The sequence below is a fragment of the Nocardia sp. NPDC056564 genome (assembly GCF_042793755.1).
Lineage (GTDB): Bacteria > Actinomycetota > Actinomycetes > Mycobacteriales > Mycobacteriaceae > Nocardia.
This window is the reverse complement of the sequence record NZ_JBHTUR010000002.1, coordinates 56762-112646: the sequence shown is the minus strand read 5'-3', so window position 1 is coordinate 112646 and position 55885 is coordinate 56762. Positions and strand designations below refer to the sequence as shown.

56 protein-coding genes and 1 pseudogene (1 of these 57 only partly in view) are annotated in these 55885 nt (G+C 68.8%); 34 read left to right on the top strand and 23 right to left on the bottom strand.

Annotation, left to right across the window (positions count from 1 at the left end; genetic code table 11):
• Positions 1–130: 130 nt before the first annotated feature.
• On the bottom strand, positions 131–652 hold the full coding sequence (locus ACFQ9K_RS04570) for a hypothetical protein (protein ID WP_378725139.1): 522 nt from the start codon (positions 650–652) through the stop codon (positions 131–133).
• Positions 653–945: 293 nt separating this feature from the next.
• On the opposite strand from ACFQ9K_RS04570, the gene ACFQ9K_RS04565 reads away from it, so the two are divergent.
• The 11 genes from ACFQ9K_RS04565 (at position 946) to ACFQ9K_RS04515 (ending at position 12507) form a co-directional block, all read left to right on the top strand.
• Positions 946–2346, top strand: a complete 1401-nt coding sequence (locus ACFQ9K_RS04565) for a glycosyltransferase (RefSeq protein ID WP_378725137.1) — start codon at positions 946–948, stop codon at positions 2344–2346.
• A gap of 43 nt (positions 2347–2389) precedes the next feature.
• On the top strand, positions 2390–3124 hold the full coding sequence (locus ACFQ9K_RS04560) for a class I SAM-dependent DNA methyltransferase (RefSeq protein WP_378725135.1): 735 nt from the start codon (positions 2390–2392) through the stop codon (positions 3122–3124).
• 83 nt (positions 3125–3207) lie between these two features.
• Positions 3208–3942: an IclR family transcriptional regulator gene (locus ACFQ9K_RS04555; RefSeq protein ID WP_378725133.1), complete on the top strand. Its 735-nt coding sequence runs from the start codon at positions 3208–3210 to the stop codon at positions 3940–3942.
• A 310-nt stretch (positions 3943–4252) separates the two neighbouring features.
• The gene (locus ACFQ9K_RS04550; RefSeq protein WP_378725132.1) at positions 4253–5335 is read left to right on the top strand and encodes an ABC transporter substrate-binding protein; all 1083 of its coding nucleotides are present in this window, start codon (positions 4253–4255) and stop codon (positions 5333–5335) included.
• Entirely contained in the window at positions 5332–6177 is an 846-nt protein-coding gene (locus tag ACFQ9K_RS04545) for an ABC transporter ATP-binding protein (RefSeq protein WP_378725130.1), read from the top strand. Before ACFQ9K_RS04550 ends, ACFQ9K_RS04545 begins: the two co-directional genes overlap by 4 nt.
• Entirely contained in the window at positions 6170–7078 is a 909-nt protein-coding gene (locus ACFQ9K_RS04540) for an ABC transporter permease (RefSeq protein ID WP_378725128.1), read from the top strand. The genes ACFQ9K_RS04545 and ACFQ9K_RS04540 overlap by 8 nt, the downstream gene beginning before the upstream one ends.
• 30 nt (positions 7079–7108) lie before the next feature.
• A complete protein-coding gene (locus ACFQ9K_RS04535) occupies positions 7109–8449 on the top strand; it encodes an LLM class flavin-dependent oxidoreductase (RefSeq protein ID WP_378725126.1) in 1341 nt (446 codons plus the stop codon).
• Positions 8446–10026 (top strand): FAD-dependent oxidoreductase, encoded by a 1581-nt coding sequence (locus ACFQ9K_RS04530; RefSeq protein ID WP_378725124.1) that lies wholly within the window; start codon positions 8446–8448, stop codon positions 10024–10026. The genes ACFQ9K_RS04535 and ACFQ9K_RS04530 overlap by 4 nt, the downstream gene beginning before the upstream one ends.
• Entirely contained in the window at positions 10023–10349 is a 327-nt protein-coding gene (locus ACFQ9K_RS04525; RefSeq protein ID WP_378725122.1) for a 4Fe-4S binding protein, read from the top strand. Before ACFQ9K_RS04530 ends, ACFQ9K_RS04525 begins: the two co-directional genes overlap by 4 nt.
• Before the next feature lie 111 nt (positions 10350–10460).
• Positions 10461–11393 carry a TauD/TfdA dioxygenase family protein gene (locus ACFQ9K_RS04520; protein ID WP_378725120.1) on the top strand — a complete coding sequence of 311 codons (933 nt, stop codon included), beginning with the start codon at positions 10461–10463 and terminating at the stop codon, positions 11391–11393.
• A gap of 121 nt (positions 11394–11514) precedes the next feature.
• Positions 11515–12507, top strand: coding sequence for an LLM class F420-dependent oxidoreductase (locus ACFQ9K_RS04515; protein WP_378723595.1), 993 nt, complete (start codon positions 11515–11517; stop codon positions 12505–12507).
• Positions 12508–12611: 104 nt separating this feature from the next.
• Here ACFQ9K_RS04515 and nrdE read toward each other — a convergent pair whose 3' ends face one another.
• The 4 genes from nrdE to ACFQ9K_RS04495 form a co-directional block, all read right to left on the bottom strand.
• A complete protein-coding gene (nrdE, locus tag ACFQ9K_RS04510; RefSeq protein WP_378723594.1) occupies positions 12612–14717 on the bottom strand; it encodes a class 1b ribonucleoside-diphosphate reductase subunit alpha in 2106 nt (701 codons plus the stop codon).
• A gap of 38 nt (positions 14718–14755) precedes the next feature.
• Positions 14756–15217 (bottom strand): class Ib ribonucleoside-diphosphate reductase assembly flavoprotein NrdI, encoded by a 462-nt coding sequence (nrdI, locus tag ACFQ9K_RS04505; protein ID WP_150407925.1) that lies wholly within the window; start codon positions 15215–15217, stop codon positions 14756–14758.
• 39 nt (positions 15218–15256) lie between these two features.
• Entirely contained in the window at positions 15257–15490 is a 234-nt protein-coding gene (gene nrdH / locus ACFQ9K_RS04500) for a glutaredoxin-like protein NrdH (protein WP_378723591.1), read from the bottom strand.
• A gap of 413 nt (positions 15491–15903) precedes the next feature.
• Positions 15904–16473 (bottom strand): NAD(P)H-dependent oxidoreductase, encoded by a 570-nt coding sequence (locus ACFQ9K_RS04495; RefSeq protein ID WP_378723588.1) that lies wholly within the window; start codon positions 16471–16473, stop codon positions 15904–15906.
• A gap of 125 nt (positions 16474–16598) precedes the next feature.
• Here ACFQ9K_RS04495 and ACFQ9K_RS04490 point away from each other — a divergent pair, with 125 nt between their 5' ends.
• Entirely contained in the window at positions 16599–17222 is a 624-nt protein-coding gene (locus ACFQ9K_RS04490; protein ID WP_378723603.1) for a TetR/AcrR family transcriptional regulator, read from the top strand.
• Positions 17223–17244: 22 nt separating this feature from the next.
• Positions 17245–18072, top strand: a complete 828-nt coding sequence (nadE, locus tag ACFQ9K_RS04485; RefSeq protein WP_378723585.1) for an ammonia-dependent NAD(+) synthetase — start codon at positions 17245–17247, stop codon at positions 18070–18072.
• On the opposite strand, the gene ACFQ9K_RS04480 is transcribed toward nadE, so the two are convergent.
• The 5 genes from ACFQ9K_RS04480 to moaA form a co-directional block, all read right to left on the bottom strand.
• The gene (locus ACFQ9K_RS04480; protein ID WP_378723583.1) at positions 18069–19550 is read right to left on the bottom strand and encodes a M28 family metallopeptidase; all 1482 of its coding nucleotides are present in this window, start codon (positions 19548–19550) and stop codon (positions 18069–18071) included. The genes nadE and ACFQ9K_RS04480 overlap by 4 nt on opposite strands.
• Positions 19551–19675: 125 nt before the next feature.
• The gene (locus ACFQ9K_RS04475; protein WP_378723581.1) at positions 19676–20899 is read right to left on the bottom strand and encodes an RNA polymerase sigma factor; all 1224 of its coding nucleotides are present in this window, start codon (positions 20897–20899) and stop codon (positions 19676–19678) included.
• A gap of 2 nt (positions 20900–20901) precedes the next feature.
• A complete protein-coding gene (locus ACFQ9K_RS04470; protein ID WP_378723578.1) occupies positions 20902–21609 on the bottom strand; it encodes a YciI family protein in 708 nt (235 codons plus the stop codon).
• A 237-nt stretch (positions 21610–21846) separates the two neighbouring features.
• Positions 21847–22089, bottom strand: a complete 243-nt coding sequence (locus tag ACFQ9K_RS04465; protein WP_378723575.1) for a MoaD/ThiS family protein — start codon at positions 22087–22089, stop codon at positions 21847–21849.
• Entirely contained in the window at positions 22082–23140 is a 1059-nt protein-coding gene (gene moaA / locus ACFQ9K_RS04460; protein ID WP_378723573.1) for a GTP 3',8-cyclase MoaA, read from the bottom strand. Before moaA ends, ACFQ9K_RS04465 begins: the two co-directional genes overlap by 8 nt.
• 139 nt (positions 23141–23279) lie before the next feature.
• Here moaA and glp point away from each other — a divergent pair, with 139 nt between their 5' ends.
• The 4 genes from glp to ACFQ9K_RS04440 all read left to right on the top strand — a co-directional run bounded on the left by glp (position 23280) and on the right by ACFQ9K_RS04440 (position 27184).
• On the top strand, positions 23280–24527 hold the full coding sequence (glp, locus tag ACFQ9K_RS04455) for a gephyrin-like molybdotransferase Glp (RefSeq protein WP_378723571.1): 1248 nt from the start codon (positions 23280–23282) through the stop codon (positions 24525–24527).
• Positions 24528–24551: 24 nt separating this feature from the next.
• Positions 24552–25631 carry a bifunctional molybdenum cofactor biosynthesis protein MoaC/MoaB gene (gene moaCB / locus ACFQ9K_RS04450; protein ID WP_378723568.1) on the top strand — a complete coding sequence of 360 codons (1080 nt, stop codon included), beginning with the start codon at positions 24552–24554 and terminating at the stop codon, positions 25629–25631.
• Positions 25618–26052 (top strand): molybdenum cofactor biosynthesis protein MoaE, encoded by a 435-nt coding sequence (locus tag ACFQ9K_RS04445; RefSeq protein WP_378723565.1) that lies wholly within the window; start codon positions 25618–25620, stop codon positions 26050–26052. The genes moaCB and ACFQ9K_RS04445 overlap by 14 nt, the downstream gene beginning before the upstream one ends.
• Positions 26053–26176: 124 nt before the next feature.
• On the top strand, positions 26177–27184 hold the full coding sequence (locus ACFQ9K_RS04440) for an AraC family transcriptional regulator ligand-binding domain-containing protein (RefSeq protein WP_378723563.1): 1008 nt from the start codon (positions 26177–26179) through the stop codon (positions 27182–27184).
• 4 nt (positions 27185–27188) lie between these two features.
• On the opposite strand, the gene ACFQ9K_RS04435 is transcribed toward ACFQ9K_RS04440, so the two are convergent.
• The 4 genes from ACFQ9K_RS04435 to ACFQ9K_RS04420 form a co-directional block, all read right to left on the bottom strand.
• Positions 27189–27380 carry a hypothetical protein gene (locus ACFQ9K_RS04435; protein WP_378723561.1) on the bottom strand — a complete coding sequence of 64 codons (192 nt, stop codon included), beginning with the start codon at positions 27378–27380 and terminating at the stop codon, positions 27189–27191.
• A gap of 208 nt (positions 27381–27588) precedes the next feature.
• A complete protein-coding gene (locus tag ACFQ9K_RS04430) occupies positions 27589–28620 on the bottom strand; it encodes a CobW family GTP-binding protein (RefSeq protein ID WP_378723600.1) in 1032 nt (343 codons plus the stop codon).
• An 87-nt stretch (positions 28621–28707) separates the two neighbouring features.
• Positions 28708–30138 (bottom strand): N-acetylmuramoyl-L-alanine amidase, encoded by a 1431-nt coding sequence (locus tag ACFQ9K_RS04425; protein ID WP_378723215.1) that lies wholly within the window; start codon positions 30136–30138, stop codon positions 28708–28710.
• 143 nt (positions 30139–30281) lie between these two features.
• On the bottom strand, positions 30282–30860 hold the full coding sequence (locus tag ACFQ9K_RS04420) for a sigma-70 family RNA polymerase sigma factor (RefSeq protein WP_378723217.1): 579 nt from the start codon (positions 30858–30860) through the stop codon (positions 30282–30284).
• 189 nt (positions 30861–31049) lie between these two features.
• On the opposite strand from ACFQ9K_RS04420, the gene ACFQ9K_RS04415 reads away from it, so the two are divergent.
• The 6 genes and pseudogenes from ACFQ9K_RS04415 to ACFQ9K_RS04390 all read left to right on the top strand — a co-directional run bounded on the left by ACFQ9K_RS04415 (position 31050) and on the right by ACFQ9K_RS04390 (position 36380).
• Positions 31050–31418: a hypothetical protein gene (locus tag ACFQ9K_RS04415; protein WP_378723219.1), complete on the top strand. Its 369-nt coding sequence runs from the start codon at positions 31050–31052 to the stop codon at positions 31416–31418.
• Between the two features lie 27 nt (positions 31419–31445).
• Positions 31446–32195 (top strand): SDR family oxidoreductase, encoded by a 750-nt coding sequence (locus ACFQ9K_RS04410; RefSeq protein ID WP_378723220.1) that lies wholly within the window; start codon positions 31446–31448, stop codon positions 32193–32195.
• A gap of 262 nt (positions 32196–32457) precedes the next feature.
• Positions 32458–33150, top strand: a complete 693-nt coding sequence (locus ACFQ9K_RS04405; protein WP_378723235.1) for a hypothetical protein — start codon at positions 32458–32460, stop codon at positions 33148–33150.
• 364 nt (positions 33151–33514) lie between these two features.
• Positions 33515–34648, top strand: a pseudogene (locus ACFQ9K_RS04400) (transcription termination factor Rho, short form); the annotation flags it as partial.
• A 76-nt stretch (positions 34649–34724) separates the two neighbouring features.
• Positions 34725–35942 carry an MFS transporter gene (locus tag ACFQ9K_RS04395; protein ID WP_378723221.1) on the top strand — a complete coding sequence of 406 codons (1218 nt, stop codon included), beginning with the start codon at positions 34725–34727 and terminating at the stop codon, positions 35940–35942.
• A gap of 36 nt (positions 35943–35978) precedes the next feature.
• Positions 35979–36380, top strand: coding sequence for a PaaI family thioesterase (locus ACFQ9K_RS04390; RefSeq protein ID WP_378723222.1), 402 nt, complete (start codon positions 35979–35981; stop codon positions 36378–36380).
• Here ACFQ9K_RS04390 and ACFQ9K_RS04385 read toward each other — a convergent pair.
• Positions 36301–37512: an MAB_1171c family putative transporter gene (locus ACFQ9K_RS04385; RefSeq protein WP_378723223.1), complete on the bottom strand. Its 1212-nt coding sequence runs from the start codon at positions 37510–37512 to the stop codon at positions 36301–36303. The two genes, ACFQ9K_RS04390 and ACFQ9K_RS04385, sit on opposite strands and share 80 nt — an antisense overlap.
• A gap of 133 nt (positions 37513–37645) precedes the next feature.
• A complete protein-coding gene (locus ACFQ9K_RS04380) occupies positions 37646–38083 on the bottom strand; it encodes a DoxX family protein (RefSeq protein ID WP_378723224.1) in 438 nt (145 codons plus the stop codon).
• Between the two features lie 98 nt (positions 38084–38181).
• On the opposite strand from ACFQ9K_RS04380, the gene ACFQ9K_RS04375 reads away from it, so the two are divergent.
• On the top strand, positions 38182–38748 hold the full coding sequence (locus tag ACFQ9K_RS04375) for a TetR/AcrR family transcriptional regulator (protein ID WP_378723225.1): 567 nt from the start codon (positions 38182–38184) through the stop codon (positions 38746–38748).
• A 95-nt stretch (positions 38749–38843) separates the two neighbouring features.
• Positions 38844–39233, top strand: coding sequence for a hypothetical protein (locus tag ACFQ9K_RS04370; protein ID WP_378723226.1), 390 nt, complete (start codon positions 38844–38846; stop codon positions 39231–39233).
• Here ACFQ9K_RS04370 and ACFQ9K_RS04365 read toward each other — a convergent pair whose 3' ends face one another.
• Complete coding sequence (locus tag ACFQ9K_RS04365) at positions 39234–40061, bottom strand: helix-turn-helix transcriptional regulator (protein ID WP_378723227.1); 828 nt, start codon at positions 40059–40061, stop codon at positions 39234–39236.
• Between the two features lie 112 nt (positions 40062–40173).
• On the opposite strand from ACFQ9K_RS04365, the gene ACFQ9K_RS04360 reads away from it, so the two are divergent.
• The 9 genes from ACFQ9K_RS04360 (at position 40174) to ACFQ9K_RS04320 (ending at position 49693) form a co-directional block, all read left to right on the top strand.
• A complete protein-coding gene (locus tag ACFQ9K_RS04360) occupies positions 40174–41061 on the top strand; it encodes an NmrA/HSCARG family protein (protein ID WP_378723228.1) in 888 nt (295 codons plus the stop codon).
• 101 nt (positions 41062–41162) lie between these two features.
• The gene (locus tag ACFQ9K_RS04355) at positions 41163–41924 is read left to right on the top strand and encodes an SDR family oxidoreductase (protein WP_378723229.1); all 762 of its coding nucleotides are present in this window, start codon (positions 41163–41165) and stop codon (positions 41922–41924) included.
• A 103-nt stretch (positions 41925–42027) separates the two neighbouring features.
• Complete coding sequence (locus ACFQ9K_RS04350) at positions 42028–43176, top strand: sensor histidine kinase (protein WP_378723230.1); 1149 nt, start codon at positions 42028–42030, stop codon at positions 43174–43176.
• The gene (locus tag ACFQ9K_RS04345) at positions 43173–43838 is read left to right on the top strand and encodes a response regulator (protein WP_378723232.1); all 666 of its coding nucleotides are present in this window, start codon (positions 43173–43175) and stop codon (positions 43836–43838) included. Before ACFQ9K_RS04350 ends, ACFQ9K_RS04345 begins: the two co-directional genes overlap by 4 nt.
• Before the next feature lie 75 nt (positions 43839–43913).
• The gene (locus tag ACFQ9K_RS04340) at positions 43914–45320 is read left to right on the top strand and encodes a nitrilase-related carbon-nitrogen hydrolase (protein ID WP_378723233.1); all 1407 of its coding nucleotides are present in this window, start codon (positions 43914–43916) and stop codon (positions 45318–45320) included.
• Between the two features lie 292 nt (positions 45321–45612).
• Positions 45613–46914, top strand: a complete 1302-nt coding sequence (locus ACFQ9K_RS04335; protein WP_378723236.1) for an MFS transporter — start codon at positions 45613–45615, stop codon at positions 46912–46914.
• A gap of 237 nt (positions 46915–47151) precedes the next feature.
• Positions 47152–47766, top strand: a complete 615-nt coding sequence (locus ACFQ9K_RS04330; RefSeq protein ID WP_378723234.1) for a hypothetical protein — start codon at positions 47152–47154, stop codon at positions 47764–47766.
• 418 nt (positions 47767–48184) lie between these two features.
• Positions 48185–48754 (top strand): hypothetical protein, encoded by a 570-nt coding sequence (locus ACFQ9K_RS04325; protein WP_378720848.1) that lies wholly within the window; start codon positions 48185–48187, stop codon positions 48752–48754.
• A gap of 393 nt (positions 48755–49147) precedes the next feature.
• Complete coding sequence (locus ACFQ9K_RS04320; RefSeq protein ID WP_378720847.1) at positions 49148–49693, top strand: hypothetical protein; 546 nt, start codon at positions 49148–49150, stop codon at positions 49691–49693.
• Between the two features lie 112 nt (positions 49694–49805).
• Here the strand turns inward: ACFQ9K_RS04320 and ACFQ9K_RS04315 are convergent, their stop codons facing one another.
• The 6 genes from ACFQ9K_RS04315 to ACFQ9K_RS04290 form a co-directional block, all read right to left on the bottom strand.
• Positions 49806–50585 carry a 3-oxoacyl-ACP reductase gene (locus tag ACFQ9K_RS04315; protein ID WP_378720846.1) on the bottom strand — a complete coding sequence of 260 codons (780 nt, stop codon included), beginning with the start codon at positions 50583–50585 and terminating at the stop codon, positions 49806–49808.
• 14 nt (positions 50586–50599) lie between these two features.
• The gene (locus ACFQ9K_RS04310; protein WP_378720845.1) at positions 50600–51961 is read right to left on the bottom strand and encodes an aldehyde dehydrogenase family protein; all 1362 of its coding nucleotides are present in this window, start codon (positions 51959–51961) and stop codon (positions 50600–50602) included.
• Entirely contained in the window at positions 51958–52722 is a 765-nt protein-coding gene (locus tag ACFQ9K_RS04305; RefSeq protein ID WP_378720844.1) for a gamma-glutamyl-gamma-aminobutyrate hydrolase family protein, read from the bottom strand. Before ACFQ9K_RS04305 ends, ACFQ9K_RS04310 begins: the two co-directional genes overlap by 4 nt.
• Positions 52703–54067: a glutamine synthetase family protein gene (locus ACFQ9K_RS04300; protein WP_378720843.1), complete on the bottom strand. Its 1365-nt coding sequence runs from the start codon at positions 54065–54067 to the stop codon at positions 52703–52705. The genes ACFQ9K_RS04305 and ACFQ9K_RS04300 overlap by 20 nt, the downstream gene beginning before the upstream one ends.
• A gap of 300 nt (positions 54068–54367) precedes the next feature.
• Positions 54368–55720: a lipase family protein gene (locus ACFQ9K_RS04295; protein ID WP_378720842.1), complete on the bottom strand. Its 1353-nt coding sequence runs from the start codon at positions 55718–55720 to the stop codon at positions 54368–54370.
• A gap of 145 nt (positions 55721–55865) precedes the next feature.
• Positions 55866–55885, bottom strand: the final stretch of a protein-coding gene (locus tag ACFQ9K_RS04290; protein ID WP_378720841.1) for an esterase/lipase family protein. Its footprint extends 1114 nt past the window's final position; only the last 20 of its 1134 coding nucleotides appear in the window; its start codon lies off the right edge, out of view; its stop codon occupies positions 55866–55868.

Below are 55885 nucleotides of genomic sequence, written 5' to 3'. Positions count from 1 at the left end.
CTCCTTCTCGTCGCTGCCGCGGGCCGGTACAGCCCACTCCATCGGTCAAAACGTTGATCGGACGCGAAAACATCCTTGTGCAGAATACAGGCATTTCGGTGAAGTGTTCACCACCGCGGAGCCCGCTTGGTCAGTCGACCACCTTCGGCCTGATCGTGGCGGTGACGGCGGTCTCCGCGGCGCGCCAAGTGGGGACGTGACGCACCCAGTCGGGCACCGGATCCGGTTGCGCGCCGAAGAGGTAGCGGTGCGGCACCAGGTCGCGCAGGGCGTGGTGCACGTCGATCCGGTCGTCGATCATGTGCGTGATGCCGAGTTCGGCACAGTGCCCGGCCTTGTCCGCGCGCCTGCGGCAGAAGCGCAGGTGCTCGCGCGGGATGCCGGTGCGGTCGAAGAAGTCGTGGTGGTCGAGCCATTGCCGGGTGCGCTGTTCGATCCGTTCTCCGCATTTGGAGATCACCCAGGCCCGGCCTTCGAAGAGCCGGACCAGTCGGGGCAGGACGTCGAAGGCGCCGGGGCTCGGTGGGGTGCGCAGGGCCGCTTCGAGCCCGCCGGAGAGGAAGACGGTGTCCGCGTCCCCCGCGCGCAGGGCCGCCCCCTGGATGACTCGGCCGAAGTCGACGCCGAGTCGATGTTGTCTATCGATATTCATGTGGGTCAAGGATGACGCGGCTGCCCCGGCGGGGGCGAGCGAATTTTCCTGCCGTGCCGCACCACGCGGTCAGCTGACAATTTGCCGGAAGGGGACAATGCGTGCGCACGTTTTTCGTACCTGGAGTCCGATTGGCAGCCGTCCGCCGGACCGGACATCACGGCAATCGTCCCATTACCCGCATACATCAGGCAAAACGAGCACCCTAACCACATGTCACACCAGCAATGAGCCGCCGATAACGAATCGGCAGACATCAGACATGATCATTAGCCACAAGTTAGCCTGTTGGTATGCCCAAGATACTGGCATTCACCTCACCGGCACAAGGACACCTGTATCCGGTCGCGCCGGTGCTGGCGGAGCTGGTATCGCGCGGCCACGACGTGACCATGCTGACCCTGCCCGGCAGCGAGCCGGAACTGGAGCGGTTCGGCATCACCGCGCGAGCGCTACCGCCGGCGCTGACCCAGGACCGGCTCAACGATTGGGCGACCACCTCGCGCATCGCCACGCTGCGCGCGGCCGTCCGGTCGTCGGTCGCCCGCATCCCGGACGAGATCCAGGCCTTACGCAGCGCGATCATCGCCGAGCGACCGGACGCGCTGCTGATCGACATCACCGCGCCGGGCGCGCAGATCCTCGCCACGGCCAGCGGGCTGCCGTGGGCGGCGTGGGCCTCGATGCTGCTGCCCATTCCGTCCCGCGATGCACCGCCGTTCGGGCCGGGACTGCGCCCGCGCACGGACCTGATCGGCCGCGTCCGCGACAACTGCCTGCACTGGTTCCTCGATCGCCGATGGAACGAGGTGCTGCCGCAGCTCAATCACATGCGCCAGTACTACGGGCTGGACCAGCTGGAGAACACCGTGGACTACCTGCGGCAACCGCCGCTGACGCTGAACTTCACCGCGCCGCCGTTCGATGATGTGCGCACCGACTGGCCGCTGACCGTGCATCAGATCGGACCCGGCCTGTGGGCGCCGGAGGCCGAGCCGCCAGGGTGGCTCGACGAGATCGACCGGCCGCTGGCGGTGGTCACCTGTTCGACCGAGTTCCAGGACGACGGCAGGCTCGCGCAGACCGCGCTGGACGCGCTGGCCGACAGCGGGTTGTACACGGTGGTCACCACGGGCGCGATCGATCCGGCCACCCTCACCGTCCCGCCGAACGCGCGGGTCGAGCGGTTCGTGTCCCATCAGCCGCTGCTCGACCGGGCCGCCGTCGTGGTCTCGCACGGTGGCATGGGGATCACCCAAAAGGCTTTGGCCGCAGGCGTTCCGGTGTGCGTGGTGCCGTTCGGGCGCAGCCAGTCCGAGGTCGCGCGCCGGGTGGTCGGCAACGAGGCGGGCAGTTGGGTGTCGGCGAAGCGGCTCTCGGTCCGTACCCTGCGCGCCGGCATCGACAAGGCGATGGCCTGCCGGGCGGGTGCGGCCGCGGTGGCAGCCGGGTTCGCCGCGGCGGGCGGCACGCTGCGCGGCGCGGAACTGCTGGAACGGCATTTCGCGGGGCACGCGGCAGGGCACGCGGCCAGGACCGGCAGCACCCCGGTGCACAGCACGCATCCCTATCCGACCAATGAGGTCGCGCCGGAGATCACTCGGGGCGAGCCGGATCCGGTGGTGCTGCCGCCCAACGACTCTCCGCCGACCGAGGACCCCTACTGGACCACCTGGCAGCGCCGCGACCGCTGAAAAGCAGGTGCGCCGTGCGGGTTCCGCGCGATACGTTCCGGCAATGGACGACCACTTCGGTGAACGGGTAGCGGCCACGTACGACGAGTCCTACGCGGCATTGTTCGAGCCGGACGTCGTCGGACCGATGGTCGACCTGCTCGCGGAACTGGCGGCCGGCGGCCGCGCCGTGGAATTCGGCATCGGCACTGGGCGCGTCGCGCTGCCGCTGGCCCGCCGCGGGGTCCCCGTGCACGGCATCGATCTGTCGCGGGCGATGCTCGCCCGGCTGCGGGCCAAGCCGGATGCCGCCGCGATCGGCACGACCGTCGGCGACTTCGCCACGACCCGCGTCGACGGCACGTTCTCCGTCGCCTACCTGGTCTTCAACACCATCATGAATCTGACCACCCAGGCCGCGCAGGTCGCCTGTTTCGCCAATGCCGCAGCGCATCTCGAGCCGGGCGGCTGCTTCGTCGTCGAGGTCGGCGTGCCCGACCTGCGCCGCCTGCCGCCCGGCCAGACCATGGTGCCGTTCCAGGACGGCCCGACCCGCTGGGCCTTCGACCGCTACGACGTCGCCACCCAGCAGCTGAGCTCGAACTACCTCGACGTGTCCGACGGCCGCGGCGAATATCGCTCGATCCCCTTCCGCTACGTCTGGCCCGCCGAACTGGACCTCATGGCCCAACTGGCCGGCCTGCACCCCCGCGCCCGCTGGACCGACTGGACCCGCACCCCCTTCACCAACGAAAGCCGCCACCACGTCTCGATCTGGTCCAAGCCGGGGCGGGGTTAGGCGCAGGGGGCGTCGAAGGGTTGTTCGGGGTGGTGGGGGGAGGGAAGGTGGGGTGGTTGGAGTGGGATTGCCAGGAGGACGGTATGGCTACTGCCGATCAGCCGCGTTCGGGGTCGCAGGCCGTGGAGCGGGCGGTGCATTTGCTGAACTGCTTCGAGGGGGACGATCCGGAGCTGTCCATCAGTGAGCTGGCGCATCTGGCGGGGGTGCCGGTGAGTACGGCGCACCGGCTGGCGCAGGCGCTGGTGCGCGGGCGATTGCTGGAGCAGGATCCGGCCACCGACCGGTACCGGGTCGGGCAGGGCCTGGCGACATTGGCGCGGCCCGCGTTGACCAGGCTCGGCATCGACTCGGCCGCACCGCACATGTACGCGCTGGCGGCGGGGATCCGGATCACGACCAGCCTCAGCGTCGCGGACGAACGCGACGCGGTGACCGTATTGCGGGCGCGGCCGCCGGTGCGGTTCTGCAACCATCAGCTGCCGCGGTTGCGGCAGCCGCTCGGGTCGAGCGCGTCGGGCCGGGCGCTGCTCGCCCACCTGCCCGCCGCGCCCTATCTGGCCACCGACCTGGATCAGGTGCGGCGCAAGGGTTTCGCGGTCGAGGAGTTCGAGGGCGCGGACGATCCGATCCGGTCGGTCGCGGTGCCGGTGTTCGGCGCGGACAAGCAGGTGTGGGGCGCGCTGAGCGTGCAGGCGCGGTCGGCGCGGCTGAACGAGGAGCTGGTGCGGGAGATCCTGCCCGCGATGCGCCAGATCGCCGTGCGGATCGGCGGCGTCGTGCACAACAGCTCCGGCCAGGCGATATACCCGGCGTAATTAAACTCACCGCGGTTTTCACAATGTGGAATGCCCGTTGTCTGCGGTGGCGCCGGGCAACACCATAGAAGACCACGGGCATCGAATCCGGCGCCCGGCACAGTTCACGGAAGTCTCGAAGAGTTGATACCTACCGCGCTGATCCGCCGCCGCGCGATCGACCTGATGCGGGTGCCGCACGGGATCTGTCGCCACTGACGCCGTTCCCGGCAATCACCCACTCCGGCATTCATTTTGCCGCGATATCTCTCTTCTGTTGTCGCCGTGCCGATTTCGCCGTGCACGCGCTTGTATTCGAAGGACTTCCACCATGCCCACCTCCGCTCACCCACGGCGCGCACTGCGCGCGGCCGCCGCGGCCCTCACCCTGCTCACCAGCGTCTCCGTGCTCGCAGGCTGCGGCAAATCCGAGCCGGGCAGCACCGCCGACGGCAAGACCGTGCTCCGCTATCAGGGCGCCACCGGTCAGGTCTCCGCCTATGAATTGGCCGAGGATCTCGGCTATTTCAGCAAAATCTCGCTGCGCTGGGAAGGCGATACCACCAGCGGCCCGGCCAATATCCAAGCGGCGGCGACGAATCAGGTGGAATTCGGTAGCGCGTTCAACGGCGCGGTGGTGAAACTGATCGCGGGCGGGGCGAAGGTCACCGCGGTGCTCAGTTCCTATGGCTCCGACGAACAGTCGTTCACCGGCTACTTCGTCCGCGACGATTCCGGCATCAATTCCGCCCGCGATCTCATCGGCAAAAAGGTCGGCGTCAATACCCTCGGCGCGCACCACGAGTTCATCACCAGGGAATGGCTGCACCAGCAGGGCCTGTCCGACAAGGAGATCAAGCAGGTGGAGCTGACCGTGGTGCCGCCCGCCAACACCGAGGACGCGCTGCGCAAGGGGCAGATCGAGGTCGGCACGCTGGGCAGCATCTTCCGCGAGACCGCGGTCGAGCGCGGCGGCATCCACCCGCTGTTCACCGACAAGGGCCTGTTCGGCACCTTCGACTACGGCACCTACGTCTTCCGCAACGACTTCATCGCCAAGAACCCGGACGCGGTCAAGGATTTCGTGCAGGGCACCGCTCGGGCTACCCGGTGGTTGCAGGTCACGCCGCGGGAAACGGTACAGGCGCGCTTCACCTCGATCATCGAAAAGCGCGGGCGCAACGAGAACACCGGCCTGATCAAGTACTGGAAGAGCTCCGGGCTCCCGGTGCCGGGCGCGGTGATCGATCCGAAGGAACTACAGATCTGGATCGACTGGCTGGTCCGCAACGGTGAACTGAAGGAGGGCCAGCTGAAGGCCGCCGACCTGTTCACCAACAAGGACAACCCGTACGCCAACGGCACATTCACCCCGCAGAGCGGCCCGACCGGCGAGGCGGTGGCCGCGAAATGACCGCCAAACTGTCGCTGACCGGGGTGGGCAAGCACTTCGCCATCCGCGGGTCGAACGAGAAATTCACTGCCATTCAAGACATTTCGCTGGATCTGCGGGACGGCGAGTTCCTCGTCCTGGTCGGCCCCAGCGGATCGGGCAAGTCGACGCTGCTCGATCTGCTCGGCGGCCTGAGCAAGCCGACCGCAGGTGAGATCCTGCTGGACGGAAAGCCGATCACCGGGCCGGGGCTCGACCGCGGCATCGTGTTCCAGCAGTACGCGCTGCTGCCGTGGCGCACCGCCCGCGGCAATATCGAATTCGGCTTGGAGGCCAAGGGATTACGCCGCAGGCAGCGGCGTGAGATCGCCGAGCACTACCTGGAGTTGGTGGGGCTGACCGGCTTCGGCGATCGCTACCCGCACGAGCTGTCCGGCGGGATGAAGCAGCGCGTCGCCATCGCCCGCAGCCTGGCCTTCGATCCGGAGGTGCTGCTGATGGACGAGCCGTTCGCGGCGCTGGACGCGCAGACCCGGGAGTCGTTGCAGGACGAGCTGTTACGCATCTGGCGGGCCACCGGAAAGACGGTCCTGTTCATCACCCACGGCATCGACGAGGCGGTGTATCTGGGGCAGCGGGTCGCGGTGCTGACCTCGCGGCCCGGCCGGATCAAGGCGGTGGTCGACGTCGAGATCGACCGGGAGGCGGGCGGCGACATCCGCTCGTCCGAGCGGTTCCGGGACTACCGGCACGAGATCTGGACGCTGCTGCAGAGCGAGGTCCAGCGCGCGGCGTCGCTGGAGCGAGAGTCGCTGTCGGACAACCCGACCGAAGCACATGTCGAGAGGCTGACCCATGTCTAGTGCAGTGGACTTCACCGAGCGGACCATCGCGGTGCGCGCGGCCGCACCCGAGCGGCCCGCCGCCGACCGACCGGCCGCCGATCGCCCCGCCGCGGGGCGGTCGTTCGCGGCGGGATCACGGGCGGTGCGCGTGCTCGGCCGCCTCGCCTGGCGGGTGTTCAAACCGACGATCGTGATCGGATTGTTCCTGCTGCTGTGGCAGCTCGCTCCCGCCCTCGGCCTGGTGGACGAGGTGTTCCTGCCGCCGTTCTCGGTGGTCGCGCAGGCCTTCGCCGACCTGCTGGTGAGCGGCGAACTGTGGACCCACATCTCGGCCAGCCTGAGCCGCTCGCTGGCCGGCTACGCGATCGCGCTGGCCGTTGCCATCCCGCTCGGCATCTCGATCGCCTGGTACAAGCCGGTGGCGGACTTCCTCAACCCGATCCTGGAGCTGTTCCGCAACACCGCGGCGCTGGCCCTGCTGCCGGTCTTCATCCTGATTCTCGGCATCGGCGAGACCTCGAAGGTAGCCCTGGTGGTGTACGCGAGCGCCTTCCCGATCCTGCTGAACACCATCACCGGCGTGCGCACCGTCGACCCGCTGCTGATCAAATCCGCTGTGTCACTGGGCTTCTCGCCGGTGCGATTGTTTCAGAAGGTGATCCTGCCCGCCGCGTTGCCGTCCATCTTCACCGGCCTGCGGATGGCCGCGGCGAGCTCGATCCTGGTGCTGCTCGCGGCCGAGATGTTCGGCGCCCGAGCGGGACTCGGCTACCTGATCACCGCGGCGCAGCAGAACTTCCAGATCCCGAACATGTACGCGGGGATTATCGCCATCTCGCTGCTCGGTCTGGCCTTCAACGGACTGCTCGTCACCCTGGAACGCCGGTTCTCCCGCTGGCGGACCGAACCGAACGCCTGACCGTCCACTCGTATAACCCAAGGAAGAACCATGTCTGGTAAACAATTCCACCTCAATGCCTTCCTGATGGGCGTCGGGCACCACGAGGCCGCGTGGCGGCATCCGCGCACCGAGGCGCACCGGGTGCTCGACGTCCGGCACTTCCAGGAGCTGGGGCAGATCGCCGAGCGCGGCAAGCTGGATTCGGTGTTCTTCGCCGACGGCCTGGCCGTCGGTCCGCGGATCAAGCGCAACACCCTCGCGGTGTTCGAGCCGATCACGCTGCTGGCCGCGATCGCCGCCGCCACCACGCACGTCGGGCTGATCGCGACCGCGTCCACCACCTATCACGAGCCGTTCAACCTGGCCCGCAAGTTCGCCTCGCTCGACCACATCAGCGGTGGCCGCGCGGGCTGGAACATCGTCACCTCGGCGGGCGAGGACGAGGCGTTCAACTTCGGTTACGACGGCGTGCCCGAGCACGCGCGGCGCTACGAGCGGGCGCAGGAGTTCGTCGACGTGGTCGACCAGCTGTGGGACAGCTGGGAGGAAGCGGCGATCCTGCTCGACACCGAGGCGGGCGTCTTCGCCGACCCGGACCGGGTGCACACCGTCGACTTCGACGGGCCGCGCTTCCGGGTCCGCGGGCCGCTGAACTCGCCGCGCACCCCGCAGGGCAGGCCGCTGCTGGTGCAGGCCGGATCCTCGGAGAGCGGAAAGGAATTCGCCGCGCGGCACGCCGAGGCGGTGTTCACCGCGCAGCGCACGCTGGCCGAGGGGCAGGCGTTCTATCGCGATCTGAAGTCGCGGCTGGCGAAGTACGGTCGCTCGGCCGACGAGCTCAAGGTGCTGCCCGGGCTGGTGCCGTTCATCGCCGACACGACCGAGCAGGCGCAGGCGCTCGAGCAGGAGTTCACCGATCTGATCTCGCCGGACTACGCGCTGCGTCAGCTGTCCACCATGCTCGGCGTCGACCTCACCGAACACGCCCTGGACGCGCCGCTGCCGCCGTTGCCGTCGGAGAACGAGATAGAGACGCACAAGAGCCGCTTCACCTTGGTCAAGGAGCTGGCGGCGAACGAGAACCTGACCGTCCGGCAGCTGATCGGCAAGCTGGGCGGCGGACGCGGGCACCGGACGTTCGCGGGCACGCCGACCCAGATCGCCGACGAGTTGCAGAGCTGGTTCGACAACGGCGCCGCCGACGGGTTCAACATCATGCCGCCGTATCTGCCGGGCGGGCTGACCGACTTCGTCGATCGCGTGGTGCCGATCCTGCAGGAGCGCGGGCTGTTTCGCACCGACTACGCGGCGGACACGTTGCGTGGGCACTACGGGCTCGGGCCGGTGCCGAGCCGGCACACCCGGGAACGGACCGAGGCGAGCGCATGACCGTGGACGTCCTCGTGCTCGGTGGCGGCCCGGCCGGTACCTGGGCGGCGTTGAAGGCCGCCGCGGCCGGCGCCTCGGTCGCATTGGCCGACAAGGGGTTCTGCGGGAGCAGCGGCGCCACGGCCGCGGCCGGAACCGGGATCTGGTACGTCCGGCCGGAGCCGGAGCTGCGCGAGCAGGCAATGGCGAGCCGGGAGGCGCTCGGCGGATATCTCGCCGATCGCCGCTGGATGGCCAGGGTGCTCGACGAGACCTATGCCAGGGTCAACGAACTCGCCGAGGTCGGGCGTTATCCGTTCCCGACCGATCGCGCGGGCCGCTCGCTGCGGACCGGCGTGCAGGGGCCGGAATACATGCGCCGCCAGCGACTTCGGGTGCAGCGGGCCGGGGTGTCCATCCTCGATCACGCACCGGCGATCGAATTGCTCACCGACGCGCAGGGTTCGGTCGCGGGCGCGCGCCTGCAACGGCTGGCCACGGGCGAACTCGTCGACATCGGTGCGCGCGCCGTCGTGCTCGCCACCGGTGGGTGCGCGTTTCTCTCGAAGACGCTGGGCTGCAACGTAAATACCGGCGACGGCGCCCTGATGGCGGTGGAAGCGGGCGCGGAGCTGTCCGGCATGGAGTTCTCCAACGCCTACGCCATCGCACCCGAGTTCACCTCGGTGACGAAGACCGCCTACTACTCCTTCGCCACCTTCTATCTGGGCAATGGCGCGGTGCTGCCGGGTGCGTCGAGTAAGAGCCGCTCCCCCATCGCCAGGGCGCTGCTGACCGAGCCGGTGTATTGCACGCTGGATCGGGCCGACGCGGAACAACGCCGGGCGATGCGCCTCGGCCAGCCGAACTTCTTCCTCACCTTCGACCGGCTCGGCATCGACCCGTTCACCGATCGGTTCCCGATCACGCTGCTGCTGGAAGGCACGGTGCGCGGGACCGGCGGGGTTCGCGTCGCCGGCGACGACTGCTCGACCAGCGTGCCCGGCCTGTACGTCGCGGGCGATGTCGCGACTCGGGAGCTGATCTGCGGTGGCTTCACCGGCGGCGGCAGTCACAACGCCGCGTGGGCGATGTCGTCGGGCAGCTGGGCGGGCGCCGGCGCGGCCGAATATGCCCGGCGGCAAGGCGATTCGGTCGATGATCGGCAGCGGTTCGGCGCGGGCGGAGTCGGTATCCGGCCCACCGGAAGGCCGGACGCCGCGCTGCTGCCGGCGGATATCGTCGCGGTGGTCCAGCGGGAGGTGTTGCCGTACGACAAGAACTATCTCCGGCACGGCGACCGGTTGCGGCCCGCGCTGGCGACGCTGGACGAGATGTGGCGGCAGGCCAGGACGAGTCTGACTCTCGCACAGTCGGATCCGGCCAAGGTGCGCTCGGCGGCGGCCATGACCGCGCACGCGCGGTGGATGTATACGGCGGCGCTCGCCCGGACCGAGTCGCGCGGCATGGCGCGTCGTCAGGAGTTCCCCGAGGCCGATCCGGCGCAGCATCATCGGCTGATCACCGGCGGACTCGACGAGGTGTGGACCGCGCCGGAACCGGCGTTCCTCGATCGGACCAGGCTGGTGCCGGCATGATCGAACTGGTCTCGGCCGACCGCTGCATCGCGTGCGACAAGTGCATCGAGGTCTGCCCCACCCATGTCTTCGATCGCGGCGCGGCCGGAATCCCGGTGCTCACCCGGCAATCCGACTGCCAGACCTGCTTCATGTGCGAGGCGTACTGCCCCGCCGACGCGCTGTTCGTCGCCGCCCGCACGGAGCCGCTCGCGCCGGACGACGTGCAACGCGACGAGGCCTACCTGATCGAGCACGACCTGTTGGGCAGCTACCGCAGATCGCTCGGCTGGGGCGGCGGCCCGTTGGGCGCGCGTTACGCGGTCGGACCCGAATTGCCATGACGCCGTTGACGAAACGACGGGTGGTCGACTTCATGCGCACGTGCCGCAGCGCGTGTCGCCGCGACGATCGAACCCGCCTACCCCACATCACTTTTCCCTAGCGAGGTCCCCATGACCACGGTGCACGAACCATCCACGATCACCCTCCGGGTCACCCCGGTCGCCGGCTACATCGGCGCCGATATCTCCGGTGTCGATCTGCGCGAAACGCTGACCGGCGAGCAGGTCGAGCAGATCACCGCCGCGCTGCACAGGTACAAGGTGCTGTTCTTCCGCGACCAGCACATCGGGCACGCCGAGCAGATCGCCTTCTCCCGGCGCTTCGGCGCGGTCACCCCGTCCCATCCGTACGACACCGACGCGCCGACCGAGTTCCCGGAGATCCTCGCCGTGGACAGCAGGCTGTACGAGAAGCGTTTCGGCGTAAAGAAATTCAGCTACACGAACTTCTGGCACACCGATGTCTCGCCGCTGATCAACCCGCCCGCCGCCTCGATCCTGCGCGCCGAGATCGCGCCGGAGCAGGGCGGTGACACCGGCTGGACGAACCTGGTCGCCGCGTACGAGAACCTGCCGGAGTCGTTGCAGCGGTTCGTCGAGGGGCTGCGCGCCGAGCACCGGTTCGGCGGGCGCAGGCCGGTCTGGCACGAGGACAGCGACTACGCCAAGAAGGTGGCCGCCGCGCCGCTGGTCACCGAGCATCCCGTGGTCCGGGTGCACCCGGTGACCGGCGAGCGGGCGCTGTTCGTCAACCCCGGCTTCACCACCAGGATCATCGGGTTGCGCCCCAACCAGAGCGACGCCCTGCTGAAACTGCTGTTCGACGAGGTGGCCAACCCCGCCTACACCGTCCGCTTCCGCTGGGCGAAGGGCAGCATCGCGTTCTGGGACAACCGGGTGACGGCGCATCTGGCGCCGAGCGACCTCGATCATCTCGACGTCACCCGGGTGCTGTACCGCACCACGCTGGAGGGGGACATCCCGGTCGGGGTGGACGGCGCGCCGTCCACCTCCATCGCCGGCGCGCACTTCACCGGCAACTGAGAGTAGACAGGTAGGTGCCCGGCCGGGCGGCGCTCGGCCGGGCACTGCGCTGCGCCACGCCTCGATCAGCCCATCACGGGATGATTGACTAGGTTTGGGGCAAACAACGAAGGAGAGATCTGTGCGCTTCGGCATCTTCATTCCGCAGGGCTGGCGGCTCGACCTGGTCGGCATCGACCCGGCGGACCAGTGGCGGGTGATGCGGGATCTCGCGCAACGCGCGGATGCCAACGACACCTGGGAATCCCTGTGGGTGTACGACCACTTCCACACCGTGCCGGTGCCGACCGAGGAGGCGACGCACGAGGCGTGGACCCTGATGTCCGCGTTCGCGGCGTCCACCTCGCGAATCCGGCTCGGGCAGATGTGCACCGCGATGAGCTACCGCAATCCGGCGTATCTGGCGAAGGTCGCGGCCACCGTCGACCTGATCTCCGGCGGCCGGGTCGAGATGGGCATCGGCGGCGGCTGGTACGAACATGAATGGCGCGCCTACGGTTACGGCTTCCCTGGCGCGGGTGAGCGGCTCGCGCGCCTCGACGAGGGCGTGCAGATCTTCCGGCAGGCCTGGACCGAGGGCAAGGCCACGTTGGACGGCAAGCACTATCAGGTCGACGGGGCGATCGTGCGGCCACTTCCGTTGCAGGAGGGCGGGATTCCGCTGTGGGTCGCCGGCGGCGGCGAGAAGAAGACGCTGAAGATCGCGGCGAAGTACGCCCAGTACACCAACTTCAGCGGTGCGCCGGACGAGTTCGCGGCCAAGTCCGAGATCCTGCGCGCGCACTGCGCCGACGTGTGCACCGATTTCGACGCCATCGTGCGCTCCGCGAACTTCAACGCGGTCGTCGCGTCCACCGAAGCCGAGGTGCAGGAACGTCTTTCCGAGATCCAGGCGAAGCTGGCCGCGGTCATCGGCGAGAACGAGGCGAAGACCTACGTCGACAACATGTTCCGCCCGTCGCTGGCCGTCGGCACCCCGGAGCAGATCATCGAACGGCTCACCCCCGTCCGCGATCTCGGCCTCGGCTACGCCATCTTCAACTTCCCCGAATCCGCCTACGACACCTCGGGCATCGAACTCTTCGAGAAGGAAGTCGCGCCCGCCCTGGCCTGAAACGCCTGGCTGCCCTCGTCGGCGGCACCCAGTTCCTGAAACACGAAAACCTCAGTGCGGCAATGGCACTGAGGTTTTCGTGGGGAACGGCCGAGCGGCTGCTGCTAGAGCATGCAGGAGACGCAGCCTTCTACTTCGGTTCCTTCCAGGGCCATTTGGCGCAGGCGGATGTAGTAGAGGGTTTTGATGCCCTTGCGCCAGGCGTAGATCTGGGCGCGGTTGAGGTCGCGGGTGGAGGCGGTGTCCTTGAAGAACAGGGTCAGCGACAGGCCCTGGTCCACGTGCTGGGTGGCCGCCGCGTAGGTGTCGATGATCTTCTCGTAGCCGATTTCGTAGGCGTCGTCGTAGTACTCGAGGTTGTCGTTGTCCAGGTAGGGGGCCGGGTAGTAGACGCGACCGATCTTGCCTTCCTTGCGGATCTCGATCTTCGACGCCACCGGGTGGATGGAGCTGGTGGAGTGGTTGATGTAGGAGATCGAACCGGTCGGCGGGACGGCCTGCAGGTTCTGGTTGTAGATGCCGTGCTCCATGACCGAGGCCTTGAGCTCGCGCCAGTCGTCCTGGGTCGGAATCTTCACCTCGGCGTCGGCGAACAGCCGCGCCACCCGCTCGGTCTTCGGCTCCCACACCTGCTCGGTGTACTTGTCGAAGTACTCACCGCTGGCGTACTTGGATTCGGGGAAGCCGCCGAAGTAGCTGCCGCGCTCTTTGGCGATCAGGTTCGACGCCCGGATCGCGTGGTAGACCACGGTGTAGAAGTAGATGTTGGTGAAGTCGATGCCCTCTTCGGACCCGTAGTGCACCCGCTCGCGGGCCAGGTATCCGTGCAGGTTCATCTGGCCGAGGCCGATCGCGTGCGACTCGTTGTTGCCCTGCTCGATCGAGGGCACCGAGTAGATGTGCGTCTGATCGGAGACCGCGGTGAGCGCCCGGATGGCGGTCTCGATGGTCTGCGCGAAGTCGGGTGAGTCCATCGCCTTGGCGATGTTGAGCGAGCCGAGGTTGCACGAGATGTCCTTGCCCACCTTGGCGTAGGACAGGTCGTCGTTGAACACCGACGGCGTCGACACCTGCAGGATCTCCGAGCACAGGTTCGAGTGGGTGATCTTGCCCGCGATCGGGTTGGCCCGGTTCACCGTGTCCTCGAACATGATGTACGGGTAGCCGGATTCGAACTGCAGCTCGGCGATGGTCTGGAAGAACTCGCGCGCCTTGATCTTCGACTTGCGGATCCGCTTGTCGTCGACCATCTCGTAGTACTTCTCGGTGACGTCGATGTCGGCGAACGGCTTGCCGTAGATGCGTTCCACGTCGTACGGCGAGAACAGGTACATGTCCTCGTTCTTCTTCGCCAGCTCGAAGGTGATGTCCGGGATCACCACGCCGAGCGAGAGGGTCTTGATCCGGATCTTCTCGTCCGCGTTCTCCCGCTTGGTGTCGAGGAACCGGTAGATGTCCGGGTGGTGCGCGTGCAGGTACACCGCGCCAGCGCCCTGTCGCGCGCCGAGCTGGTTGGCGTAGGAGAACGAGTCCTCCAGCAGCTTCATGATCGGGATGACGCCCGAGCTCTGGTTCTCGATCTGCTTGATCGGCGCGCCGTGCTCGCGAATGTTGGTGAGCAGCAGCGCGACCCCGCCGCCGCGCTTGGACAGCTGCAGCGCGGAGTTGATGGAGCGCCCGATGGACTCCATGTTGTCCTCGATGCGCAGCAGGAAGCAGGACACCGGCTCGCCGCGCTGCTTCTTGCCCGAGTTGAGGAAGGTCGGGGTGGCGGGTTGGAAGCGGCCGTCGATGATCTCGTCGACCAGCTTGCCCGCGAGCACCTCGTCGCCGGCCGCGAGGGTGAGCGCGACCATGCAGACCCGGTCCTCGAACCGCTCCAGGTAGCGCTTGCCGTCGAAGGTCTTCAGCGTGTACGAGGTGTAGTACTTGAACGCGCCGAGGAAGGTGGGGAACCGGAACTTCTTGGCGTAGGCCTGCTGGAACAGCTGCTTGATGAACGGGCGGCTGTACTGGTCGAGCACCTCGGGCTCGTAGTACTTCTCGTCGACCAGGTAGTCCAGCTTCTCGTCCAGGTTGTGGAAGAAGACGGTGTTCTGGTTGACGTGCTGGAGGAAGTACTGATGCGCCGCCTCACGGTCCTTGTCGAACTGGATCTCGCCGTTCGGGCCGTACAGGTTCAGCATCGCGTTGAGGGCGTGGTAGTCCATGACCTCGCCGGGCTCCGCACCGCGGCCGGAGGCCTGCTCTAAGCGAGCCGTTTTTCCGGCCGGTGCTGTCGTTGTTGTTGCCAAAACAATCCCAATCCCTCTCGGACGCGCTCGACGTCCTCGGCGGTTCCCATGAGTTCGAAGCGATACAGGTACGGCACCCCGCACTTACGCGAGATCACGTCGCCCGCATAGCAGTAGGTATCGCCGAAGTTCGTGTTTCCCGCCGCGACCACCCCGCGCAGCAGGGCGCGGTTGTGCGGATCGTTGAGGAACTTGGCGACCTGCCGCGGCACGAAATCCTTGTCGGATCTGTTCCCACCCAGGACGTGCCGACCGCCCCCGTAGGTGGGGACGATCAGCACGAAGGGCTCGTCGACGCGCAGCGAATCGGCGGTGTGCAGTGGAATGCGAGTCGCCGGGAGACCCAGCTTCTCGACGAAGCGATGCGTGTTCTCCGAGGCGCTGGAGAAGTAGACGAGCGCGGCCGATTCGGACACGGTCACCTCTCCTCTCGGAGGAACGGAAAGCGGAAGCGGTCAGGCCGCCACGGTGGCGAGCGACTTGATCCGGTCCGGACGGAAGCCGGACCAGTGGTCCTCACCGGCCACCACGACCGGCGCCTGCAGGTAACCGAGCGCCATGACGTAGTCACGGGCCTCGTCGTTCTCGGAGATGTCGATCACCTCGTAGGCCACCCCGACCTTGTCGAGGGCCTTGTAGGTGGCATTGCACTGGACGCAAGCGGGCTTGGTGTACACGGTGACGGTCATTGGTATCCCTCTTCTCCTTGTGCCTGATCCACAGCCTGTGATCCGTATGCCGATCGTTCGAGCGACCTAGCGATGCACGTTCCGACCTTGCTGCGCAAACTCCTGGATCTGGACTCGAATCCCCTGCTCAGCCCCTTCGGGCTGGTTTTCGCAGAGCGGGGTGCCTTGCCGTCTTCCAGTACCGAAGACACTACACCTAGTGGCCGACAGATTCATCCAACACGACATGTTGCGAGTCACAAAGATGAAATTCGTACGCGGTAAGTACCTGGACGCTCGATTCGCAACCCGACACGACCGTGGTGCAGATCACAATTTCGTACCGTAGCTGATTTCCAGCAAACTCTCCGGTCAGACGAAGAGGGCCACCTCCACCGCGTGGAGATGACCCTCGAACAGACCGGAGCGGAAGCTTACACCGCCGCGAATTCACCCCGGGCGGCCTGGACCAACTCGTGCACGGTGGCCGCGAGCTCGGTCAGCGCCTCGGCGTCCTCCCGCGGGTGCGTCGCGCCGAACCGCTGGCCGATCGTGCCGAAGTGCAGGTGGGCCGATTCCACCACCCGCGCGCCGGCCACGCCGAGCGCCTTGACCGCGTCGCCGTGCGCCCACTGCGCGGCGTTCGGGCTGATCGACGCGCTGACCACCGCGGTCGGCCGGTCCTTGAGGGCACCGGTGCCGTACGGCCGGGACGCCCAGTCGATGGCGTTCTTCAACACGCCCGGCAGGGTGCCGTTGTATTCCGGCGTCACGACGAGCAGGCCGTCGGCGACGGCGACCGCGTCGCGCAGCGCCTGCGCCGCGGCGGGCACGGCACCCTCGACATCGAGGTCTTCGTTGTAGAAAGGAATGTCGGCGAGACCTTCGTAGAGGGTGATCTCGACACCCTCCGGCGCGGTCTGGACGGCGGTCTCGGCCAGCTGCCGGTTGATCGAGGCGGCGCGGAGGCTGCCGACGAGAGCGAGGATACGGGTCTTGCCCATGACAACTCCTGGTGTACTGAGTGTGTGGTGTCCGAACTTTCATCGATGACTAACCGGACCACGGTCCGATTACTTCCCGCGGAGATGGCGTGCCTGCTGTGAGCTACCCCACATCGGATCTCCCGCTGCCCGGGCAGCGCCCGCTGCTCGGCATCGGCGCGCCCCTGCCCGGCACGTCCGAACCCACCGAACGCGCCGACGCCGCGCGCAACCGGCAGTTGCTGCTGGACGCCGCGCAACAGCTGGTGCGCGAGCAGGGCGTGGACAGCCTCACCATGGACGCGCTGGCCAAGCGGGCCGGGGTCGGCAAGGGCACGGTCTTCCGCCGGTTCGGCAGCCGATCGGGATTGCTGATGGCGCTGCTCGATCACTCCGAGCGCAAGGCGCAGGAGGCGTTCATGTTCGGGCCGCCGCCGCTGGGGCCCGGCGCGACCCCGGTGGAACGGCTGGTCGCGTTCGGCCGGGCGCGGCTGCTCGACATCGATGTGGAGGGCGAGCTGTATCGCGCCGCGGAGGTCGGCGAGGCGGCCGATCGGTACTCGGGCGCGCCGTACATGTTGCTCAAGGCGCACGTGTCGATGCTGCTGCGGCAGGCAGGCGTGCCCGGCGATATTCCGTTGATCGCCGACAGTCTGCTCAGCACGCTGAGCGCCGCGCTGGTCATGCATCAGATGCGCGCGCAGGGCTATCGCCGCGAGCAGATCGGGGACAACTGGGAAGCGGTCGTTCGACGCGTTGTCACCCCGTGAATGGACAGTAAAGTGGGCTGCCATGCGGAACCTGCGCGAACAGATCATCACCGAGTTGGGCGTCCAACCGAGCATCGAGCCGAAGAACGAGGTACGGCGCCGGATCGATTTCCTCAAGGACTATCTGAACGCCACTCCCGCAAAGGGTTTCGTGCTCGGCATCAGCGGCGGCCAGGACAGCTCGCTGACCGGCCGATTGTGCCAGCTAGCCGTCGAGGAACTGCGCGCCGACGCGGTGGACGCGACGTTCGTCGCGGTGCGCCTGCCCTACGGCGTGCAATCGGATGAGGCGGACGCGCGGGCCGCGCTGCGCTTCATCCAGCCGGACCGGACGGTATCGGTGAACGTGCGCCCGAGCGCGAACGCGACGGCGGGCGAGGTGGCCTCCGCGCTGAAGATCGACAAGCTGCGCGACTTCGTCCGCGGCAATATCAAGGCACGGGAGCGGATGGTGATCCAGTACGCGCTCGCGGGTCAGGAGAACCTGCTCGTCGTCGGCACCGATCACGCGGCCGAGGCGGTCACCGGATTCTTCACCAAGTACGGCGACGGCGGCGTCGACCTCACCCCGCTGACCGGGCTCACCAAGCATCAGGGGGCGGCGCTGCTGCAAGAACTGGGTGCGCCGGAAAGCATCTGGTCGAAGGTGCCGACCGCCGACCTGGAGGACGACCGGCCCGCGCTGCCCGACGAGGAAGCGCTCGGACTGACCTACCGCGAAATCGACGACTACCTCGAGGGCAAGGAGGTTGCCCCCGAGGTAGCCGAACGTATCGAGTCGATCTACCTGAACACCCGGCACAAGCGGGCGGTTCCGGTGACGCCACTCGACACCTGGTGGCGCGACTAGCCTGCCGCGACGCCCGGCGGGTCGTCGGCCGCGGCGTAGGTCTGCATCGCGTTGGCGATCGCGCCGGTGTTGTCGGTCAGGGCCTTGTCACTGATGTTGGTGGTGGTGTCGCAGGACCGGTGGTAGCAGGGGTCGTAGGGGCGGCCGGCCTGGCCGCCGAACCACTGCGCCTCCTGGCTGGTCTTGATGCCCTCGGCACCGGTGAACAGGCCGCCGACCGCGATCCCGGCCCGCATGAACGCGCCGTAGTCCGAACGACCGTCGAGGGCCGCGCGGTTGTGCCGCAGGCCCTTCGAGTCGAAGTAGCGGTTGAAGTCCTGCTCGATCTGGGCGGAACCGGCCGGGCCCTGGCTGCCGTTGTAGATCTTGTAGGCGTAGTTCGGCGAGCCGATCATGTCGAAGTTGAGGTAGAGCTCGAGCTTGTCCCGGTTGGCCGCGGACAGGTTGGCCACGTAGTACTTGGAGCCGACCAGGCCGAGTTCCTCGGCGCCCCACCAGGCGAAGCGGACCTTGTTCTTCGGCGTGGTGGTGGCCATCTGCAACGCGACCTCGAGCAGACCGGCACTGCCGGAACCGTTGTCGTTGATGCCCGCCCCGGCGCGCACCGAGTCGAGGTGCGCCCCGGCCATGACGACCTTGTCCGGGTTGCCCTGCGAGGACTCCGCGATCACGTTGTGCGTGGTGGCGGGCAGGGCCTCGGTGTCGGTCTTGAGCCGCACGACCGTGCCCGGCTTGGCCAGATCCTTGCCCACGCCGAAGCTGGCGGCGACCACCGGCACGGTGATGCCGGTCTCGTCCAGCGCCTCGGCGAAGGCGTCGGTGCGGCCGGGCTGGCCCTCGTTGAAGATGATCACGCCGGAAGCGCCCGCGGCCTGGGCATTTCGGGCCTTGTCCGCGGACGTGCAGGTACCGCGTTGCAGCAGCGCGATATTGCCGCGGGTGAACGTGGCGAAGTCCGCGGCCTCGCAGCCCGAGGTCGAACCGTTCGCCTCGGCGCGCGGCGACAGGGTGAGGTCGACGCCCTGCACCGCCGCCTTCGCTTCGCCCGAACCGGAATAGGTCAGGGTGGCGAAGTCACCGAGCCTGCTGTGGTCCGGCGCGGTCGGCTGGTAGGTCGTCCGGGCGGACGAGACCTGCTCGAGCACCGCCGTCGACCGTTCCCGGAAGGACTGGAAAGTGAACGGCTGCAACGTCACCTGGTAACCCACGCGGCGTAGTTCGCCGGCCACGTAGTCGCGCGAGGCATCGTAGCCCGCCGTGCCCGCGGCCCTGGTGCGGCCGTTGGCGTTGGCGATCGACTGGAACTTCTCCAGGTGCTGCTTGACGGCGGGCGCCTTGATCGAGTCGGCCAGTGTGCCCGGCGGCGGACCGGGGTCGGCGTACGCGGACCCCGCGACGGCGAGGGAGAGCGCGAGGGGCAGCGCGGCGGCGGCGGCGATCGCGCGACCGGCGGCGGCACTGCGGATGATTCGGGGCATGGTCAGCTCCTCCAAAGGGACGGATGAATCCCGATGGCTCGGAGGTTAAAGCGGGGTGTCGCCGCGATGAAACCCCAGTTGTAGTGGGGAAATGCGGTGCCGGGCCGGGCAATCCGCCCGCACACTCACCCCTGCGTCACCTCGGTGAGACGCCGGGACAGGAAGCGGCGGACCTGCTCGTTGGACGTGCGGTCGAGCGCGACGCGGTACTGCGTAGCGGATTCCGCGAAGCGTCCCGCGCGGCGCAGGAGATCGGCCCGGGTCGCGGCGACGAGATGCGAAGCAGCCAGGCGTGGATGGTCGGCGACCGCGTCGAGGGCGGCGAGTCCGCTGTCGAAACCGCGCAAAAACCCCACGGCGACCGCGCGATTCACCAGCACGACCGGCGAGTCGGAATAGGTGCGCAGCTCGTCGTAGCCGGAAACTATTGCGGCCCAGTCTGTTTGCTCCCAGGTGGGAGCGATGGCGTGGGCGCCGGCGATCCGCGCCTGGGCGAGGTACGGACCGCGGCCCGCCGCGGCGGCGGAGATCAGGCAGCGCAGTCCCGATTCGATCTGCGCCCGGTTCCACGCGGTCCGATCCTGATCCTCGATCGGCACCAATTCGCCTTCCGCACTTCGCCGTTGGGCGCGCCGGCTGTCGTTGAGCAGCATCAGCGCCAGCAGCGACCGTGCCTCCGGCTCGTCGGGCAGCAGCGCGCACAGCAGCTTGCCGAGCCGAATTGCCTCGTCGCACAGCTCATCCCGGACCGCGATCGGACCCGCGGTGGCGAAGTAGCCTTCGGTGAACACCAGATAGACGCACGCCAGCACGGCCGGGAGCCGCTCCGGCAGCAGCGGCGCTGGCGGCACCCGCAGCGGAATACCGGCCTGGCGGATCTTCGCCTTCGCGCGGGTAAGCCGTTGGGCGACTGTGTGTTCCGGTTGCAGAAACGCCCTGGCGATCTCCGCGGTGCGCAACCCGCACACCAGCCGGAGAGTCAGCGCCACCTGAGACTCCGGCGACAGCGCCGGATGACAGCAGGTGAAGATCATCCGCAGTTGGTCGTCCGCCACCGGCGACATGTCCATCTCCTCGCCCGGCCCGGTCAGCAGCACGGCGTCCTGCTCCTTGCCACTCCTGGCCGACTCGCGGCGCAGCCGGTCCAGCGCGCGATTGCGCGCCGCCGTGGTGATCCAGGCTCCGGGGTTGGCCGGCACACCGCGGTCCGGCCAGGTGCGCAACGCGTCGGCGAACGCCTCCTGCACCGCGTCCTCGGCGAGTCCGATGTCCCCGACCAGCCGCGCGACCGTGGCCAGGGCCCGGCCGAACTCGGCGCGATAGACGGCGTCGATGGCCGGGCCCGGCACGGTCAGAAGCCGACGTCGACGATGCGGCGGAGCTCCGAACGGCCCTGCGGGCCGCGCGGGATCCCGGCCGCGATCTCCGTCGCCTCGGCCGGGCTCGCCGCGGTGAAGACGTACAGCCCGTCGACCACCTCGGCGCCCTCGGTGAACGGCCCGTCGGTGAGCAGCAACTGCCCGTCGCGCACCCGGACGGTGGTCGCGGTGTCCGGCGGCTGCAGGGCCCCGCCGCCACGGATCGCGTCGCCCGCCTGCTCGGCGAGCCGCCCGTGTTCGAGCGCCATCTTCTCCCAGTCCGGCGTGCCCGGCACGAGCACGTCCGCCTGCGGTTCCCACAGCAGCGCGAGCCACCAATCGGCGGCCGGCACGCCGTGCGGCCCCCACATCGCCATCGGCCGCACCTCTATCGCGCCGCGCGTGGCCGCCGGGATCTCGCGCGCGAGCTGGATGGCCTCGTCCAGATCCGGTGCCTCGAACACGTAGAAGCCGGTCACCACCTCGGCCTGCTCGGTGAACGGCCCGTCGCTGACCAACGTCTGACCGCCGCTGCGCCGGACGTTGATCGCCGTGGCCGACGGGAACAATGCCGCGCCGCCGGCGATCGCCGCGCCCGCCGCCTCCTGGAAGGCCGCGTATTTCGCCACCCCCGCGGTGAACTCCGGCGTCCCGGGCGCCGCGGTCTGCCCGTCTCCCACGATCGTCGCCAAGTAGTGCATGGTCGCCACCTTCCTCGAGTGGAAGAGCCCGATACCCTTCCCTACCCAGACGACGAACGCCGCGGCGGTTTCTCTACGCCGCCGCGAATTCTTTCTACTCCGAGTGGGGCCACCGAGCGTCCCGATTCATCGCGGCCGGGACGATCGGCGGACGAACCTGTGGCGCTGCCCGGTCAATACCGCCGAGGCAGCCCGCTTTCGGCCAACGGAGCGGGGGCGAGGCGAAAGTCGCGCCGGTCAGCCGCCGGCGAAGGGTGGGAGCACGTCCACGCGCGGCGTCAGCGCGGCGTGCGGGTCGCGAGTCAGTTCGTCGCCGACCAGGTAGGCGCAGACCGAGAGCATCTTCTCCAGGCCGGGGCCGTACGACGCGGACAGTGACGAACGCAGGTCGGCGACGGTGGCGCCGACCGGGAGGTCGAGCGTCTCGCGGTCCTTGCCGACGGCGTCGGCGATGGCGGCGAAGTAGCGGATCTCAACCACCGATGGCTCCCATCGTGCGTTCCGGCGGGACGAACCCCTCCACATCGATGCCGTGACCGGCCCACTTGTTCCACATCGCGCCGCGCCACAGGGTGGCCAGCTCGGCGTCGCCTGCGCCGGAGCGCAGCACCTGGCGCAGGTCGTACTCCTGGTCGCTGAACAGGCAGGAACGCAGCATGCCGTCGGCGGTCAGGCGGGTGCGGTCGCAGGTGTCGCAGAACTTGCGGGTGACCGAGGCGATGATGCCGACGGTCGCGGGACCACCGTCGACCAGCCAGGTTTCGGCCGGGGCCGCCGGATCGTCGCGCCCTGCCGCGGTGAGCGCGAACCGAGTGCCGAGCACGTCCAGGAGTTCGGCGGCGGTGACCATGTTGGCGCGGGCCCATTCGTGGTCCGCGTCGAGCGGCATCTCCTCGATGAACCGCAGTTCGCAGTCCTCGTCGAGGCACCACTGGAGCAGATCCGCCGCGCCGGACAGGGTTTCCCGCATGAGCACGGCGTTGACCTTGACCGGCGCCAGCCCGGCGGCGTGGGCGGCCCGGATGCCGGCCAGCGCCGAGTCGAGCCGGTCGCGGCGGGTCAGCTCGGCGTACCCGGCGCGGTCGACGGTGTCCAGCGAGACGTTCACCCGATGCAGTCCGGCCGCGGCGAGCGCGCGGGCCCGGTGCGCCAATCCGACGCCGTTCGTGGTCATCGCCAGCGGCGTGTCCGGCACCTGTTCGTGACACCCGGCGATGACCTGCTCGAGGTCGCGGCGCATCAGCGGCTCACCGCCGGTGAACCGGACCTCCTCGATACCGAGCTCACGCACCGCAAGGCCGACCAGGCGGACGATCTCCGCGACGGTCAGCAGCTCGTGCTGCGGGATCGCGGGCAAGCCCTCCTCGGGCATGCAATACGTACAGCGCAGCGAACACTTCTCGGTGATGGAGACGCGCAGATCGCGGGCCACCCGCCCGAATCGGTCCAGCAGGAACGGCGTATCGGGGCGGCCGTCGAGCGAGGGACGCCCGGAACGCACGGCAGGTATCCCCATCTCGACCAGAGTCACCTGTCCATTATGACCTCCGCTCGTCGGTGGTCAGTCGCAGAAGGTACGGAATAACCCACCGCGCGCGCCGCGAGATTGTGAGGTTCACACAAGCCGGACGGGCGATTGACCTCGATCGGCTGAGGTTAGGCTGGCTGCCATGAACCCTCGGCCCGCCAGCGTCTCGGCCCGGCCCGTCGACGACTACCGAGACAGCATCGAACAGCTGTTGCGCCCGCTCGCCGCGCGCCCGGTCGACCACGTCGCGGTGCCTGCTGCCCTCGGCCTGCGCCTCGCCGAGGACCTGCGCTCTCCGGTCGATCTGCCGGTGTTCCGCAACTCGGCGATGGACGGTTACGCGGTACGCGCCGCGTCGGTCGTGGTCGCGCCGGTGACGCTGCGGGTGGCCGGGGTCGTCGCGGCGGGCAACGCCGGGCAGACGCCGCTGCCCACCGGCGCCGCGATCAAGGTGATGACCGGCGCGCCGATCCCGCCCGGTGCGGACTGTGTGGTTCCGGTGGAGGACGTGCGCGCGGGCAACGGCACCGTCACCGTCGAACGTGGCCGCAGCGCAGGCGAATTCGTGCGCGAGGCGGGTACCGACGTGCGGGCCGGCGACCTGCTCGTGCCCGCCGGCACCCGGCTGGAGCCGCGGCACATCGCGGTGCTCGCCGCGGTCGGGCTGCCGAGTGTGCCGGTGTTCCACCGGGTTCGGGCGGCGGTCATCACCACCGGCGACGAACTCGTTGCGGCGGGCAGCACGCTGCGGCCCGGGCAGATCTACAACTCCAACGGCATCGCGCTGGCCGCCGCGCTCACCGCGAACGGGGTCAGCGTCGTCTCGGTCGCGCACAGCACCGACGATCCGGACGAGTTCGGCAAGCTGCTGGCCGAGGCGACCGGGGCGGCCGATGTCGTGTTCACCTCCGGCGGGGTGTCCAAGGGCGACTTCGAGGTGGTCAAGGACGTGCTCGGGCCGCTCGGCGGGGTGTTCGGGCCGGTCGCGATGCAGCCGGGCGGGCCGCAGGGGCTGACCGTCGTCGACGGGGTGCCGGTGCTCAGTTTCCCGGGCAATCCGGTGAGCACCATGGTGTCGTTCGAGGTGTTCGCCCGGCCGATGCTGCGCGTGCTGGCCGGGCTGCCGGAGGTCGACAGCTACGAACTGCCGCTGCGCAACGAAATAGCCCGCTCGCCGCAGGGCAAGCGGCAGTTCCTGCGCGGCAAGCTGATTCGCGGGTCGCACGGCGATCTGCCTGCGTCGCACCGGCATCCGGCGGCGGTGGAGGTGGTGTCCGGGCCCGGATCGCATCTGGTCGCCGGGATGGCCTGGGCGGACGTGCTGATCGATGTTCCGGCCGAGGTCACCTCGCTGCCCGCCGGGGCGGTCGTGCGAGTGTGGTCGCTGTGATCCGTTCCTTCCCAGGAGTATTCGATGAGTGAGTTGTCCCATGTGGACGGCGAGGGCCGCGCCCGCATGGTCGATGTCAGCGCCAAGTCCGACACCACCCGGATCGCGGTGGCCGCGGGTGAGCTGCTGACCACCGCCGAGGTGGTGGCGCTGGTGCGAGCCGACGACCTGCCCAAGGCCGACGTGCTGTCCACCGCGCGGATCGCGGGCATCGCCGGGGCGAAGAAGACCTCGGAGCTGATCCCGCTGTGTCATCAGCTCGCATTGTCTTCGGTGAAGGTCGAGTTCGGCTTCACCGAGAACGCCATCACCATCGAGGCGACCGCGAAGACCAAGGGGCCCACCGGGGTCGAGATGGAAGCGCTGACCGCGGTGGCGGTCGCCGGGTTGACGCTGCACGACATGGTGAAGGCGGTCGATCCGGCGGCGACGCTCAACGGGGTGCGGCTGGTCACCAAAGAGGGTGGGAAGCGCGGGCATTGGGTGCGGCCCGGGTCCGCCGCCGACCACCAGGACACCCACCACCACGCCCGCGGGCACCACGGTGGTGACGCCGAATCCGCCGGAACACACTCTGCGGCAAGCGAATCCGAGGCGAGGCAGGCGCCGCGGGAAGGCCTGTCCGGCGCGACCGCCGTCGTCCTCGTCGCCTCGACCGGCGCCGCCGCGGGCACCAGGGTCGACACCACCGGTCCCGTCCTCACCGAATGGCTTGCCGGACTCGGCTTTTCGGTGCGCGGCCCGCTGGTCTACGCGGACGCCGACATCACCGTCGGCCTGGCCGACGCGTTGCGCCTGGAACCGTCGCTGGTGATCAGCACCGGCGGCACCGGCGCCTCCCCCACCGATGCCACCCCGGAGGCCACCCTGGCCGTGCTGACCCGCGAGCTGCCCGGCGTGGCCGAGGCGATCCGTCAGCGCGGCACGGCGAAGTTCCCGCTGGCCGCCCTGAGCCGCGGGGTCGCCGGGCTGGCCGGCCGGTCGGTGATCGTGAACCTGCCCGGCTCCCCCGGCGGGGTCAAGGACGGCATCGCCGTGCTCGAACCGCTGCTCGACCATCTGCTCGCGCAAGTAGCCGGAGGCGGCACCCATGACCACCACTGAACCCACCGTCCGGCTGGCCCTGGTCAGCGATCAGCCGCTCGACGCCGCCGCGGTCGAGGCCGCCGTCACCGGGCCGCACTACGGGGCCGTGGTCGTGTTCACCGGCAAGGTCCGCGACCACGACGGCGGACAGGCCGTGACCGCACTGGAGTACTCGGCGCATCCGGAGGCCGAGCGCTTCCTGCACAAGGTCTGCGCCGAGCTGGCCGAATCGGCCGGCCTACCGGTCGCCGCCGTGCACCGGGTCGGCGAGTTGACCATCGGCGACGACGCGATCGTCGTCGCGGTCGCCGCCGCGCACCGGGCCGAAGCCTTCACCGCCTGCGCCGCGCTGGTGGACCGGATCAAGCACGAGGTGCCGATCTGGAAGAGACAGCTGTTCGCCGACGGATTGTCCGAATGGGTCAATTCCTGCGGTTAACCGAAGCGTGACACGAACCCCATGACGAATCAACACGCCGGCATTAGCGTGTCCGCACACGCAGTTCGCCGGAGGCGCGACCTCGCACATCCGTGCCGGCTAGCGCTCCAAGCGGGAGGACGCGATGGGTACCGATCAGGTTTTGCTGCACCGGTTCGTCATCTCTCAGCTCAGCGCGGCCGGTCTCGATCGCGATCGACTGATCCGCGAGACCGGGCTGCCCGAGTGGACCATGGCCGGGGACGACGTGCACCTGCCCAGCCACACCTTCTCCCGGCTGTGGGAACTCGGTGAGCACGGACTCGGCGACCCGGACGTCGCGCTGAACGTGGCCCGGCGCTACCAGCTCCCCACCCTCGGGCTCTACGACTATCTGTTCTCCACCGCGCCCACCCTCGGCGCGGGCCTGGCGACCTGCGGGCCTTATGTCACCGCGGTCACCACCAATCATCGCTTCGACCTGGTCGCAGAGCGCGACGGCGAGGTGACACTGTCCCTGGAGATGATCCGCGGCGAGGGCCGGGGCCGCGACCTCACCCAGCTGTGGGGGCTGGCCGCGGTGCTCAGCCGGGCCCGGCGGGTGGTGCGCGAGCCGGTGATTCCATTGCGGATCTCGTTGCGCCAATCGGCGCCCGCCAAGGTGGAGACGTTCGTCGAGGTGTTCGGCACCACGGCGATCGAATTCGACGCACCGGTGGACGCGATGGTGTTCCGCGCCCGCGACATGGATCTGCCGTTGACCACCAGCGATCCGGTGCTGGCCGGGATATTGCAGCCGCTCGCCGAGGCGCTGCCGCCACCGCCGTCGCTCGCCGCGGCCTGGCCGGAACGGGTCGCGGCGGCGCTGGCCGAGGCGATGCGAACCGGTGACGTCTCCCTCGATCAGGTGGCGCGCAGGCTGGCCACCAGTCCGCGCACGCTGCAACGCCGGTTGATGGAGGCGGGCACCACGTGGCGGCGGGAACTGGATCGGGCGCGCACGGCCCGGCTGACCGAGGTCAGCTCCGGCGGTCCGCTCAGCCGCTCCCGACAGGCCGAGCTGCTCGGATACTCCGACGCGGGCTCGATGCGCCGCGCGGCCCGGCGGTGGGCGGTGGCGCCCCGCGGCCAGCAGGCCGCCCGCTTCGACTGAGGGTTCACGGTTTGAGGAAACGCGCCACGATCCCCCAGAACGTGGCGTCCTCGATCGCGCGGAAATCCCAGCCGTTGGCGATGGCATGCGACTCCGCCACAATGCCGGGCACGTCGAAGTCGTAGCGCGTGGCGGTGCCCTTGGCCTCCAGCACTTCGATCACGTACGCGGTGGCGCTCTCCAGCGAATCGGACATGGAAAACTCCCATCGGTCGCAGAACGAATCGTCTCGGTCTTGAATCGGTGCGCCGACCCGACACCACGCGCGACCTGTTCGCAACATTGCGCACGTGCCGACGCGGCGGGCACCAGGACAGTCTCATGTCCGCCCGGCGCCGCCGCTAGCACCGAACGCGCCAGTTTCTGGCCGAACGCGCCAGATTCGCCGATCCGGGGGACGGCGCTCAGTGCGGGGTGTAGCGCCACACGCCCAGCATGGATTGCGGGTCGAGCGGATTCTCGTCGAGGTGCACGGTGTCCCGCAACCGTTTCGTCGCCACCTCGGCGTCCATGCCCGCGCCGATCAACACCAGCTGGGTCGTCCGGGATTCGCCGCGCGCCCAGTTCGTCGGTTCGAACACCAGGTGCCGCCCGACCAGGTGCAGCACGAACTTGCGGCGCTCGTCCGCGACGGCGAAGGCGGCGAAACCCTTGGCGCGGAACAGGCCCGGCGGCGGGTCCTCCAGGAACCCGATCAGCGCGCGCGGATCCAGCGGCTGTTCGCTGGTGAAGGAGACGCTGAGGTAGTCGTCGTGCAGGTGCCGGTGCTCGGCGTGGTCGTGATCGTGGTGGTCGAGCAGTTCGTCGAAGCTCAATTGCTCGGCGACCCGCGGGGTTTCGCGCAGCGGTTCGTCGAACAGCAGGCCGGGTTCGAGCCGGCCGTGCGTGGTCGCGTACACCGGCGCCTGGCCGATCAGCTCCGCGATGTCCTGCCGCAACGCACGCAGCCCGGTCTCCGGCACCCGGTCGGCCTTGTTCACCACGACCAGATCGGCCAGCCGCAGATGCGTGGTCAGCTCGGGGTGGCGCGCGCTGCTCGCCGGGAACTGCTCGGCGTCGACCACCTCGACCAGGCCGCCGTAGCGAATGCGCGGGTTGTCGCTGCCGACCACCATCCGGATGAGATTGCGCGGCTCGGCCAGGCCGCTGGCCTCCACCACGATCACGTCGATGTCGGCGCGCGGTTGCGCGAGCCGGGTGAACAGGTCGTCCAGCTCGCTGACGTCCACGGCGCAGCAGACGCAGCCGTTGCCGAGCGAGACCATCGCGTCGACCTGCCCGGCGACCAGCATCGAGTCGATGTTGATCGCGCCGAAGTCGTTGACCACCACGCCGATCCGCGTGCCTCGACTGTTGCGCAACAGGTGATTGAGCAGCGTTGTTTTCCCGGAACCGAGAAACCCCGCGACGATCACAACAGGAATCCGGTCAGCCACGCCGACCACCCTACTGGGCCGCGCAAGGGCCCCGGAAACGCCGAACGTCACCCTCGGCGAGGGTGACGTTCGGGCGCGCGCGGGTGCCTACTTGGCCGGGGCGATGAACTTGGCCGCCAACGCGTAGGCCAGGTTGATCAGCTCGGCGGTGACCATGTTGTTGTCCACGCCGAGCGACTTGGCCAGCGGCATCAGCAAGGTCAGCACCATGTCCATGATCTCGCGAACGGATTGCATGTCGCTCGACTCGCCCGGCACCGTCTTGCTGCCCGGCAGGCTCTGCTGGGCGCCGGGCGCGGTCGGCGATTGCTGGGTGCCGGGCCACGCCGAGGTATCCGGGGCGGTCTGACCCTGCTGGGTGAACGGCGAGGATTGCCCCTGGGGCGCGGCCTGGACCGGCGGCGCGGTTTGCGCCTGCGGCGCGGCCTGAGCCTGGGGAACCGTCGCGCCCGCCGGTGGCTCGGTCGAGGCCGGGTGGGGCTGGAACTGCGGCGTATTCGACTGGAGCTGCGGTCCCGCCGCGCCGGCCTGCGGTGCGGCCTGCACCTGCGGCTGGGTCAACGCCTGCGGTGCCGACGCCCCCGCGGGCGGCTCGGTGGCGGCCGGATGTGGTGGCAGCGGAGCCGAATTCGGCTGCGGGACGGTGTTCGCCGGCGCGGCGGCCGCGGGCTGCTGCGGCAACGGGGCGGCGGCAGGCTGCCCGCCGCTCACGTTCGGCGTCACCGAATGCGCGCCGAGCAGGTACCCCACCAGCCCGGTGGTGATGGTGACCGCGTGCTTGAGCTGCCCTTCCTTGCTCTCCAGCAGCGCCGCGTCTTCGGCGTTGGCGCCGTTGCCCATCTCGATGAACACATCCGGCACCGCGGTGAGCGCGGGTCCGGCGATGTCCCGGCGCGGCATCAGGCCGTCCGCGCTCGCGTACGGCGCCGGGACGAACCCGGCGCCCAGGTAGGCATCGCGCATCGCGGTGGACGCCGCCAAGCCGGCGTTGGACTGGATCGCGTTGATCGTCGGGTCGGGGATCGGCAGCTCGGGCACGATCAGATGGAAGCCGCGCTGGTCGGCGGGCGCACTGTCGGCGTGAATACTCACCGCGACGGCAGCACCGGACTCGTTGGCGGCCCTGGCGCGGTCGTCGACGCAACCGCCCCAGCCCTGATCATCCTGACGACTCAGCTTGACCTGCGCGCCGAACTGCTCCAGCGCGGTCTTCACCAGCTGGGCCACGTTCCAATTGATGGTGTGTTCGGGGACGCCGTTGACCGTGACCATGCCGGTGGTCTGGCAGTCCTTCGTGCCGCCGCGCCCGTCGCTGACCTGTTTGGCCACGTTCTCGCTGTGACCGGACCCCTGATGACCGGGGTCGAGGAACACGGTCTTGCCTGCGAGCTTGTTCGCCAGGTCCGGCTGCGCCGGCTCGGCGGTAGCGGTGACCGGCACGAATCCGGACAGCGTCACCGTGACCGCGGCCGTGACGGCGGAACAGATTCCGGCCCTGATGATGCTTGGCTGCTTCATGTTCGGTCGGTGCCCCGGGACAGGGCACCCCTCCCTTCCCATTAGTAACACCAAACCCAGTGGTTCACTCTCGCAACGCGAGCACCAGCATAGCAACCCCAGTTATCCAACCGTTACCGCTGCCGCGGTGTGTTCACCGGCAATCAGGCGCCGCTCGGCAACCGGCGCAGCGAACGCAGGGCATAGTGCACCCGCGTCTTCACCGTGCCGACCGGGACGCCGATGTCGTCGGCCACCTCCTGGTAGGCGCGATCGCGCAGGATCACCTCGATCACCGCCTCCCGCTGCGGACCGGGCAGCCGGGCCAGCAGTTCGTCGACCAGCAATCCGTCGATCAGGCCGTCGGCGAAATCGGGATGTGCGTAGCGGGCGTCGCTGAGCTCGCCGACCTCGTCCCAGCCGGTGTCCCCCGGCCGGACGGCCCGCGCCCGGACCATGTCGATGATGACGTTGCGCAGGATCGCCAGCAGCCAGTTCCGCACGCTGCCCTTGCGCGCGTCGTAGACTCCGCAGGAACGCCACGCGCGCAGCAGCGACTCCTGCACGGCCTGCTCGGCGAGTCCGCTATCGCCCAGCGCACGCATGGCCCGCCAATGCAAGAGGGCACGATCGGCGGCCAGCACCGCGGCCAGCCCGGAGTCGCTGCACAGTCCCGCACACTGCGCGCCGCACGACGGAGAACGCCGATCCGTCCGGACCGACTCCCACCGAACACATGTCATACCTCGGATATCGCGGCCGCACCGGCCGATGACAACATCGTGCGCGATTTGGTCATGCATCCGCACAAGAAATGTGGAATGCAGCACATCCGACCGGGCCGTCTGGTAGATCTTGGCCCCGGAGATTTCGGGGATCTCCCTGGTCAGCCGCTGCGCGGCGGTTGCAGCACGATTCGAGGAGTACATCGCATGCGGGCAAGCACGCTGCTCATCGCCGGCGCCCTGACGTCGGCGACCGCCCTGCTCGGAGCCGGGACCGCGGCCGCCGAACCGGCGAACACCATGCCCGGAGACGGCGTCTACCTGGTGGGCGTCGACATCCTCCCCGGCATCTGGGAGGCCCCCGGCACACCCGACCCGGCCTACGGGTGCGACTGGCGCAGGCTCTGGAAGGTCGCGGGCGACAACACCGAGATGGAATACATCATCGGCAACAACTTCACCCGGCACGGTCCGATCCGGGTGGAGATCAAGCCGACCGACGTGGGCTTCAAGACCACCAACTGCGGCGCCTGGCGGCTGCTGCCCCCGCCGCCGCGCACCGGATCGGCAGGCTGATCCTGGCGCCTCGCTAGGGTCAGGCCCATGACGCGGACCAAGATCTTGATCACCGGCGCCAGCGCGGGCCTCGGCGCCGCGATGGCCCGCGACTTCGCGAGCATGGGCCGCGACCTCGCGCTGTGCGCGCGGCGGCTGCCCGCGCTCGAGCAACTGCGCGACGAGCTCGTCGCGGCGCACCCCGGCATCACGGTGGCGGTGCGCGCGCTCGACGTCGACGAGCACGCGGCGGTGCCGCGGGTGTTCGGCGAGTTGCGCACCGAGCTCGGCGGGCTCGACCGGGTCATCGTCAACGCGGGCCTCGGCAAGGGCGCGGTTCTCGGTACCGGCCGGGCACGAGCCAATATCGCCACGGCGACAACGAATTTCGTCAGTGCGCTGGCGCAGGCCGAGGCGGCGCTGGAGATCTTCCGCGAGCAGAACGCCGGGCACCTGGTGCTGGTGTCCTCGATGAGCGCGGTGCGCGGGCTACCGGGCAAGAAGGCCGCCTACTCGGCGAGCAAGGCGGGGCTGGCCGCGCTCGGGCAGGCGCTGAGTACCGAACTGGCGAAGTCGCCGATCCAGGTCACCACCCTGCTGCCCGGGTTCATCGCCACCGACATGGCCGCCAAGGCGGGCGACGCGCGGTTGGTCGCGCCGCTGGACAAGGGCGTGGCCTCGATGGTCGCCGCGATCGAGAAGGAACAGCGGCGAGCCTGCGTGCCGGCCTGGCCGTGGCGGGTTCTGGATCGGGTGCTGCCGATATTGCCGGGCGCGATCGTCGCGCGCATCAGCTGAGTCGCGGCCGCGCGCCGCAAAGCATAAAATAGGAAATAACGTGTCGCGCGCCACATTATCGGATGCTAAAAGTTAGCCAAATGTCCGAATTTATGTTTCTTTAACACATTCCACTTCTATTTGACGTTTCCTTTGCACCCGCTGTTACACGTTCGCAATAAAGTGCGACGAGCCTTTGCACAGGTTCGTAACGATGGGCCGCGCCGGCTCGTGCTCCCCGAAGTGCCGACGGTGCTCCTGCTGAGGAAAGTGTTTGAAAAGTATGAGGGTCAAGAAGTTCGCTGCCGCGTCCACACTGGTCATCGCGGCTGTCGGGATCACGAGCGGCACCGCCTACGCAGAGCCTGCCGCACCGGCCCCCGTCCCGGGGTCGACCGTGCAGACCGACATTCTGCCCGGCATCCACTACACCGCGAATGTGGTCGATAAATCGGTCGTACTGAAGACCGACGCCGGGTCGTTGACGACACAGGGCACGCAATTCCAGGTTCTGGATAATCAAGGAAACCTGGTTGCTGGCATGCCGCTGACCTATCTCAAAGACGGCATGGAATGGCCGATCGCGGCCCAGATCGACGGCAACACCGCCACTTTCACGCCGAGCACCGACGTGGCGGACGCGCACCCCGCCACGATGCTGCAACCGGTAGCGGCCAAGGACGTCGCCGGCGTCGACTTCAACACCGCGCTGAGCACGGCCGCCACCCAGTTCGGCCTGGCCACCGCCATCGGCACGCTGGTCGGCACGATCGTCGGCGGCGCCCTTGGCTGCGTCGCGGGTGCGATCATCGGCGCGCCGCTGGTGGTGCCGACGTTCTTCGCCGGCCCGATCGGCCTGTGCATCGCGGGTGCCGGCGTCGGCATCGCGCTCGGCGCCGCGGCGGGCATGATCCTGCTCGGCGTCCCGGTCGGCATCGCCAGCGCGGTTCAGTTCTTCAGCTCGGTCTACGGCTAGCCAACACCGCTACCGCCGAGGCCCGGCAGGTGACTCTTCGTCGCCTGCCGGGCCTTGTCGTCGTTGCCCGGCCTGGCCGGCGTCCCAGGGAATACTTCTGTGCCGGCGGTCGTTGAGCAGGCCGAGACCATTGCGCGCCGATGATCGAGCCTGTACTCTCGGCCACGTCTTCTCCTTGTGGATGTAGGTAGTTCTCCCACAAGAATCTCGAGATCCCCCTTCCGACCCGGCCGAATGAGCCGTTCCGGAATACCCCGAGGATCCCTACCCCCGACGTGCACCATGCCGTCGAATCACACGGCCGTTCGCCGTACCCCAAAAACGCACCCCAGAAGGAAATCCCATGAATACCAACACAATCACCGACGACGAAACGGCCGAAGCCCGACCGGATCGCACCGTCACCGGCATCCTCGACCTCACCGACAACCGCGGCACCCTGCGCCTGAATGGCTACCTGCCCGGACCGGACGACATTCCCGTCCCCCAACGGCTGATCCGCGAACACCGCCTGCGCCGAGGCGACTTCCTCACCGGCACAACACAATCCACGGACACCAACGGCAAACCCGGGCCGCTGCGCACGGTCGGCACGGTCAACGGCCAGCACCCGGACAAGCTCCGCGACCGCCCCGCCTTCGCCGACCTGGTGCCCATCTACCCCAACCAGCGCCTGCGCCTGGAAACCGAACAGCACGCCATGACCACCCGCGTCACCGACCTGGTGATGCCCATCGGCAAGGGCCAGCGCGCGCTGATCGTCGCTCCGCCCAAGGCGGGCAAAACATCTGTACTGCAAGCTATCTCGCACGGCATCGCGAAGAACCACCCGGAATGCGAACTCATGCTCGTGCTGGTCGGCGAGCGTCCGGAGGAGGTCACCGACCTCACCAGGGCGGTCCCCGCCGACGTCGCCGCGGCCACCTTCGACCAACCCGCCCGCGAACACATCGCGGTCGCCGAACTGGCCATCGAGCACGCCAAACGCCTCGTCGAGATGGGCCGCGACGTCGTCGTCCTGCTCGATTCACTCACCCGCCTCGCCCGCGCCTACAACCTGGCCGGACCCGGTTCCGGCCGGGTCCTGTCCGGTGGCGTGGAGGCCTCCGCGCTCGCCCCGCCCAAGCGCTTCCTCGGCGCCGCCCGCAATATCGAGAACGGCGGCTCGCTCACCATCATCGCCACCACGCTGGTGGAGACCGGCTCGCTGGCCGACACGGTGATCTTCGAGGAGTACAAGGGCACCGGCAACGCCGAGCTGAAACTGGACCGCGGCGCCGCCAACCGCCGGGTCTTCCCCGCCGTCGACATCGGCCAGTCCAGCACCCGCAAGGACGAGCTGCTGCTCGGCCCCGACGAGCTGGCCGCGACCCACACCCTGCGCAAAACCCTTGCCACACTGGACAATCAGCAGGCCCTCGACCTCCTGCTCGAAGGACTGCGCAAGTCCGAGACGAACGCCGAATTCCTCGCCCCGATGCGCGCCGGGCGCGGCTGAGCGGCTTTTCGCCCTCAATACAGTGGTGGCGTAATCCCGCCGGATCGGCCGTCGCGCCGCTGCTGAACTGGGCTGCGTGTCCATCCTCCTGCGCACTCCCGCACCCGCTCGCGGCCACCTGACCGGTTGGCTCGCCGTCGTCTCGGTGATGCTCGCGATCTTCTCGATCGTCACCACCGAGATCCTGCCGATCGGCCTGCTCACCTCGATCGGCGCCGATTTCACCATCTCCGACGGCATGGCCGGGTTGATGATGACCGTGCCCGGGTTGGTCGCCGCCGGCGCCGCGCCCGTGGCCACCGTCGCCACCGGGCGGTTCGACCGGCGAAACATGTTGTGCCTGTTCATCTTCCTGCTCGTGCTGGCGGATGTACTGATGGCCGTCGCACCCGAATACCGGGTGGTGCTGGCCGCCAGGGTGCTGGTCGGTGTGACCATCGGCGGGTTCTGGTCCATCGCGGCCGGGCTGGCCCACCGGCTGGTGCCCGCGGCGTCGGCGGGCCGGGCCACCGCGGTGATCTTCTCGGCGGTGCCGCTCGGCTCCGTGCTCGGCGTGCCCGCGGGCACACTGCTCGGCCAGATCGCCGGGTGGCGAATGACATTCGTGGTTGCCGGGCTGCTCACGGCCGGGCTGCTCGGCATGCTGATGGCCTTCCTGCCGCCGCTGCCGGCCGGTACGATCACCCGAGCCGCCGTGCTGCGCGCGTCACTGCGCGGGAGCGACGTCCGATTCGCCTTGCTCTCAACGTTTCTCGTCGTACTGGCGCATTTCGGCGCCTATACCTATGTGGCGCCGTTCCTCGAACAGGTACCGCAACTCGGACCGGGCACGATCACGGTTCTGCTGCTGATCTATGGCACCGCAGGCATTCTCGGCAACTTCCTCGGCGGCGCCGCGATCGCGCGGCGACCACACGCGGCCTTCGGCTGCGCCGTGGCGATGCTGGCGGGCGCCATGCTGTTGCTACCGGTGTTCGGCCGGTTCGAGGCGGGAGTGGTTGTCCTGCTGATCATGTGGGGCATCGGCTACGGCGCCGTACCGGTGTCCACGCAGACCTGGTTCGCCAAGGCGGTGCCGCACGCGCCGGAGGCGGCCTCGGTGCTGTTCACCGCCTCGTTCCAGGCCACGTTCTCGCTGGGCGCGTTGGCGGGCGGGCTGGTGGTGGACCGCGGCTCGCCGACCACCGTGCTGCTGCTCGGCGGGTTCGTCGCGACCCTGACGATCGGCGCGGTGCTCGCCCACGCCGCGCAGCGCCGCACCCGCCCTGATCGGTTGCCATTACCTCGCGGGTAATCGACCGGCGGCCGCGCATCGGGCAGGATCACGATCATGATCGACGAGCCGGGCACCAAGCTGTTCCACCAGACCATGCCGTTCACCGAGCGGCTCGGCATCGAGGTGCTCGAGCACGGACCGGACCTGGTGCGCAGCCGGATCGCCTGGGATGAATCGCTGTGCACGCTGGGCGGCGCGTTGCACGGCGGCGTGCTGATGTCGCTGGCGGACGCGACCGGCGCGGTGTGTGCCTACCTGAACCTGCCCGAGGGCAAGGCGGGCACCACCACGGTCGAATCGAAGACCAACTTCGTCCGGGCGGTCCGCTCCGGCTACGCCACCGCCTCCTCGACCGCGCTGCACGCCGGGCGCACCTTCATCGTGGTGGAGACCGAAATCCGCGATGACGCAGGCAAGCTGGTCGGGAAGGTGACGCAGACCCAGGCCGTGCGGTAGGCGAGCCGGACAGCGCCGCCGCCGACCACACCCGGGCCAGATCGAGTAGTTGCCGGAGCTCGGTATCGAAATCATCGGCGAGCCAGGGCATCTGCGCCGCATTGCCGGCACCGGCCGGGCGCAGACCGTGTTTTCTGGCGTGTGCGGCATGCACCAGCTGTTGCGCATAAGTGAATGTCGTCCAGTCGGATTCGATGGAGCTGACCGGCCCAGGTCGCGGAACGCCCGGCGCGGCAGGCAGATACGGCCCGAGATGGAGCAGCGCGTCCCGGATCTCGACGGTCATCCGGAGCAGCCGCGCGGTGGCATCGGCCTGGCGCGGCGCGGACGGGGAAAGCACGATCTCGGGCACCGCCGCGGTCAGATCTCGCCATAGCGGCAACAGCCGGCGACACGAGCGCGCCGCACTGTCCAGTCCCGCCTTCGTGCCCAGGAGCCGGACCAGCGGGACGGCGACAATCGTGACGTTGACGAGGACGCAAAGCGTGAACGCCGCCGCGACGCGCGGCAATTGCGGGCCGAGCGCGGGCCACCCGGTGAACGTCTGACTGATCGAAAGCCCCTCGCAGACCCAGATATACGCGGTGGCGACGAAAATGATGGAGAGCACAATCCGCTCCCAGACCGGCAGGTCGCCGGATCGCAGCTCGCGGAAACCGGCTCGGCTGAACACCACCGTGTGCCACAGCAGCGGCGCGCCGAACGCGATGCCGGTGGCGATGCCTTCCCAGTCGGGATTCATCGCGACCAGGCGGCCGTCGTGGCGGGCCGAGGTTCCCGCGACGACGATCGTCACTGTCGCCCCCAGCGCGATCAAGCTGCGGATCCGGTGGTATCGCCAGATGACGCCCGGATCGGCGTCCGGCGCTGCCTCCGCCGATTTGGCGATGGTGGCCATATACGTCGCGGTCATCACGATGCAGCCGAGCGCGAGCTGATTCGCCAGCGCGGCGGCGGCCGGGGTCAGGGTGCACCGGTACAGCAGCAGACCGGCCAGGCTCCACCGGAACAGTCGATTGATCACCTGGTCGAGCAGGGTGTCCCGGATCAGCAGCAGCCGCCCGCCCACGATGACCGCGACGTAGCCGACCACCGACCAGGCCACCGGCCCGGAAGTCAGCCACGCCGTCAACGCCGGTCCCCGGAATCCGGCACTGCCCGCATGCCAGGGGGATACCGCAGGCCTCGACTCACCATGGACCCACGACAACACGGCAAAGCCCGCTCTGGCAACAGTTCTCGTTGCCGGAGCGGGCTTTCCCGGTTCAGCCGAACAGGACCACACCCAGGGCGGCGATGAAGACGACCTGGACGACGGCGCGCAGCGGGAGCGGCATGGTCTTGATGCCGAGGTCTGCCTTCGCGGCGCGAATGTTGGCCGGGAACAAGCAGATCAGCAGCAGGATCAGCGCGACGGCGGCGAGTTTCGAGGTGGCCGGGATGAGCAGCCCGGCACCGCCCGCCACTTCGAGGACGCCGGTGAGGGTGACCAGTGCGGCCGGGTTCGGCAGCTTCGGCGGCACCATCGCGACCAGCGCCTCGCGCCGCGGGGAGAGGAAGTGCGCGCTGGCGGTCAGCACGAACATGGCCGCCAGTCCGAGCGCGATGGCGTGCGGCCAGGAATCCAGCCACTCGGGTCCGGCCAGCCGGCCGATGAGCCGAGCCAGTGCGGTGACGACGGCGAGTACAACCAGCGGTGCCATCAGGGTCTCCTACGTTCGAACAATCAATCTTGACAGTGGAAAGATTAGGACCACGCGGCAAACTTGTCAATGACTAGATTCTCGGGCATCATCGAGACATGGCGAAGAGCGGCTATCACCACGGCGATCTGCGGGCCACCATCCTGGCCGCGGCGGCCGACCAGATCGCGAGCGACGGCGTCGACGCGGTGTCGCTGCGCGAACTGGCCCGCCGGGCGGGCGTCTCGCACGCGGCGCCCGCCCACCATTTCGGCGACCGGGCCGGCGTGCTGACCGCGCTCGCCATCGAGGGATTCGAGCTGCTCACCGGCGAACTCGAGCAGGCCGGCGGCGACTTCCGCGAGGTCGCCGTCGCCTACATCCGGTTCGCCAGGGAACATCCGGGGCATTTCGACGTGATGTTCCGGCACAGCCTGTTACGCGCCGACGATCCCCGCCTGGACGAGGCGCGGCGGCGTTCCGCGGCCGCGCTGCGCTCCGGAGTGTCGGTGATCCATCCCACCGATGTCGAGCAACAGCAGGCGACCCAGTTGGCCGCCTGGTCGCTGGTGCACGGGTTCGCCGCGCTGTGGCGCGAAGGGGCGCTGGACAATTCGAGCCTGGCCGGTGACACCGACCCCGAGACCCTCGCTCGCCGGATGCTCGCCACCGTGCGCTTCGACTGACCGGCAAACTCCGCCGTCCGGCAGCAAATCCCGGACAACGCGAGCAACCCGCCCGTGCGTACGGCACAGTGGGGCACCAGGATTGCGGAAAGGAGTTGGCGCCACCGCCGGTGGCCGCCGTCGACACCATGGATATCCATGCTTACCCGACCGAGTGCACCACCCCGGTGACCCTCGCCGAAGCCGAACGCCTCGCCGAGCGCTACCTGTCCTTCGACGAGGACACCGGGCGCGGAATCGCCAATCGGATCACCGAATTCGACAGCTGCTTCGTCGTCGTCGCCATCTTCACCCCGCCACCCACCGAAACCCGCACTCCGCCAACCCCGCTGCCCATCGGCGGCACGGTGAGCACCATCGACAAGGCCAGCGGCGCCATCACCCTCTGGCCGACCTACCCACCCGACCTGGTCGCCGAACACCACGCGGCGGCCGTGCGCACCGACCGCCTGATCATCGAGGAAACCTGGCCCACGAGCACCTGATTACGCCAATGCGTCGGTGATGCGCCGCCGATCGTCCGCGCCCGCGGGCAGTTGGAGGACGAGCAGCAGATCGGGATCCTCGACCAGCCGGAGCTGGAAGAGTTCGAGAGCGATCGCGCCCGCCTCGGGGTGATCGATGCCGATGGTGGCGGCACGGAAGTCACGGACCGGGTATTCCGACCACCAGGTGCGGAACTCGTCGCTCGCCTCGCGCAGGGTGGCGACCAGGGCGGCCAGCCGCTCGTCGTCGGGGCGACGTCCGACCACCGCCCGGAACTGACTGAGCACCGCGCGAGCGGCAGGTTCCCAGCGGCGCATGGCTTTTCGGTTGCCCTCGTCGGCGAACATCATCCAGACCAGGTTGCGGCGATCCGGATCGAGCGCGACCGGATCGATCCGAATTCGCGCGTACGCGTCGTTCCAGACCACGAAATCGAAACGGCCGTCGTGGATTACGGCCGGACTCGGCGTCATCGAGTCGACCAGCCGCTGCAGCCGCGCCGTCTCCGCTCCCGGTCGCGGCGCGGCCACCGGATCCGCCAGCCCCGCCAGCCTGCGCAGATATCGGTGCTGACCGGTATCGAGCCGCAGCGCCCTGGCGAGCGCGTCGACGACCTGCGGGCTCGCCGCGATCCTGCGTCCTTGTTCGAGCCACGTATACCAGGTGAGGCTTACCCCGGCCAACTCCGCGACTTCCTCACGGCGCAGGCCCGGCGTGCGCCGCCGTCCCGGTTCCGGATCGGGCGGCAAGCCGACATCGGCGGGCTGGACGCGGGAGCGCTGGGCGCGCAGGAATGCCGCCAGTTCGGCGCGCTGGTTTTCGGTCATCGAATTCCCTTTGTGGGTAGCAGTATTGGTAACAGGACCACGCCGCTGCCCGTCCCTAACGTCTTACTCAACGGGAGATCGAGACACGATCACCACACCGAGGGAGTGTGACATGAACGGCGGCAAAGGACCGGTTCTGGTCATCGGGGCCACCGGGCAACAGGGCCGGGCGACCACCGCGCAACTGCTCGAAAACGGGTGGGAGGTGCATGCTTTCGTTCGCGATCCGGAGGCGCCCGCCGCCCGTGCGCTACACGCCTCCGGCGCCAGTCTGATCGAGGGCGACCTCGATGATCCGGATTCCGTGCGGGCAGCGCTGGACGGCGCGTACGGCGTCTTCATGATGCTGACGATGATGACCGGCGCCCACATCACCGCGGCGGGTATCGAGGCAGAGCAACGACGCGGCAAAGCAGTAGCCGAGCTCGCCGGAGCGTCCGGCATCGAGCATCTGGTGTACAGCTCGCTCCGGGGTGCGCAGGAGGACTCCGGTATCGAGTATTACGCGGCGAAGACCGCCATCGAGGCGCATATCGCGTCGCTCGAGTTACCCGCCACGGTGCTGCGCCCGGTCTTCTTCATGGACAACTTCAATGCCTTCAATCGACCGGTGATCGATGAAAGCGGTGACCTGGTCCTGAATCTCGCGGTCCGCGCCGACATCCCGGTCTCGCTGGTCTCGGTCCACGACATCGGCGCCTTCGCGACCATCGCCTTCGACCGCCCCGACGACTACCTCCACCGGGCCGTCCCCCTGGCCGGTGACCGCCTGACCCCACCCCGGATCGCCGAGACCTTCGGCCGCGCCGCAGGCCGCACCGCCCGCAGCAACCAGGTCCCGATCGAACAGGTCCGCGCGTTCGACGAGCAGGTGGCAAAGATGTTCGCCTACTTCAACGAACGCCCCGACGAGCCCATCGACACCGCGGCCCTGCGCAAGGACCACCCCGGACTGCACACCCTCGAATCCTGGCTGCACGCAACCAAGTGGAAGCCCTGATCCCCGGTTGTCACACCCGTGCCCGCTGCTTCGTCATATCGGTGAAGAGCTGCTGAGGTGGCCGGGTGGCGACTCCCGGCCCGGGACGAGAGGGAACGATCATGACTGGGACGATTCTGGTTACCGGCGGGACCGGCACGTTGGGGCAGCATGTGGTTCCGTTGCTGGTGGCCGCGGGGGCGAAGGTGCGGCTGTTGAGCCGCAACCCGCACGAGGCCGCGGAAGGCATCGAGTACGTAACCGGCGACCTGCTGAAAGGCGAGGGGGTGGCGGCCGCGGTCGACGGGGTCGAGACCGTGCTGCACCTCGCGGGCGGGCCGAAGGGCGACGACGTGGCCACGGCGAATCTGGTGGATGCGGCGGCGCGCGCGGCGGTGGGGCACATCGTGTACATCTCGGTCATCGCCGCGGACGCGATTCCGCTGGGCTACTTCAGGGCCAAGGCGGAAGCGGAGCAGATCGTCGCCGGGTCGGGGGTGCCGTGGACGACGTTGCGCGCCGCGCAGTTCCACGATCTGGTGTTGAACGCCGTGCGCACGCTGGCGAAGCTGCCGGTCGTGCCGATTCCGGGCGGGGTGCGGTTGCAGCCGGTCGACGCGCGCGACGTCGCGGCCCGGCTGGTCGAGTTGGTGCTGGACGAACCGGCCGGGCGGGTGCCGGACCTGGCCGGGCCGCAGGTGTACGACCTGGCCGAGCTGGTGCGCGGCTACCTGCACGCGACCGGGAAGCGGCGGCCGCTGCTGCCGGTGCGGATGCCGGGCAAGGCCGGCAAGGTGTACCGGGCCGGCGCGAACATGACCTTCGACGGCACCCAGGTCGGCACGCGGACCTGGGCGGAATTCCTCGCCGGGCAGATCGGCTGAGCCCCCGCGAAGTCGCGCCGCCGCAACCTCATCCGCAGGGGTGAGGGGGGATCAATCCGGAGAGTGAGGCGATCAGGCGGACGAACAGTCCAGACTGATTGTCGTGAGGCTCTCCAGTGCGGCTACCCGGGCCGTAGACGGCGCGACCCGGCGGCTGACCGAACGGGTCGAACGCCTCCCGCCCGGCGCCGTCGATGTCGTGTTGACCGTGGTGGTCACCCTCGCCAGCGTCGGGCCCGCGGTCGTCGCCGGCCGGCCCTGGTGGGTGATCGCGCTGTCGGCGGTCGCGTCCGTGCCGGTGCTGTGGCGGCGACGCGCGCCACTCACGGTGTTCCTGGTGGTCGGCCCGGCGATGACCGTGCTGGCCTGCCTGCACGCCATGCCCGAACTGCCCTACGGCACCGTGGTCTGCGCGTACACCATCGCCGCGTACAGCCCGCCGGTGCGGCGGCGCGGCGCGTTCGTGGCCGGCGTGGTCGGCATCCTGATCTCCCTGGTCATCCCGGCCGAGAGCCCCGATTCCTACGCGTACGCGGCGATGTCCTTCCTCACCGCCTGGTCGCTCGGCACCGGTGTCCGGGCGCGGCGGGCGCAGATCGAGATGCTCGAGGAGCGCGCCCGGCGCCTGGACGAGGAACGCCTCGCCGCCTTGGCGCGCGAGCGCCTGCGGATCGCCAGGGACATGCACGACATCGTCACCCACTCGGTGGGCGCGATGATCGTCCAGGCGGAGACCGGCCCGCTGCTCACCGAGCGCGCGCGGACGGACGCCGCGTTCGCGAGCATCGCGGATACCGGCCGGGTTGCGGTGCAACAGCTTCGGCGCAGCCTGGATACGTTGCGCGGCGAATCCGCCGATCCACGACACCAACCCGGCATCGAGGCGATCGCCGACCTGGTCGAGCTGTCGCGGCGCGGCGGGCTGGCCGCGTCGCTGGACGAGGACGGTGCGCGGCGCACGGTGTCCGACGATGTCGCGATCACCGCGTACCGGGTGGTGCAGGAAGCGTTGGCCAACACCATGAAGCACGCGCGGGCGAGCGCCGTGCGGGTGACGTTGCGCTGGTCGGATCAGCTTCTGACGGTGCGGGTCTCCGACGACGGCAGCGGCCGGGACCGGTCGGCGCCGGGCGGGTACGGACTGCTCGGGATGCGCGAACGAGTCACCGGGACCGGCGGAACGTTACGACATGGTTTCTCGGACAACGGTTTCGACGTCGCGGCCGAACTGCCGCTCGGACAGCGGAGTTGAGCATGCGGGTACTCGTGGTCGACGACCAGGACCTGTTCCGGGCCGGGTTCGGCCTGATCCTCGACGCCCAACCGGACATCACCGTGGTCGGCGAGGCCGCCGACGGACTGGAGGCGATCGAGAAGGCCAGGGAGCTGACCCCCGATGTGGTGGTCATGGACGTCAGGATGCCGCGGCTGGACGGCGTCGCGGCCACCCACCGGATCTGTGCCGAGACCTCAGCGAAAGTGTTGGTGCTCACCATGTTCGATCTCGACGAGTATGTCTTCGACGCCCTGCGCGCGGGGGCCAGCGGGTTCCTGCTCAAGGATGTGCGCCGCGACGAGCTGGTCGACGCGGTTCGCGTCGTCGCATCCGGCGAGGCCCTGTTGGCGCCGGCGATCACCCGGCGGCTGATCGCCGAGCTCACCGGGCGCGGGCACCCACGACCCGAGCTCGCGCGCCGGCTCGACGAGCTGACCGAGCGGGAGCGAGATACGTTGCGGCAGCTGGCCCGCGGGCGCTCCAACGCGGAGGTCGCCGCGGCGCTGACGGTCAGCGAGCACACGGTCAAGACGCATGTCAGCTCGGTGCTGGCCAAGCTCGGGCTGCGGGACCGGGTGCAGGCGGTGGTGTTCGCCTACGAGGCGGGGCTGGTGAAGCCGGGAACCGTGGCCGGTTGATCCCTCGCACGAGCGAGGCCCGGTTCGGTCGTTTCGGCGATGTGCGAGGCGGGTCGCGTGCCGAACATCTAAGTGGTGAAACGCTTTCTGTTCGCCGCGCTGGCGATCGTGACTTCCGCACTGCTGTGGCATTTCGGCACCGGGTTGCGTCCGTTGCCCGGGTTGGCCTTCCTCGCTCCGCTGCCCGTGCTGTTGGCGGCCCCGAGGGTATCCGCGGTGACGGCGTTCCTGGCGGGATGCCTGTCCTGGCTCGGCGGCGAGTGGCAGATGTGGCCCTACCTCACCGAAACGCTCGAGCAGCCGGTCCCGGTGACGGTGTTGCTGCTCGGGGGCACCGCGGTGCTGTTCGGCGGCATCGTCACGGTGACGCGCGCGCTGTTGCTCCGCGGGCGGCCCGGCTGGGCGGTCGTAGCGCTGCCCGCCGGTTGGGTGAGCGTGGAATTCCTACTCGCCGCCGCGGGTCCGTTCGGTGCGTGGTGGAGCATCGCCTACACGCAAGCGAATGTATTACCCGTGATCCAGCTGACCTCGCTGACCGGGGTATGGGGTGTCACCTTTCTGATTCTGCTGGTCCCGTCGGCGATCTCGGTGTTCTTTGCGCCGGAAGTTACTCAGGCACAGCGCCTTCGAGTGCTCGGCGGGACAGCGGCCGGGCTGGTCGCGGTGGGCGCGTTCGGCTGCTGGCGGTTGGCCGTTGCGCCGGAAGCCGATTCGGTGCGGGTAGGACTGGTCGCGGTGGCGCAGCCGCCGGACTATGTGCCGGTCGATTCGGCCGACGGCCGCGACATGGTGGCGCGGGTCGTCGTCGAGATCGAGCGATTGGCCGACCAGGGCGCGCAGGCGGTGGTACTGCCGGAAAAGGCTTGGCGTGCCGATGATTCCACGCTCGCGGTGGTGTCAGGGCCGCTGACGGAGGTGGCGAACCGACGCAACGTTCAGGTGATCGCCGGGCTGATCCACACCACGGGCGGCATCAGCTACAACGCCGCGATCGACTACCCCTCCGGCACGGAGTACGCCAAGCACTACCTGATTCCCGGACTCGAGGACGAGCACCAACCGGGTACCCGGTGGCAGAACGTCCCAGGCAAGCCGTGGGCCCTGGCCGTCTGCTACGACCTCGACCATCCGGATCTCGTCCTGGCGAACCAGCGCCGGGGCGCGACGTTACTGCTGGTTCCCGCACTCGATTTCACCGACGACCACTGGCTGCACAGCCGAATGGCCGTGCTGCGCGGCGTCGAATCCGGCCTGGGTGTCGCGCGCGCCCCGCAACTCGGCGAACTCGTGGCGAGCGATTCCCGCGGGCACGTCCTCGCCTCGGCGACAACGGACGTCTCGGTGACGCGGGCGGTGCTCGCCGACCTCCCACTCACCTCCGGCGGCACGGTGTACGCGCGGTTCGGGAATTGGTTCGGCTGGACCTGTGTCGCCGTGTTCTGCGCCGCTCTCGGCGGGGCGGTGTGGCGGCGAAGAATCTGACCTCGGCGACGAGCGGCGCTGCCCGGTTGCGGCACCGTTATCAATTCGTTACCATTCCGACATCCACGCACCTCACCGCAGGTAGCGACGTTCGTCCGGCGCGTACGCATCGGCGGGTGGCTGTTTGCGCGGTTTGAAACGTGGGTATCGGTCTATTTCGTGCCCAGTCCCTGGTGTCAGAACCCGGCGGCGGGCCGAAACGAGGTCCGTTCGGCGGGCTGGAGAGGACGCGCACGTGACTGACGGGGATTCCGAGAGTTTTCCACTACGGCGATCGGTCGCCGCTTCCGCAATGGGCAACGCCACCGAATGGTTCGACTACGGCGTCTACGCGGCGACGGCCACCTACCTGACCGACGCCTTCTTCCCCGGCGACCTCGGCACGCTCGGCACCATGCTCGGCTTCGCCGTCTCGTTCCTGCTGCGCCCGCTCGGCGGCATGGTGTGGGGTCCGCTCGGCGACCGGATCGGCCGAAAGGCCGTGCTGGCCACCACGATTCTGCTCATGGCCGCGGCCACCGGCGCCATCGGGCTGCTGCCGACACACACCCAGATCGGCGTGTTCGCGCCGATTCTGCTGATCGCACTGCGCGTCGTCCAGGGCTTCTCCACCGGTGGTGAATATGGCGGCGCCGCAACGTATCTGGCCGAGTGCGCGAGCGACAAACGGCGCGGATTCCTGGGCAGCTTCCTCGAATTCGGCACGCTGGCAGGCTTTGTCGGCGGTTCGGCGACGGTGCTCGCCTGCCAGCTCGCGTTCGGCTCGGACGCGATGCACAGCTGGGGCTGGCGCGTCCCGTTCCTGCTCGCCGTCCCGCTCGGCCTGGTCGGCTGGTACCTGCGCTCGAAGCTCGACGAGAGCCCGGTGTTCAGCGAGGTCGCCGAGGAGGACACGAAGCATCCGCCCGGCGGCCTGCGCGGCCTGCGCGAACTGGTCACCACCTACCGGCGCGAGCTGCTCACCATGGCCGGGCTGGTCGTCGCGCTCAATGTCGTGAACTACACGTTGCTCACCTATCAGCCGACCTACCTGCAGAAGACCATCGGCATGAGCGAGTCCGGCGCGACCACGATGATGCTGATCGGCCAGACCGTGATGATGGTGGTGCTGCCGTTCTTCGGCATGCTGTCCGACCGGGTCGGCCGCCGGCCGATGTGGCTGTTCTCGCTGGTGGGCCTGGGCGTGCTGGCCATCCCGCTGTATTGGCTGATGGGTCAGGGCACCGCGTGGGCGATCACCGGATTCATCGTGCTCGGCCTGCTGTACGTCCCGCAGCTGTCCACGATCAGCTCCACCTTCCCGGCGATCTTCCCGACTCAGGTCCGCTACGCCGGCTTCGCGCTGGCCTACAACGTGTCCACCGCGGCGTTCGGCGGAACCGCCCCACTGGTCAACGAGGCCGCGATCGAGTGGACCGGCTGGTCGCTGTTCCCCGCCGCCTACATGGTCGGCGCGAGCGTCGTCGGCCTGGCCGCCTGGTGCTTCCTGCGGGAGACCGCCGGAACGTCGCTGCGCGGCACCGAGGTCCCCGACGCGGGCGAAGACCTTTCCTTGAATCCGATAGTGCCCGGCAAGGCGGCGCTGGCTCCCTGACGATCCGGTCCCATCTCGTTTCGATTTCGAGGTTTGATTTCATTCGATCGGGGAAAGGACGCGACCCGATAAAAGGCCGGATCGAATTTATGCGAATTCGGCCGCGGAGGCGGACGGCCCGCGATCATAGGTGACTTGCCTGCACCACCGGCGTCCTGCTCATTTCGAAGGATCGGCACTAACGTGTTGAGCGTTTGATCAGCATGTACCACTTCGAAACGAGAAGGGGCTACACATATGATTTGCAAGATCGGAGCCGCGGCCGCCGCAGGGCTGACCGCGACACTATTGCTAACCGGTGCCGCCGGGGCGAATACATTCCAGACCGATCAATCGATCGGCGGATTCACCGTGGTCAGCAAGCAAGATCCAGAGAAGTGCAAGGAAGACAGCACCGGCGGCAAGAAGAAGCAGCAGAGCGAAACCTCTCCGAGCGAGCCCGGCGCGAGCGAACCCGGTGCGGCAGGCAGTGAGCCGTCCGGCTCCGAGTCGGCTCCTACGCAGAACGCACCTGAGCCGGCCGCCGGCATCCTGCCGGACACCGGCAGTGCGACCGGACAGAAGTCCAAGACCACGGGTGACGAAGGCAACGAGTCGGTCAGCCCGAAGACCGAGTGCAAAAAGGGCAGCTCGCCCAGTACGGGCGGCACCGATGGCACCGGCACAACCGATGGCACGGCCACGCCGGGTCAGGCCGGCACCGGCACCACCGACGGATCCAACGCGGGTACCACTCCGGGCACCGGCACCACCCCAGGCACCAGCACCACTCCGGGCACCGGCACCACCCCGGGCGCGGTCGAATCAGCTCCCACCCCCGACCCGGCCAACACCTCGCGCACAACCCACTGAGACGTCCCTCGGTGCAGCCCAACTGAACAGGTTGATCGGCCCGTCCGACGTGCTCACCGACCATCCGCGCCACCACGGCGGCGACCGCCGCTGCCCGCGGAAGTGGTCAGGCGTCGAAGCGAAACCGGACTGTTCGGCGTCGTCGCCGCGCCTCTGCTCGGCGACGACGCACACCGGTTTCCGCTCCGCCCCGAAGCAACGGTCGACGAAATTCTTCAGATCGGCGGATCTACTCTCATTCCCCCTGGTAACCACGCGGAAAATAGATTCGACAACCCTCGGCAGCCCGAGTGGATCGCGCCACGCCGAATCGATTTCGTACCGACCAGTTTTGCTCATTGTGATGTGAGCCACTAACGTGTTGAACGTTTGATCAGCATGTACGGATGAACCACTTCGATTAGAGAAGGGGCTCCACATGAAAATCATGCTAGGAACCGCGGCCGCAGCAGCGCTGACCGCGTCTCTCGTATTCACCGGCGTCGCCGGCGCGGAAACCCCGCAGACCGGCGGATTCGCCACCGCCAGCGAACCCGCACCGTCGCCAGGCGGAGCTCAGGGCGGCGCTCAGGTCGGCCCGAACGGCGGCGCCGCACAGGGCGGCGCACAGGCCCCCGGTACCGGCGCACAGGGCGGCGCGAATGTCGGCCCCAACGGCGGCGGCGCGCAAGGCGGCGTCCAGACCCCCGGCGGCGGTGCACAGGGCGGCGCGAATGTCGACCCGAACGGCGGCGGCGCACAGGGCGGCGTCCAAACCCCCGGCGGCGGCGGTGCACAGGGCGGCGCGAATGTCGACCCGAACGGTGCCGGCGCGAACGGCGGCCTCCAACTGCCAGGTGGCTTGCAAGTGCCTCCGCTGCCAGGTGGCATCAAGGTGCCAGGGATGCCAAGTGCGGCACCCGGCGCTCCCGGTGCCGCACCCAGCGGGCCCGCCGGCACCGCACCCGCCCTGCCGAACTTGAGCAACATGTTCGGTCTCGGCGGCTGATCGCCTTGACCCAACGCAGCCAGGCGAGCGAACCAGCCTCTCGTCGGTAGCTACCTGGTGCGATTCGACGCCCGAACGGGCGATCGACCCGCTCGACGCGGTCACCGACAATCCACGTTGCCGCCGTCACGGCAACCGCGGCTCAGTCGAGCGGTGCGGATTGCGCGTCGATGCGAACCCGAATTGGCCGGCGTCGTCGCCGAGTTCGACACTCGGCGGCGACCGGCCGTTCGGTGCGGGACCAGATGACGCCCCGGCGGGATCGTGTCCGGAACGTTGGCGGCATAGGCCCAGCAAGACAGGCGTTTTTCCGCGTTGTGCTCAGCCGCGGGCGGTTGAGCGTTTGAATAAACGTGCACTCATGTACCACTTCGAGACGAGAAGGGGCCACACATGAAGATCCTGCTAGGAACCGCGGCCGCCGCAGGCGTCACCGCGACACTCTTGCTCGGCGGCATCGCCGAGGCCAATGCCTTCCAGCCGTCCCCGCCCGCCGCCGGCGGTCAGGCCGCACCGGCACCGTCCGCGCCCGGCGCGGCCCCGCAAGGTGCAGCTCCGCAGGGCGCGGCTCCGCAAGGTGCGGCTCCGCAGGGCGCAGCTCCACAAGGCACGGCCCCGCAAGGTGGAGCGGCCCCCCAGGCTGGTGCGGCCCCACAGAGCGGTGCAGGGGCAGGCGGTGGCGCACCGCAAGCCGCACCGGGTGGCGCGGGTGCACCCACCCAGAGCGAACAGTTGAAATCGGGTGGCGCGGGCAGCCCGGCAGACCCCGGCCTCGCCGCCAACGTGGAGAACCTGACCCGCAGCCTGATCGAGCTGAACAATCTGCTGAAGCCGCAGCCCGGCCCGACACCCCCGCCCGAGGCCGCCCCTGCCGCCCCTCCGGCCGCACCTGCCGCTCCTCCGGCCGCGCCTGCCGCTCCCCCGGCCGCGACGCCGTAGCGCTTCGGCCGCCGGTCTCGCCACGCATGGCGCTGCGATATCGCGGGCCGACAACAGCGAACTCCCGCAACCATTCTCGGGGAAGTGTTGCGGGAGTTCGCTTGTGGACTACCTACAGCGGCGTCACGTAGGCGCCGGAGATACCGCCGTCCACCAGGAACTGCGAGGCCGTGATGAACGAGGCGTCATCGCTGGCGAGAAACGCCACGGCGGCGGCGATTTCCTCGGGCTCGGCGAACCGTCCCGTCGGGATATGCACCAGGCGGCGCGCCGCCCGCTCCGGATCCTTGGCGAACAACTCCTGCAACAACGGCGTGTTCACCGGCCCCGGGCACAGCGCGTTGACCCGGATTCCGTTGCGCGCGAACTGAACTCCCAGCTCACGACTCATCGCGAGCACGCCGCCCTTCGAGGCGGTGTAGGAGATCTGCGAGGTCGCCGCGCCCATCACCGCGACGAACGAGGCGGTGTTGATCACCGATCCCCTGCCCCGTTCCAGCATGTGCCCGATGGCGTACTTGCTGCACAGATACACCGAGGTCAGATTGACCTCCTGCACCCGCTGCCACGCGTCGAGCCCGGTGGTGAGGATCGAATCATCCTCCGGCGGTGAGATTCCCGCGTTGTTGAAGGCGATGTCGAGCCCGCCGTAGGTGTCGACGGCGGTCTGGAACAGTGCCTCGACCTGTGCCTCGTCGGTCACGTCGACCTTGACGTACAAGCCGCCGACCTCGGTGGCCGCCGCCTCGCCGGTGGTGGCATCGATATCGGCGACCACGACCTTCGCCCCCTCGGCGGCGAAACGGCGGACCGTGGCGAGGCCGATGCCGCTCCCGCCGCCGGTCACGACGGCGACTCGATCCTGTAAGCGCTGCAAGGCATCTCCTGTCATATTCAGCGGGTGGTTCACTGGGTGGCGATGAAGACGTTCTTGGTCTCGGTGAACGCCAACGCGGCGTCGGGGCCGAGTTCGCGCCCGAGCCCGGACTGCTTGAATCCGCCGAACGGCGTCCAATAGCGCACGGAGGAATGCGAATTCACCGACAGGTTCCCAGCATCGACCGCGCGGGAGACCCGCAGCGCCCGGCCGACGTCGTTGGTCCAGATGGACCCGGACAACCCGTATTCGGTGTCGTTGGCGATCCGGATGGCGTCGGCCTCGTCCTCGAACGGGAGCACCGCGACCACCGGGCCGAACACCTCCTCGGTGAGCACCCGGTCGGTGGGTGAGTCCGGCAGCACAACCGTTGGCGGATACCAGAATCCGGGCCCGTTGGGCCGCTCGCCGGTGAACGCGATCTTGGTCGACGCCTCGATGAACCCGGCGACCCGCTCGCGGTGCGCGGCGGAGATCAGCGGCCCCATCTCGGTGGACTCCTGCGCCGGATCACCGACCTTCACCCCGCGCACAGCGGGCTCCAGCAGCTCCAGGAACTTGTCAAAAACGCTGCGCTGCACCAGAATTCGTGACCGCGCACAGCAGTCCTGCCCGGCATTGTCGAACACGCCGTACGGCGCGGTGGCCGCGGCCTTCGCCAGATCGGAATCGGCGAACACGATATTCGCGCTCTTGCCGCCGAGTTCGAGGGTCACCCGCTTCACCTGCTGCGCGCACCCGGCCATGATCTGCGTGCCGATCTCGGTCGAACCGGTGAACACCACCTTGCGCACCGCGGGATGGGTCACGAACCGGTGCCCGACCACGGAGCCCTTCCCCGGCAGCACCTGGAAGACATGCTCCGGCAGGCCCGCTTCGAGCGCCAGCTCACCGAGGCGGATCGCGGTCAGCGGCGTCAGTTCGGCGGGCTTGAGCACCACCGTGTTCCCCGCCGCCAGCGCGGGCGCGAAGCCCCACGCCGCGATCGGCATCGGGAAGTTCCACGGCACGATGATCCCGACCACGCCGAGCGGCTCGTGGAAGGTGATGTCGACCCCGCCCGCGACCGGAATCTGGTTGCCCAGCAACCGTTCCGGGATGCCGGCCGCGTAGTGCAGCAGGTCGCGGACGTTGCCCGCCTCCCAGCGTGCGTTGCCGATGGTATGCCCGGAGTTGGCGACCTCCAGCTGGGCCAGCTCCTCCAGATGCGCGTCGACGACGTCGCCGAACCGGCGCAGCATCCGGGCCCGGTCCCCCGGCGCGACCTCGCGCCAGGTGACCCCCGCCCATTGCGCCCGCTCGATCGCGGCATCCGTCTCGGCCTCGCCGACCAGGTCGACCCGAGCCACCACCTGCTCGGTCGCCGGGTTGAGCACCTGCGCTGTCGTCACGAATTCCGCTCCCTTCGATAGTCTTCGGCCGCCGCGACCAGCGCCCTGATCAACCGGCGGTCGACCGCATCCGCCTCCGGATGCCATTGCACGCCGACCAGAAACGGGCCGTGCGTGGTCTCCACCGCCTCGATGGTGCCGTCCGCCGCATGCGCGGTGGCCGCCAACTCCGGGGCCAGCACGTCGATGGACTGATGGTGGTGGCAGTTGGCCTTCACCTGCGGCCCCGCGATCGCGGCGACCTTGCTCCCGGCCACCGTCACCACCTCGGTGACGGTGAAGCCGCCGACGGTGCCCGAATGCTCGGCATGCCCGACCAGGTCGGGCAGATGCTGGCACAGTGTGCCGCCCAGCGCCACGTTCACCACCTGCAAACCGCGGCACACCGCGAGCACCGGCAGCCGTGCCGCCCTGGCCAGCGCGTACAGCTCGAACTCGGACTCGTCCCGATCGGGCCGGGTGTAGGTGAGCGCGTGCTCCGCCGCCCCGTAGCGCGCCGGCGACACATCGGCGCCACCAGTGAGCACCAGCCCGTCGAGCCGCGCGATCAGCTCCGCCCGCGCGACCCCGACCGGCGGCAACAGCACCGGAATCCCGCCCGCCTGCACCACCATCTGCACATAGCTGGCGGGCAGCACGGCACTGTCGACATTCCACGAGCCGAACCGCGCGGGCTCCAGATAGGTCGGCAGACCGATCACGGGCCGCGGCCCGGTATGCACAACTCCGGTGGGCCGATCCTCAGAGTCGTTCGAATCCACGAATACGCTCCCAGTCGGTGACGGCGGCATCGAAGGCGTCCAGCTCCACCTTGGCCGCGTTGCGGTAGTGGTCCACTACATCATCACCGAACGCGGTCCGCGCGACCTTGCTGTCCCCGAACAGCTGCGCGGCCTCGCGCAGCGTGCGCGGCACCCGGGGCCGCTCCGACCGATAGGCATTGCCCTTGAACTCCGGCTCCAACGGCAGCCGGTGCTCGATGCCGTGCAGCCCGGCCGCGATCGCGGCGGCCACGGCGAGATACGGGTTCACGTCGCCGCCGGGCACCCGGTTCTCCAGCCGCAGCGACTGTCCGTGCCCGACCACGCGCAACGCGCAGGTCCGATTGTCCCGGCCCCAGGCGACCGCGGTCGGCGCGAAGCTGCCCGGCACGAATCGCTTGTAGGAGTTGATGTTCGGCGCGAGCAGGTAGGTGAACTCGCGCAGGCAGTCCAGCTGGCCCGCGACGAAATGCCGCATGAGCGGGGAGAATCCGTCGGCCTCGGCGCCGGCCAGCACGGCCTCGCCGGACTCCCCACGCAGGCTGATGTGGATGTGACACGAGTTGCCCTCGCGCTCATTGTATTTCGCCATGAAGGACAGGCTGCGCCCCTCCTGCGCGGCGATCTCCTTCGCGCCGGTCTTGTAGATGCTGTGGTTGTCGCAGGTCTTCAGCGCCTCGTCGAAGCGGAAGGTGATCTCGTGCTGACCGGGGTTGCACTCCCCCTTGGCCGACTCCACATACATCCCCGCGCCGTCCATCTCGGTGCGGATACGACGCAGCAGCGGCTCGATGCGACCGGTGCCGACCAGCGAATAGTCGACGTTGTACTGATTGGCCGGGCGCAGGTCGCGATAGCCCGCCGACCACGCCGCCTCGTAACTGTCGTCGAACACCAGGAATTCGAGTTCGGTCCCGACGAACGCGCGCAACCCGCGCTCGGCCAGCCGATCCAGTTGCGCGCGCAGCACCTGCCGCGGCGACACCCCGACCGGCTCACCCTCGGGCGCCACCTTCTCGACATCGCACAGCACCAGCGCGGTGCCCGGCCACCACGGCACCAGCCGCAGCGTGTCCAGGTCCGGGCGCAGCACGAAGTCCCCGTAACCGGTGTCCCAGGACGAGATCGCGTACCCGTCGACCGTCGCCATGTCCACGTCGACGGCGAGCAGATAGTTGCACGCCTCGGTCGCGTGCCGCACCACCTCGTCCAGGAAATACTGTGCCGCGCAACGCTTTCCCTGCAATCGACCCTGCATGTCGGTCATCGCGACCAACACCGTGTCGATCTCCCCGACCGCGACCAGCTCCCGCAACCGCGCCAGACTCAACATCCCGCTACGCATCCACAGCCCCTCTCGGCACCAACCGTGCCCACGCTAGAGCAAAACCGGGACATTTGTGATCGGACACACAAACTTCAGCGCGGGCAGGCCGACCCGGATTCGCCGGGCCTGGCCTCGACGGTCGGCACGAACCGCGGCCGGCCCACCGCGGGGGCGATCGGGCACATCCGCACCACCCGCGGACCGGGGCCGGTGCGGTTACCGACGTGCGCGAGATCGAAACGCCATCAGGGGTAGAAATCGGGATGGATGCCGATATCCGACCGCTTATTCGGGGCGCAGGTACGCGTCGGTGATTACTCAGCGGTTACCGACGAGTCGAATCGGCGGCGCCTCGGCCGGTCGCCGCAGCGCGCGGATCGGGCGGCCGAAGAGCATCCGCGTGACGACGCGGGCCACGGTGAGGTGACCGGCGATTGCGCTGCGGGAGAACGAGAGTGACCAGACGGTTTCGGTGGTCGCGGGGGCGGGCTCACGGCGGGCGAAGCGGTCGGCGAGCCAGTCGATCATCACCGGGAGGGCGATGTATTGCAGGAGCAGGTGGGTGCTGAGGCGGTCGCGGAGATAGCGCACGTGGACACCCGCGGCGGCGTAGCGAGCGACGTGGGCGTCCACGTCGGCGACCGCGATCACCTCGTCGTAGACGCCTTGCAGGACGAGTATCGGCATGGCCGGAACGCGGCGGCCGGGTTGGATATCGCCGAGAACCCGTTGAAGTTCCGGCGAATCCAGGAGTGCGGCCAGGCCGCCGCGACAATGTTTGTCGATGTCGCGGCGGGCGAAGCGGTACAGCAGTGGGAACGTCGCGGTGGTCTCGGTCTGTGCGAGCCAGCCGAGATAGCGGGCGTCCAGATGGGTGCGCAGGAGCAGGTCGAGGCCGGGATACCCGCGGCGCAGTCCGGCGGTGAAGACGGCGGCGAAGCCGGCGAACAGCGAGCCGTTGAGCCGGACGAACGCGGCGGCCGGGTCGCCGACCGGCGAGGCGGCGACCGCGCCGACGATGTCGAGTTCCGGCGCGTATTCGGCGGCCAGCTCCGCGGCCCACGCGGTGGCCAGGCCGCCGCCCGAATAGCCCCACAGCGCAACGGATGCGGTCGCCCCGAGGCCGAGGGGCGCGAACGCCAGGCTGGCCCGGATCGCGTCGAGCGCGCGGTAGCCCGGTTCGCGCGCCACCCCGAATCGGCCCGCGGTTCCCCCGTGATCGGGCACCGACACCGCCCAGCCACGGGCCAGCGCGCCGACGATGAGCGGCAGCTCCAGTTGCGGAATCGACCCGGCCGCTCGCGCGCCGCGCCGAAGCGCGTAGGAGGGAAGGCATTTCGAGGCGACGGCATCGATCGCACACTGGAACGAGACGAGCGGACGAGACTGCGTGGTGTCCGCGCCCCACGGCAACAGCACGGTGGTGACCGCCGCCTCGGGGACGTGATCGAGGTCGCAGGTCCGATAGAGCAGCTGCCAGGCCGAGATCCGCTGCGGCACAATGCCGAACAGCGCGATCTCGACCCGCCTGGCGCGAATGACGGTGCCGGGCGCCAGCTGCCCGAGGGCGGGCGGCGGGAGGTAGAACGGATCCGCTTCGGGCAACAGCGGAAAGGCGGAGCTCGGTGCTACGCGGGGACCGATGACACCCGGTGCGGGGTCGGCACTCATGTTGTTCATCCTCTCCGCTGGCGACCGGCGGCATCGCGCCGCCGGTGCCGCCGCATGCCCACTCTCACGCTATCGACCACCTCGGCGGGAAATGAATTGTCGTGGAGGACAATTCGAGTGCCGATTCTTCGTCACCGGATCGCACTCAGAGACCGCCGCCACCGC

What these genes read in the sequence shown, in the direction of transcription:
- ACFQ9K_RS04570 (WP_378725139.1), bottom strand. Translation starts at nt 652, where the DNA reads ATGAATATCGATAGACAACATCGACTCGGCGTCGACTTCGGCCGAGTC.
- ACFQ9K_RS04565 (WP_378725137.1), top strand. Translation starts at nt 946, where the DNA reads ATGCCCAAGATACTGGCATTCACCTCACCGGCACAAGGACACCTGTAT.
- ACFQ9K_RS04560 (WP_378725135.1), top strand. Translation starts at nt 2,390, where the DNA reads ATGGACGACCACTTCGGTGAACGGGTAGCGGCCACGTACGACGAGTCC.
- ACFQ9K_RS04555 (WP_378725133.1), top strand. Translation starts at nt 3,208, where the DNA reads ATGGCTACTGCCGATCAGCCGCGTTCGGGGTCGCAGGCCGTGGAGCGG.
- ACFQ9K_RS04550 (WP_378725132.1), top strand. Translation starts at nt 4,253, where the DNA reads ATGCCCACCTCCGCTCACCCACGGCGCGCACTGCGCGCGGCCGCCGCG.
- ACFQ9K_RS04545 (WP_378725130.1), top strand. Translation starts at nt 5,332, where the DNA reads ATGACCGCCAAACTGTCGCTGACCGGGGTGGGCAAGCACTTCGCCATC.
- ACFQ9K_RS04540 (WP_378725128.1), top strand. Translation starts at nt 6,170, where the DNA reads ATGTCTAGTGCAGTGGACTTCACCGAGCGGACCATCGCGGTGCGCGCG.
- ACFQ9K_RS04535 (WP_378725126.1), top strand. Translation starts at nt 7,109, where the DNA reads ATGTCTGGTAAACAATTCCACCTCAATGCCTTCCTGATGGGCGTCGGG.
- ACFQ9K_RS04530 (WP_378725124.1), top strand. Translation starts at nt 8,446, where the DNA reads ATGACCGTGGACGTCCTCGTGCTCGGTGGCGGCCCGGCCGGTACCTGG.
- ACFQ9K_RS04525 (WP_378725122.1), top strand. Translation starts at nt 10,023, where the DNA reads ATGATCGAACTGGTCTCGGCCGACCGCTGCATCGCGTGCGACAAGTGC.
- ACFQ9K_RS04520 (WP_378725120.1), top strand. Translation starts at nt 10,461, where the DNA reads ATGACCACGGTGCACGAACCATCCACGATCACCCTCCGGGTCACCCCG.
- nrdE (WP_378723594.1), bottom strand. Translation starts at nt 14,717, where the DNA reads ATGGACTACCACGCCCTCAACGCGATGCTGAACCTGTACGGCCCGAAC.
- nrdH (WP_378723591.1), bottom strand. Translation starts at nt 15,490, where the DNA reads ATGACCGTCACCGTGTACACCAAGCCCGCTTGCGTCCAGTGCAATGCC.
- ACFQ9K_RS04495 (WP_378723588.1), bottom strand. Translation starts at nt 16,473, where the DNA reads ATGGGCAAGACCCGTATCCTCGCTCTCGTCGGCAGCCTCCGCGCCGCC.
- nadE (WP_378723585.1), top strand. Translation starts at nt 17,245, where the DNA reads ATGCGGAACCTGCGCGAACAGATCATCACCGAGTTGGGCGTCCAACCG.
- ACFQ9K_RS04480 (WP_378723583.1), bottom strand. Translation starts at nt 19,550, where the DNA reads ATGCCCCGAATCATCCGCAGTGCCGCCGCCGGTCGCGCGATCGCCGCC.
- ACFQ9K_RS04470 (WP_378723578.1), bottom strand. Translation starts at nt 21,609, where the DNA reads ATGCACTACTTGGCGACGATCGTGGGAGACGGGCAGACCGCGGCGCCC.
- glp (WP_378723571.1), top strand. Translation starts at nt 23,280, where the DNA reads ATGAACCCTCGGCCCGCCAGCGTCTCGGCCCGGCCCGTCGACGACTAC.
- moaCB (WP_378723568.1), top strand. Translation starts at nt 24,552, where the DNA reads ATGAGTGAGTTGTCCCATGTGGACGGCGAGGGCCGCGCCCGCATGGTC.
- ACFQ9K_RS04445 (WP_378723565.1), top strand. Translation starts at nt 25,618, where the DNA reads ATGACCACCACTGAACCCACCGTCCGGCTGGCCCTGGTCAGCGATCAG.
- ACFQ9K_RS04440 (WP_378723563.1), top strand. Translation starts at nt 26,177, where the DNA reads ATGGGTACCGATCAGGTTTTGCTGCACCGGTTCGTCATCTCTCAGCTC.
- ACFQ9K_RS04435 (WP_378723561.1), bottom strand. Translation starts at nt 27,380, where the DNA reads ATGTCCGATTCGCTGGAGAGCGCCACCGCGTACGTGATCGAAGTGCTG.
- ACFQ9K_RS04425 (WP_378723215.1), bottom strand. Translation starts at nt 30,138, where the DNA reads ATGAAGCAGCCAAGCATCATCAGGGCCGGAATCTGTTCCGCCGTCACG.
- ACFQ9K_RS04420 (WP_378723217.1), bottom strand. Translation starts at nt 30,860, where the DNA reads ATGACATGTGTTCGGTGGGAGTCGGTCCGGACGGATCGGCGTTCTCCG.
- ACFQ9K_RS04415 (WP_378723219.1), top strand. Translation starts at nt 31,050, where the DNA reads ATGCGGGCAAGCACGCTGCTCATCGCCGGCGCCCTGACGTCGGCGACC.
- ACFQ9K_RS04410 (WP_378723220.1), top strand. Translation starts at nt 31,446, where the DNA reads ATGACGCGGACCAAGATCTTGATCACCGGCGCCAGCGCGGGCCTCGGC.
- ACFQ9K_RS04405 (WP_378723235.1), top strand. Translation starts at nt 32,458, where the DNA reads ATGAGGGTCAAGAAGTTCGCTGCCGCGTCCACACTGGTCATCGCGGCT.
- ACFQ9K_RS04390 (WP_378723222.1), top strand. Translation starts at nt 35,979, where the DNA reads ATGATCGACGAGCCGGGCACCAAGCTGTTCCACCAGACCATGCCGTTC.
- ACFQ9K_RS04380 (WP_378723224.1), bottom strand. Translation starts at nt 38,083, where the DNA reads ATGGCACCGCTGGTTGTACTCGCCGTCGTCACCGCACTGGCTCGGCTC.
- ACFQ9K_RS04375 (WP_378723225.1), top strand. Translation starts at nt 38,182, where the DNA reads ATGGCGAAGAGCGGCTATCACCACGGCGATCTGCGGGCCACCATCCTG.
- ACFQ9K_RS04365 (WP_378723227.1), bottom strand. Translation starts at nt 40,061, where the DNA reads ATGACCGAAAACCAGCGCGCCGAACTGGCGGCATTCCTGCGCGCCCAG.
- ACFQ9K_RS04360 (WP_378723228.1), top strand. Translation starts at nt 40,174, where the DNA reads ATGAACGGCGGCAAAGGACCGGTTCTGGTCATCGGGGCCACCGGGCAA.
- ACFQ9K_RS04355 (WP_378723229.1), top strand. Translation starts at nt 41,163, where the DNA reads ATGACTGGGACGATTCTGGTTACCGGCGGGACCGGCACGTTGGGGCAG.
- ACFQ9K_RS04335 (WP_378723236.1), top strand. Translation starts at nt 45,613, where the DNA reads ATGGGCAACGCCACCGAATGGTTCGACTACGGCGTCTACGCGGCGACG.
- ACFQ9K_RS04330 (WP_378723234.1), top strand. Translation starts at nt 47,152, where the DNA reads ATGATTTGCAAGATCGGAGCCGCGGCCGCCGCAGGGCTGACCGCGACA.
- ACFQ9K_RS04325 (WP_378720848.1), top strand. Translation starts at nt 48,185, where the DNA reads ATGAAAATCATGCTAGGAACCGCGGCCGCAGCAGCGCTGACCGCGTCT.
- ACFQ9K_RS04320 (WP_378720847.1), top strand. Translation starts at nt 49,148, where the DNA reads ATGAAGATCCTGCTAGGAACCGCGGCCGCCGCAGGCGTCACCGCGACA.
- ACFQ9K_RS04315 (WP_378720846.1), bottom strand. Translation starts at nt 50,585, where the DNA reads ATGACAGGAGATGCCTTGCAGCGCTTACAGGATCGAGTCGCCGTCGTG.
- ACFQ9K_RS04300 (WP_378720843.1), bottom strand. Translation starts at nt 54,067, where the DNA reads ATGCGTAGCGGGATGTTGAGTCTGGCGCGGTTGCGGGAGCTGGTCGCG.
- ACFQ9K_RS04295 (WP_378720842.1), bottom strand. Translation starts at nt 55,720, where the DNA reads ATGAGTGCCGACCCCGCACCGGGTGTCATCGGTCCCCGCGTAGCACCG.